We start from the raw sequence: 54,267 nt of genomic DNA on the forward strand, positions 1-54,267 counted from the left end.
CTCACCGTGGGCAGCGGCTTCGGCGGCTTCCAAAGCGCGATGGTCCTCACTCGGCCGAAGCGGGCGAGCGCATGAGCGTGATCACGGGCCTCGGCCGGTTCAGCCCACGTAGCGGCGGGCCTTCGACTCGCGCTGGGGGGCTTCCAGCAGGCGCAGTCCGTGTTCGACGAGCGGCGGGACCACCCGGCGCTCGGCGAGGACGGACGGCAGGCCGCGGACGACGTCGAGCAGGGCCGCCGCCGTGGCCGCGTCGCGGGGCGCCGTACGCAGGACGTCGCGGCCGCGACGGAAGACCGCGGACCAGGGGCGGCGCAGCAGGAGCGTCCACAGCGTGTTGCGGATGCCGAGACGGCGGCGGTGCCGCGGGTCGCGCAGCTTCGACGGCGCGTGGTGGATCACGACGTCCTCGGCCCAGCACATCCACCAGCCGCGCGCGGCCAGGTCGAGGGCGAACAGCTCCTCTTCGCCACCGAGCCACATCCGGGGCGAGAACCCGCCCACCTCCCGGAACGCGCTGACGCGGACCGTCGTCAGCCCGGCCATGATGCCGAGCAGCGCCGGGCCCGGCAGCCAGTCCGGACCGGGCACCGGGGACTCGCGCAGCTCCGGGGTGATCGGGTCCTCGGCCAGGCCGGGCTCGACCAGGCAGCGCCCGGTCACCGAGCCGAGCGCCGGAAACGCGTCCAGCAGGTCCGCCGCCCGGGTGAGCGCGCCGGGCTGCCAGGTCGTGTCGTCGTCGCAGAAGGCGACGTACGGCGTCGTCACCTCCTCGACGGCGACGTTGCGCGCCACCGCGCCGAGGTTCTCCGGCAGCCGGAACAGGCGGACGCCGGGGAATTCCCGGGCGACCATGTCGGCCGTGCCGTCCGCGGAGCCGTTGTCCGCGACGAAGACCGGCGCGGCGTCCGGCAGGGACGTCATGTGCGCCAGGGTTTCCCGCAGCTGCTCACGGCGGTTGCAGGTGATGATCACGACCGAGATTCGCGCCATTCGGCGGTCCTTTCCAGAGTCCGGGCCTGGTGTTCGACGTGGGCGGGCAGGACGCGCCGGGAGCTCAGCGCGCGCGGCAGCCGCGGCACCGCGCCGAGGACGGCGCCGGGCGCCCGCACCAGCGTCCGCGCCACCTCGCGGCGGCAGATGCGCGGCGGGCGGCGCAGCACGGCGATGAGCAGCCGGTTGCGCAGTTCGGCCCGGCGGCGCCACGACGACGGCGGCCGCGACCGGGACGGGTGGTGGTGGGCGCGCAGGCGCCCGACGTAGCAGACCTCCCAGCCGCACGCGGCCAGGTCGTAGGCGAGCAGTTGTTCCTCCGCACCGAAGTGCAGCAGCGGGCTGAAGCCGCCCACCTGCAGGTACGCCGTGCGACGCACGATCGCGGAACAGGCGAGGAAGCCGAGCACCAGCGGCCCGGGCGCACCCTCCGGGTGACCCAGCGGGCTGCGTTCCATTTCCGGCGTCACCGGATCGTCCCGGCATTCCGGGCCGACGAGGGTGCGCGCGGCGAGCAGGCCGGTCCGCGGGTGCTCGTCGAAGATCCGCTCGGCCTCGGCCAGCGCGTCCGGTGCCCACCACGAGTCGTCGTCGCTGAAGGCGACGTACGGCGTGTCGGCCACGATCACCCCGAGGGTGCGGGCGGCGGCGCCGAGGTTCTGCGGCAGGCGGATCACCCGCACGTTCGGGTGCCGTCCGGCGACCTCCGCGGTGTCATCGCCGGAAGCGTTGTCCAGCACCACGACCGGCGGCCGCGGGTCCAAAGAGGACAACTGACCGAGGGTGCGCGCGAGCTCGGCGGCTCGGTTGCGGGTGGCGATGACGACGGTCGTGCGCGCGGTCACGGCTGTCCCACCAGCTCGGCCACCACGGCGGCCAGGGAAGGCGGGTGCGCGGGCGGGGGCACGGGCGCCGGCCGGCACCACTTCAGGCGCTCGTCGAGCACCGCGGGGTCCCCGGCGTCCTCGGCGGCCACCACCGGCCAGCCCAGCGCCTTGCCCTGCGCGGTCACCTTCCCGCCGCCGGCCACCGGGTCGACCGCGAGCACCGGCACCCCGGCCTTGAGCCCCAGCACCAGCCCGTGCAGCCGGGTCGTCACCACGACGTCCATTTTGGACACCGCGGCGGTGAACTGGTCGGGGGTCGCGCACCGCTGCCAGTCCCGGTGCGCGAGCCGGGTGTCCAGCGGCACCCGGGCGCAGTCCAGGCCGGCGAGCCAGCCGGTCAGTGCTTCGTGGACGTCGTCGTGGCGCCCCGCGCTGCCGTATTCCGGCTGGCGGGGCGCCAGGATGACCCCGAGCACCGGCGTGGGCGAGACCGCGGCCCCCAGCGAGAGGTCGAGTTCCGCGGTGCCGCCGTCGTCGCGCGGGAGGACGCGGTGGAACCCCGTCACCGCCGGGTCTCCGGCATCCGGCACGGACACGCCGACCGCGATCCGGCAGCAGCCGGCGTACCGCTCGTGCAGGGCACGCACCTGCGGCCCGTGCAGCGGGCCGCAGGCGAACACCACGTGCGTGTAGTCCTCGGGCAGTGCGTCGGAGAGGTGGAGGGCGCCGGGGCGGAAGCCGGGGCTCCACGCCACCCGGTGGTCGATCCCCGCCTCCGTCAGCGCGGCGCCGGTCGCACGCAGGCTGAGGACGTCACCCGCCGTCGCTTCGCCGTGCAGAAAACTGGCCCAACCGGTGAGCAGAACTCGCATGGCCGGTCGCTTACCCGCTCCGCCCGTCCTTACACGGGTTTGCGCCCGCGGGGGCCGGGTAGCCGCCACGGCATGACGAATCCGGGAGTGACCAGGCGGTTCGAGCGTGCGGTGGTGACCGGGGGTGCCGGCTTCGTCGGCGCGCACCTGTGCGAACTGCTGCTCGAAGAGGACATCGAAGTGATCGCCGTCGACAACCTCGCGACGTCGTCGGCCGGCTCCCTCGCGGACCTGCGCCGCCACGAGCGGTTCCGGTTCGTGCGCCACGACGTCACCGAGCCGCTGCCGCCGAGCTGCCGGGCCGACGTCGTGTTCCACCTGGCTTCGGCCGCGTCGCCGCGCGACTACCTGGCCCTGCCGCTGGAAACGCTGCGCGCCGGTTCGCACGGCACCGAGAACGCGCTCGAGCTGGCCCGCCGTGAGGGCGCCCGGTTCGTGCTCGCCTCGACCAGCGAGGTCTACGGCGATCCGCTGGAACACCCCCAGCGGGAAGGGTATTGGGGCAACGTCAACCCCATCGGGCCGCGGAGCGTCTACGACGAAGCCAAGCGCTACGCCGAAGCACTGACGTCGGCCTACCGCCGCGAATGCGGCGTGGACACGGCGATCGCGCGGATCTTCAACACCTACGGCCCCGGGATGCGCGCCCACGACGGCCGGATGATCCCGGCGTTCCTCGACCAGGCCCTCAACGGGAAGCCGCTCACCGTCACCGGCACCGGCGAGCAGACGCGGTCCATCTGCTACGTCGAGGACACCGTCCGCGGCCTGCTCGCCCTGGCGCGGTCAGGCCACCCGGGACCGGTGAACATCGGCAACCCGGACGAATTGACGGTCCGTCAGGTGGCCGAACGCGTCAAGGAGATCACCGGGTCCGGCTCCCCCTTGGAGTACATCGACGCGGTGGTCGACGACCCGCGGCGCCGCTGCCCCGACATCTCCCTCGCCCGGGACGTCCTGGGGTGGGAACCGAAGGTCGATGCCGACGAAGGTCTCCGTCGCACTGCGGCGTGGTTCCGCCGGGCGCCGTCGCTCTGAGTAGCGACGCCCAGGGCTTTTGCCGTGGATCGTTTATCAACGACTTCACCGGGTAGCGCTATAGGCGAGAGCGGGCCGGACGAGTCCGCGCCGAAAACGCCAGAGGCAGGTCGATGCGCATACTCGGAATCAACGCCGTCTTCCACGACCCCGCCGCAGCGCTGGTCGTGGACGGGGAGATCGTGGCCGCGGCGGAGGAAGAACGCTTCAGCCGCCGCAAGCACGGCAAGCAGGCCGTGCCGTTCTCCACTTGGGAGCAGCCCGCCCAAGCCGCCGCTTGGTGCCTCGCGCAGGCGGGACTGTCCGCGAAGGACCTCGACGCCGTCGGGTACTCCTACGACCCCGCGCTGGTCGAACCGGGCCTGCCCGGGCACGACCCGAGCGGGGAGGAGCTGCGGACGGAATTCGCCCGGCGGGCCCCGCTGTTCCTGAAGTCCGCTTTGCCGGGACTCGACCCGGGGATCGTCAAGTTCGTCCGGCACCACGTGGCCCACGCCGCGTCGGCCGCGCTCGCCGCGCCGTTCGGCGACTGCGCCGTGCTCGTCGCCGACGGACGCGGCGAAAGCACTTCCTACCTGGCCGGTGAGTACCGCGACGGGCGGTTCAAGGAACTGGCGGCCCAGCGGCTCCCCCACTCGCTCGGCCTGCTCTACGAAGACCTCACCGAGCACCTCGGCTTCGCCCGCTCCAGTGACGAGTACAAGGTCATGGCGCTCGCCTCCTACGGCAAGCCGGAGTTCCTCGACGAACTCTGCGAACACGTCCACGTCACCGGCGACGGCGGGTTCCACGCCTCCGGCGTCGACCTGGCCGCGCTCGCCCCGCGGCGCGAAGCCGGGCAGGAACTGACCGCGCAGCACGCCGATCTCGCCGCCAGTGTCCAAAAGGTCCTCGAGGACATCCTGCTCGAGCTGGCGGACTGGCTGCACGAGGCCACCGGCCAGCGCGATCTGGCGATGGCGGGCGGCATCGCGCTCAACTGCGTCGCCAACACCCGGCTGCACGCCGAGGGTCCGTTCGACCGCATCTGGGTGCAGCCCGCCGCCGGGGACGCGGGCACCGCGCTCGGCGCCGCGCTGCAGCTGGCCGCCGAGGCCGGGGAGCGCCGCACGTCCATGGGGGACGCCGGCCTCGGTCGCGGGTGGACCGACGAAGAGCTCGAAGACATCCTGGTCAAGGCCAAGCTGCCCTACGAACGTCCCGACGACCTCGCCGAGACCGTCGCCGAAGCGCTGGCGAACGACGAGGTGATCGCCTGGTTCCAGGGCCGCGCCGAATTCGGCCCGCGGGCCCTCGGGCACCGGTCGCTGCTGGCCCACCCGGGCCGCAAGGAGAACCTGGAACGGCTCAACGACGTCAAGGGCCGCGAGCAGTTCCGCCCGGTGGCCCCGATGGTGCGGGCCGAGCGGGCGGCCGGGATCTTCACCCGCGGGCCGCTGCCCAGCCCCTACATGCTGTTCGTGCACGACGTCGCCGAAGACTGGCGCGACCGCATCCCGGCCGTCACCCACGTCGACGGCACCGCCCGCGTGCAGACCGTCGAAGCGCGGGAAAATCCGGTGCTGGCCCGGATGCTGGCCGCCTTCGAGCGCCGGACCGGCCTGCCGGTCGTGATCAACACCAGCCTCAACACCGCCGGCCGGCCGATGGTCGACTCGCCCCGCGACGCACTCGAGTGCTTCGGTTCGGCGCCGGTCGACCTGCTGGCGCTGGGCCCGTTCGTGCTTCGCCGTCCCCGATCCACCCGAACCGGCGCGGCGTCGCCGGAGGAGAAGGAGGTGCCGTGATGGAAGACCATCTCGCCGCGTTGGCCGAAGCCGCCACGCGAGCCCGCGAATCCGCCCCCAAGATAACCGCCTGGGGACGGCACCTCGCCGGCGTGTTCGAGGCCGGCGGCCGGCTGCTCGCCTGCGGCAACGGCGGCAGCGCCGCCGAGGCCCAGCACCTGACGGGCGAGCTCGTCGGCCGGTTCCGCCACGAACGGCGGCCGTTGTCGGCGATCGCGCTGCACGCGGACACGTCCGCGACCACGGCCATCGTGAACGACTACGGCGACCACGAGGTCTTCGCCCGTCAGGTCCACGCGCACGGGCGCCCCGGTGACGTCCTGGTCTGCCTGTCGACCAGCGGCGGCAGCCAGAACGTCGTCGCCGCCGCGAAGGCCGCGCACGAGCTGGGCGTGACGACGTGGGCGCTGACCGGGCCGGCCCCCAACCCCCTCGCCGCCCTGTGCGACGACGCGGTGACGGTCGAGGCGCCGACCGTCGCGACCGTGCAGGAGATGCACCTGGCCCTGGTGCACGGTTTGTGCGCGGCGCTCGACAACGCGCTCGGGGTGACCGCGTGAAGCCGCTGGTCGTCCTCGGCGACACGCTGCTGGACGTCGACGCCGAAGGCACCGCCGAGCGGCTGTGCCCGGAGGCACCGGTGCCGGTGGTCGACCTGACGGCCCGGCGCCGTCGCCCCGGCGGGGCCGGCCTGGCCGCGCTGCTGGCCGCGCGATCCGCGGCCGAGGTCGTCCTGGTCACCCCGCTCGGCGACGACGAAGGCGGCCACGCGCTCACCGGGCTGCTGGAACCGGACGTCACCGTGCTGCCGCTGCCGCTGCGCGGCACGACGGTGTGCAAGACCCGGGTCCGCGCGGGCGGGCAGTCGTTGCTGCGCCTGGATTCCGGCGACGGCACCGCGACCGCCGACCCGCTGCCGGCTCCCGTGCGCGAGGCGCTGGAGGACGCCGGCGCGATCCTCGTCGCCGACTACGGCCGCGGCCTGACGCGCAACCCGGACGTCCGGCACCTCCTGCGCGAACTGGCCGAGCGGATCCCGGTGGTCTGGGACCCGCACCCCCGCGGCGCCCAGCCGGTGCCCGGCACGAGGCTGGTCACCCCGAACCTCGCCGAGGCGCGCAAGGTGCTCGCGGGGCACGAGGAACCGGCCGAGCTGGCCAAGCTGCTGCGCGGCCACTGGCGCGCCGACGCGGTCGCGGTCACCGTCGGCGCCCGCGGTGCCGTGCTGGCCGACGGCCTCGGCGAAACGACCGTCCCGATCCCCGCGGCGGCGCGGACGCCCGGCCACACCGCCCCCGACACGTGCGGCGCGGGCGACCGGTTCGCCGCCGCGGCCACCGCGGCCCTGCTCGGCGGTGCGGACACGACCGAAGCCGTCGTGACGGCGGTCGAGGCGGCCGCCCGGTTCGTCGCGGCCGGCGGGGCGACCGCGCTGTCCACGAACGACGGCCCGGTCCCCGACCCGCAGCCGGCGACCGACGCCTTCGGCCTCGCCGAGCGGATCCGCGCGGGCGGCGGCCGCCTGATCGCCACCGGCGGCTGCTTCGACCTGCTGCACCCCGGCCACGTGAGTCTCCTGCGGCAGGCGCGTGCCCTCGGCGACGCGCTGGTGGTCTGCCTCAATTCCGACGCGTCGGTGCGGGCCCTCAAGGGTCCCGGCCGCCCGCTGGTGCGCGACCGCGACCGGGCCCGGCTGCTGACGGCTCTGTCCTTTGTGGATGCAGTGGCCGTCTTCGACGAACCGTCCCCCACCGCCGTCCTGAAAAAGCTGCGCCCGCACGTGTGGGTCAAGGGCGGCGACTACGCGGCCGCGGACCTACCCGAACGTGAAGTGGTCGAACGGCACGGCGGCGAAGTCGTGCTCGTCCCGACCGTGCCCGGCTACTCGACCTCCCGCCTGGTCGCCGCCGCGGCCAGTGCCTGACCCCTTTCGTCCGCGAAGGAGAGCGATGCGACCCCTCGGCAACGTCCTGATCACCGGTGGCGCCTCCGGCCTCGGCGCCGCCACCGTCGACGCCGTCCGCAAGGCGGGCGGCACCCCCTACGTCCTCGACCGCGTCCGCCCCGAGGACCCGGCCGAATACGTCGAAGCCGACCTGACCGACACCGCCGCCACCGAGGCCGCGGTGCGTGAACTCGCCGAACGCGCGGGCGGCCTGGACGGCGTCTTCACCGCCGCCGGCACCGACGCCTGCGGGCCGCTCGGCGAAGTGTCCACGGAGGACTGGGAGCGGGTCGTCAAGGTGAACCTGTTCGGCACGGCCGCGGTGATCCGCGCCGCGCTCCCGTATCTGGAACGTTCGCATGGCACGGTCGTCACGGTGGCGTCCACCCTGGGCATCAAGGCGGTGAGCGACGCGACCGCCTACTGCGCCTCGAAGTTCGGCGTCGTCGGCTTCACCCGGGCGCTCGCCGCAGAACTGGCCGGGCGCGTCGGCGTCACCCTGCTCATCCCCGGCGGGATGTGGACGCACTTCTTCGACGACCGGACCGACCAGTACAAGCCGCCGCCGGACGCGAAGCTCAACCAGCCCGAGCACGTCGCGAACACCGTGGTGTTCGCGCTCCAGCAACCGCCGGGCGCCGAAGTCCGCGAAATGGTCGTGTGCGCGTCCGAGGAGGGGTCGTGGCCGTGAGCTCCGCGGTCCTCGTGCTGCGCGCGCTCGGCGTCGGGGACCTGCTGACGGCGGTCCCCGCGTTGCGCGCCCTGCGCGCGGCGTACCCCGGCGAGCGGCTGGTGCTGGCCGGGCCGGAGAGCCTGCGGGACCTGGTGGAGCTGATCGACGCGGTCGACGAGCTGCTGCCGACACCCGGGCTCGGGGAACTCGCCTGGCCGGGGCCGCCGCCGCGGCTGGCCGTGAACCTGCACGGCAGCGGCCCGGAGAGCACCCACGACCTCCTCGCCACCGACCCCGCCGAGCTGCTGACCCACTCCCACCCCGACTTCCCCGACGTGCCCGGCCTCGCCTGGCGCGACGACCTGCACGAAGTCGACCGCTGGTGCCGGCTCGTCGAGTACGCCCACCTGGAGGCGGACCGCTCGGCGTTGCGGCTGCCCGTGCCGCCCGGTCCGAGCCCGGCCCCGGACGCCGTCGTGGTGCACCCCGGCGCGGCGTTCCCGGCCCGGCGCTGGCCGCCGGAGCGGTTCGCCACCGTGGTCCGGGCCCTCGCCGCGGCCGGGCACCGCGTCGCGCTCACCGGCAGCGCCGGCGAACGCGACCTGGCGCTTTCGATCGCCGAAGCGGCCGGGCTCGGCGACGACGCCGTGCTGGCCGGGCGCACCGGCCTGGCGGAACTGGCCGCGCTGGTGGCCGGCGCGGCGCTCGTCGTCTGCGGCGACACCGGCGTCGGGCACCTCGCCACGGCGTTCGGCACGCCGTCGGTGCTGCTGTTCGGCCCGACGCCGCCCCGCCTGTGGGGCCCGCCGCCGTCGGCCCGGCACCACGTCGTGCTGTGGGCCGGGAACGTCGGCGACCCACACGGCGACGAGCCCGACGGCGGATTGCTGCTGCTGGGCGAAGAACGCGTGCTCGCCGCGACGCGGGCGGCCCTCGAAATGCGGGTGGCCCATGGCTGAGCACATCGGGATCGTCGGCGCGGGCTACGTCGGCCTCACCAGTGCCGCCTGTTTCGCCCGGCTCGGGCACCGGGTCACCTGCGTGGACGCCGACGAGTCCAAAGTGGACGAGCTGAGCCGGGGCGTGGTGTCCATCGCCGAACCCGGCCTGGCCGAACTGGTCGGACAGGGCCTGGCCGACGGGACGCTGACCTTCACCACCGCCCAGGCCGAGCTGTACGGCGCCGGGATCGTCCTGCTCTGCCTGCCCACGCCGCCCGCCGAAGACGGGCGGCCGGACCTCGGCGTCCTCGAGCAGGTCGTGCCGCAGCTCGGCCGGCTGCTGCGCCCGGGCTGCGTGGTGGTCACCAAGTCGACCGTGCCGGTCGGCACCGCGGCGCGGCTGCCCCACCTGCTGGGCCGAGACGACCTGCCGGTCGTGGCCAACCCGGAGTTCCTCCGCGAAGGGCACGCCGTCGACGACTTCCTGCACCCGGACCGGGTGGTGGTCGGCACCGACCCGGCGGGATCGACGGCGGCGCACCGGGTCGCGCGGCTGTACGAGCCGACCGGCGCCCCGGTCGTGGCGACCGATTCGGCCAGCGCCGAACTCGCGAAGTACGCGAGCAACGCCTTCCTCGCGGTGAAACTGTCCTACGTGAACGTCCTCGCCGAACTGTGCGAGCGGTTCGGCGCGGACGTCCGCGAGGTCTCCCGGACGATGGGCCTCGACGCGCGGATCGGGCCCGAGTTCCTCGCCCCCGGCCCCGGCTGGGGCGGTTCGTGCCTGCCGAAGGACACCTCGGCCCTGCTGCACGCGGCCGAGTCGGCGGGCGTCGACTTCGCCATCCTGCGCGACGCGGTGCGCGTCAACGCGCGGCAGCGCGCCCGGGTGGTGCGGGCCGTGCGGCAGGCGGTGACCGGTTCGGCGGCCGGATCGCTGGCAGGCGCCCGCCTCGGGCTGCTGGGCCTGGCGTTCAAGGCGGGCACCGGCGACCTGCGCGATTCGCCGGCGCTCGCGGTGGCCGCGGACCTCGCCCGCGCCGGAGCGGAGCTCACCGCGCACGACCCGGCCGTCGGGTGCGTGCCCGGGATGAACGCGGTCCAGGTCGTCGACGACCCGTACCTGGTGGCCAAGGACGCCGCGGCGCTGGTCGTGCTGACCGAATGGCCGGAGTTCCGGGACCTCGACTGGACTCGCCTGGCGGCCTCGGCCGACCGGGCGGTCGTCGTCGACACCCGCAACCTGCTCGATCCCGACGCCCTCGCCGAGGCCGGGTTCGCCCACATCGGCGTCGGCACCCATCCCAGGAGGCTGTCATGACCCTGCGCGTCCTCGCGCTGACCTGCACGCTCAAGCCGTCACCCGCGAAGTCGAGCAGCGACCTCATCGCGCGGCAGCTGCTCGACCTCTTCGCCGAACACGGCGCCACCGGCGAGCTGGTCCGGGTGGTCGACCACGACGTCCGCCCGGGCGTCGAGGCCGACATGGGCGACGGCGACGCGTGGCCGGGCATCCGGCGGAAGATCGCCGACGCCGACGTCCTGCTGATCGCCACCCCGACGTGGGTCGGCCACATGTCGAGCGTCGCGCAGCGGGTCCTGGAACGCCTCGACGCGGAACTTTCCGAAACGGACGACGAAGGCCGTCCGGCGATGTTCGGCAAGGTCGCGGTGGCCGCGGTCGTCGGCAACGAGGACGGCGCCCACAAGATCATCGCGGACCTGTTCCAGGCGCTGAACGACATCGGCTTCACGGTGCCCGCGCAGGGCGCCACCTACTGGAACGGCGAAGCCATGCAGGGCGGCGACTACCAGGACCTCGACGAGACGCCGGAGGCCGTGGCCGCGACGAACGCGACCCTGGTCCGCAACGCCGTCCACCTCGCGAACGTGCTGCGCGAGCACCAGTATCCGGCCAGCTGATTAGTCTATTCGAGTGACGTCACTGGACCGGACGAGTGTGGCCCACGACACGTGGGTAACAGGTCGGCACCTTCGATCCTCGTCAGGGGGCTCCACATGCCGAACCGAGTCATGATCAGCCGTGACAGCAAGCCGATCCCCTGCGAGGAATGCGGCCTGCCCGCCTTGCACGTCGCCCGGCTGGTGTCCGGCGACGGCACCCTGCTGGGCCAGACGATGGTGTGCACCGCCTGCCGGCGGCACCGATCGGAAGCCGACGTGGTCGCGGTCCAGTAACCCCCGCGCACCTTCGGGAAGGCCCCCTCGGCGACGGTCCCCTCCCTCGAGGTGGCCTTCCCGAAGTTCAGCGTTCTTCCAGCTGCTCCACCAGCAGCCGCGCGGGCAGCGTCAGCGTGCCCAGGCCGAGCCGGGCCGGCACGCCGTCCTCCTCCGCCGTCATCAGCCGGTCCTCCAGCTTTTCCAGCAGCGCCCGGCATTCGTGCAGGTCGACGGGCTCCCCCGGCACCGCCACCGCCTGCACGGCCCCGGCCAGGTGGTGCATCAGGTCCGCCAGCGCATCCCGCGCGTCCGACCAGGGGTATTCGAAGGGGTGCTCCCGGCGGCCCGCCGTCGTGCGCACGGCGGCGATCAGCTGCGACACCGCGGGCCACAGCCCGATGAGCGTCCGCAGGGGCCGCTCGTGGCGCGCCCCGGCCGCCGGCCGGCCGCGGCGGAGGTTCAGCAGCCGCCCTTCCCGCGTCAGCCCGACCGCTTCTTCCGCCTCTTGCACCTGGCTCCGCGCGTCGTGCTCCTGGGACAGCAGGCCGTCGAGGTCGGCGGGCGGCTCGTCCCGGCGGATCAGATCGGAAAGCGACTCCAGCAGGCCGGCCAGCACCTTCGCCAGCCGGCCGGCCGCCGCGGCCAGGCGTTCGCCGTACAACGGCGGGAAGATCAGCGTGTTGACCGCGACGCCGATCGCCGCACCCAGCGCCGTCTCCAGCAGGCGGTCACCGAGCAGCACCGGCTCGCGGGCGGTGCCGTAGGAGATCACCAGCATCCCGGTGACGCCGACCCAGACCCCCGACTCGCCGAACCGCCGCCAGCTGCCCGCCAGCAGGCCCACGAAGACGACGGTGGCCAGCGCGACCGCCTGCCAGGGGATCAGCTGGCCCGCCACCGCGGCGAGGACCACGCCGCTCGCCACCGAGCCGACCTGCTGGACCCAGCCCCGCAGCGACCGGTAGACCGTCGCTTCCACCAGGAAAACGGCGGCGTAGGGGGCGAGGAACGGCTGCGGCAGCCGCAGCACCAGGGTGGCCAGCAACCACGCCGCGGTCGCGGCGAAGGTGGCTTTGGCGGTCTGGACGAGAATCCGCCGCTCCCGGCCCGGCACCCGCACGGCGCGGGCGCACCAGCCGATCGGGCTCCGGTCGTGCCGGTACGGGTCTTCCGGCGGGCTGTCGCCGGCGCCCTGCCGCACCGCGCGAGCCAACCGGCCCACCACGGTCCCGTCCGGCCGGGCCGCACTCCGTGGGGAGCGCGGCTGATCCGGCCCCCTTCCGTCGAGGCCGGGCGCGCGGGGTCTGCCGTCCCGTTCCGTCATGCGGGCGGGGCGATGTGCACGAGCTTCGTCTGGGTCAGCTCGTCGAGGAGCTCGGGTCCGTAGCCGTACCCGTTGCCGCTGCGGCCGCGCGGGTGGGCGGCGCCGCCCGGTGCTCCGCCGAACACGTTGTTGACCTTGACCGTGCCGGCGGGCAGCTCGCGCCACGCTCGCTGGGCGTGCGCCATCGACGCCGTCAGCACCGTCGCCGCCAGCCCGTAGTCGCCCTTCGCGGCTTCGGCCAGCCCCTCGTCGAAGTTCGCCACGACCCGGACGGGCGCGACCGGGCCGAAGGTCTCTTCGGTCATCACCCGCAGCTCCGGCGTGCAGCCGGTGAGGACCGTGGCCGGGTAGTGCGCGCCGGGACCGTCCGGCACCGCTCCGCCGGTCAGCAGCCGGGCACCCCGGGAGAGCGCGTCCGCCACGTGCGAGTGCACGTGGTCACGGTGGCGCCGGTCCACGAGCGGAGCCAGCGTCCGCGTTTCCGCCTCCTTCACCAGCGCCGCGAGGAACGGCTCGGCGACGGCTTCGCACACGTAGATCCGTTCGACCGCCACGCAGATCTGCCCCGAGTTGGCGAACGCACCCAGTGCCGCCTGGCCGGCCGCCCACACCGGGTCGACGTCCTCGTCGACTACCAGCGGATCGTTGCCACCGTTCTCCAGCAAGGTCTTCGCCCCGGTCGCGGCCGCGCTCGCGGCGATCGAGCGGCCGGTCGCGGTGCTGCCGACGTGGGCGATGACGTCGACGTCAGCACGCATCGCGAGGATCGCGCCGACCCCGCCGTCGCCCTGGAGGGTCTGCAGCACGCCGTCCGGGAAGATCCCGCCGAGCACCTCGCCGAGCAGGCGGCCGGTGTGCGGCGCGCGCTCGCTCGGCTTGTGCACCACGGTGTTCCCGGTGGCCAGGGCCGCACCGAGGAGCCCGCAGGCCACCGCGACCGGGTCGTTCCACGGCGTGAGCGCCACGACGACGCCGTGCGGTTCGGGCACCATGAGGTCCGTCGCGCCCACGTCGCCGAGCAGGCTGCGGCCGCGGTGGACCGGGCCGAGTTCGGCGTACTGCGCCAAGGTGCCCGCGCCGGCGAGCACGCCGCCACGGGCTTCGTCCCGGGGCTTCCCGGTCTCCGCTTCGTTCACCTTCGCCAGCTCGTCGGCCCGGGCCCGCAGCCGCTCGGCGGCGGTGTGCAGCAGCGCCCCGCGTTCGGCGGCCGGGGTCCGCGCCCACTGCGTCCGGGTCCGGCGGGCCAGCGCGAGCGCGGCGTCGATCTCGGCTTCGCCCGCGGTCGGCACCCGGCCCACCACGCTGCCGTCGGCCGGGTTCCGGATTTCGATCGTCCCCGCGGTCATCCGCACTCCTTGTCGTCGTCCGCCGTCGTCAGCTGGCCGGTTACCCGGGTACGGGGACTTCGACACGCCGTTTGATCGCCCCCGTCCCGGGTATCCCGGGCCCGTGACGCTCGACTACACCGTGGTGATTCCCACGACGGGCCGGGAGACGCTTCGGCCATTGCTGGCGACCCTGCTCGGCGGCCCGGACCCGCGACCGGCGGAAATCCTCGTCGTCGACGACCGCCCGGGCGGGGCCGATCTCGACGTTCCGGACGGCGTCCGCGTGCTGCGTTCCGGCGGACGCGGCCCGGCGGCGGCGCGGAACCTCGGCTGGCGCACCGCGAAGAGCGAGTGGATCGCGTTCGTCGACGACGACGTCGTACTCGCCCCCGACTGGCCGCGGCAGCTCGAAACCGACCTCGGCTCGCTGCCGCCGGAGGTGGCCGCCTCCCAGGGCCGGATCACCGTGCCGCTGCCCGCGGACCGGCGGCCCACCGACGACGAGCGCGGCACCGCGGGGCTCGAGCACGCCCGGTGGATCACCGCGGACATGGCCTACCGCCGCAGCGCGCTCGTCGAAGCGGGCGGCTTCGACGAACGGTTCCCGCGCGCGTTCCGCGAAGACTCCGACCTCGCGTTGCGCGTCGCCGAAGCGGGGCACCGGATCGACCAGGGTGAGCGGCTGACCACGCACCCGGCCCGCCGGGCCGGGTTCTTCTACAGCTTGAAAGCCCAGCGCGGCAACGCCGACAACGCACTGATGCGGGCGAAGCACGGCGTGCTCTGGCGGCAGCGCACCGGCGCCGGGCCCGGCAGGCTCGGCAGGCACGCACTGTCCACTGTGGCCGGTCTGGCCGCGCTCGCACTGCCGGTGGTGCGGCAGCGCGGGAAGGCGCTGCTCGCCGCCGGGGTGTGGGCCGGGCTGACGGCGGAATTCGCCACCCGGCGGATCCTCCCCGGCCCGCGGACGCCCGGCGAAGTGGCGCGCATGGTCGTCACCAGTGCCCTGATCCCGCCCGCCGCGTGCTACCACCGGCTGCGCGGGGAGATCGCCGCCCGGCGGCCCCGGCCCCCGGTCGCGGTGCTGTTCGACCGGGACGACACGCTGATCGTCGACGTCCCGTACCTGAACGACCCGGACGGCGTCCGCCCTGTCCCCGGGGCCGTCGAACTGGTGCGGGACCTGCGCGACCGCGGAATTCCGGTCGGCGTGGTGAGCAACCAGTCCGGTGTCGCGAAAGGACTGATCACCCCGGAGCAGCTCGACGCGGTGAACGCCCGCGTCAAGGAACTCTTCGGCCCGTTCGGCACCTGGCAGGTCTGCGTCCACGACGACGGCGACGGCTGCGCGTGCCGCAAACCCGCCCCCGGCATGGTGCTGCGGGCCGCCGGCGAGCTCGGCGTCGATCCCGCGTCCTGTGTGGTCATCGGCGACACCGGCGCCGACGTGGACGCGGCACTCGCCGCCGGGGCCCGTGCGGTGCTGGTGCCGACGGCCCGGACGCTCGAACCCGAGATCGCCCGTGCCCGCCGGCACGCCGCCGTCGCCCGCGACCTGTCCGAGGCGCTGCGCCTCGCCGGGGTCACCGGATGACCCGGGTGCTCGTCGCCCGCCAGGACAACCTGGGGGACGTCCTGCTCGCCGGGCCCTGCGTCCGCGCCGTCGCCGCGTCCGGTGCCCACGTGACGCTGCTGACGGGACCGCACGGCCGCGCCGCCGGCGAACTGCTGCCCGGCGTGGCCGACCTGCTCACGTGGACGGCGCCGTGGATCGACCCCGAGCCGCCGTCCGTCACGGCCGAGGACACCGGGGCCTTCGTCTCGCTGATCCGTTCGCGGTCGTTCGACCGGGCCCTGATCCTGACGTCGTTCCACCAGTCCCCGTTGCCGCTGGCCCTGCTGCTGCGCCAAGCCGGGGTGCCGTGGATCGGCGCGATCTCCGAGGACTACCCGGGCAGCCTGCTCGACCTGCGCCACCGCGTCGACGGCGATCCGCCGGAACCGGTCCGCATGCTGTCGCTCGCCGAAGCGGCCGGGTTCTCGCTGCCGTCCGACGACCACGGCGCGCTGGCCCTGCGGCGTCCGTTGCCGCCCATCAGCAGGCTGACCGGCGGCGGGGCGTACGTCGTGGTGCACCCCGCGGCGTCGGTGCCCGCCCGCCAGCCGTCGGCGGCCTGGAGCCGCGAGACGGTGCGGGCGCTGGCCGCCGACGGGCACCGGGTGCTCGTGACGGGCGCGCCGTCGGAGCGGGCGCTGACCCAGGAGGTGGCCGGGACGTCGGCGGTGAACCTGGGCGGCCGGACGTCCCTGGCGGAGCTGGCCTCGGTGCTGTCCGGGGCCCAGGTCGTGGTGGCACCCAACACGGGCCCCGCCCACCTGGCCGCGGCGGCGGGCACCCCGGTGGTGTCGCTGTTCGCCCCGGTGGTGCCGGCCGAGCGGTGGGCGCCCTACGGCGTCCCCACGATCGTGCTCGGCGACCAGCAGGCTCCCTGCCGCGCCAGCCGCGCCCGCGTCTGCCCCGTGCCGGGCCACCCCTGCCTCGACACGATCGACCCCGCCGACGTCTGCCGCGCGGTGACCGCCCTCGCCCAGCCCGGCGCAGTGGTACCGGAGGCCGTCGCGATGACTTCGCCGCGTTAGGCCCGGGCGGCAGCCGCCCGGGCCTAGGCGCGGTCAGCCGCCGATCTCCTTGCTCACGCCGCTCGGTCCCTCGTAGGTCCGGTCGGGCAAGCCACGCACGACGTCGAGCGTGTCCGAGTCGGCGCCGTTCTTTTCGGCCGCCTGCACCAGGTCGTCCCGCTTCGCCGGGTAGTCGACGCCGGACAGGTACTTCTGCAGTTCGATCGGGTTCGGCTTGCTCACGGGAGCTCTCCTTCCGTTCGGGGAACCGCGCGGTTACCCCGTCCGCCCGCGCCCACACGCTCGCCGGGTTTAGTCCTCGGCAGGGGTGGTAGCCGACCGGGAACGAAAGGAGACGCCCGTGTCGCTTCCGGCGCCCTTGCCCGCAGAAGCCGCTTCGCCGCGACGCGCCATCGTCACCGGCGCCGACTCCGGCATCGGCCGTGCGGTCGTGGCCGCGCTCGCCGGTGGCGGCCTGGACGTCGGTATCACCTACCACTCGGACGCCGACGGCGCGGAGGAAACCGCCGCCGAGGCCCGTTCGCACGGCGTCGCCGCGTACGTCCGGCGGCTCGACCTGACCGAGCTGCCGGCCGCCGCCGACGTCGTCGACGCGTTCGCCGAAGACCTCGGCGGCCTCGACGTCCTGGTCAACTGCTCCGGTACCGGCAGCAGCGAACGCGTGACCGACCTCAGCTTCGAGAAGTGGCGCCAGGTCCTGGACGTCGACCTCGACGGGGTCTTCCTGCTCTCGCAGCGCGCGGCGCGGCACATGATCGACGCCGGCCGCGGCGGCCGGATCATCACCATCACCAGCGTCCACGAGCACGTGCCCCGCGTCGGGGCGGCGCCCTACTGCGCCGCGAAGGCCGGGGCGGGCGCGTTGACCCAGGTGCTCGCCCTGGAACTGGCCGAACACGCCATCACCGTGAACTCCGTGGCACCCGGCGAAATCTCGACGCCGATGACCGGACAGACCGACGCCGACCCGCGCGAGCAGGACCGGCCCGGCATCCCGCTCGGCCGCCCCGGTCACGCGGCCGAGGTGGCGGCCGCGGTCGCGTTCCTGGCGACCCCGGCGGCCGGCTACATCACCGGCACGTCGCTCGTCGTCGACGGCGGCCTGCTGCTGATGGGTGCCCAGCACGGGACCGCCTCCCGCGGTCACGACTGGCGCTCCCCATGAGACCAGGGGCCCGCGTCCCGGCTGCAGGGACCGGCGCGGGCCCCGGCCGCAGGCCGGGCGGCGGCCGAAAAGCCGCCGTCCGGCCCGTTCCCCTCCCCCGTTTCCGTTGCGCTACCCCGGGTATCCGGGCGCAACCGACGAAGGAGACACCATGACGTCCGCCGAGACCGCCCCCCGCACCGGGCCGAACTGGCTGCGCCCGGTCGTCGCCGTACTGGGGCTGCTCTACCTCGCACTCGGCATCGCCGGGTTCCTGACCCCGGAAACCGCGGCGGTCGGGCACGAAACGAGCCGGGCCGTGTGGATCTTCAGTGCGACGCCGCTGCTCAACATCGTCCACACGGGAGCCGGGGTGCTCGGGCTGCTGGCCGCGACCCGGCGCCCCGGCGCGATCATCTACTGCTGGGTGTTGTTCGTGGGCTTCACCGCGATGACGGCCTACGGGATCCTGGCGACCGCGTTCGGCAACCCGGAGGACCCGGTCAACCTGAACTGGGCGGACAACTGGCTGCACGGGCTGACCGCGGTCGCCGGGCTGGTGCTCGGCATCGTCGCCGCCCGGTCGGCCACGCGGGCCGCCGCCCGGACGCGGTGACCCGGCCGTTTCGGCGGATCGTCACCGGGTAGCCGGGAAACACCGCGTCAAGGAGGTTCCCCATGCACCGCGAAAGCGACCGGCATCCGCCCCGCGAAGAGGACGACGCGCCGAAGACCGAGCGGCGCGACCCCGAACTCCCGGCCGACGACGAAGCCGACGTCCCGCCGTTGGGCGGCGGCGCATGACCCCGAGCGAAGCGGCGCCGGGTCGCCCCACCGTCGTCGTGCACCACCGGCTGCACGCGGACTTCGCCGTCCCGTTCCGGTGGCTGCGGCGGGTCCTGGGTCCGCGCAGCGGCCTGGAACTGGACACCGGCGGCCTGCGCGTCCGGTTCGGGCCGTGGGTGGTCGAGACCCCGCTCCACAATCTCGCCGGCGGGGAAGCCACCGGCCCGTACCGCGCCCTGCGGGTCTTCGGCGTCCGGGTTTCGCTCGCCGACGGCGGGCTGACCTTCGGCACCACGACGCGAGGGGGCGTGTGCCTCCGGTTCCGGGAACCCGTCCGGGGCCTCGACCCGTGGGGACTGGTCCGCCATCCCGGGCTGACGGTGACCGTCGCCGAGCCGGAACTGGTCACCGAAGCCGTCAACCGGATCGTGGCGGGCTCGTGACCGCGGCGCGCATCCTGGCCGTGGCGGTCGACTGCCGCCGGCCGGACCTGCTCGCGGAGTTCTGGGCAGAGGCGCTCGGCAACGGGAAGACCCGGACGTGGACCGACTCGCACGGCCTCACCTACCGGCAGGTCGAGTTCGCCGACGGGCCCGCGCTGCTGTTCCAGCCGGTCCCCGAAGAAAAGGCCGTCAAGAACCGGCTGCACCTCGATCTCGCCCCGGTGGGCAGGGACCAGCGCGCCGAGGTGGAACGGCTGGTGATGCTGGGGGCGAAGGTCCTCGACGACCCGGACGACGACCCGTGGATCGTGCTCGCCGACCCGGAAGGCAACGAGTTCTGCGTGCTGCCGCCGCGGTGACCGGCTCAGCCTCGGCCGACGGGATCGCCGGCGTAAGCGGCCAGGCGTTCGTCGAACCCGTCCTCGGCGCCGGGTCTGCGGAAGTCCGGCGGATCCGGCCGGCCGGGGTATTCCTCGCCGTAGAGGCCGGTCACGAAGGCCACGACGGCTTCGGGTGGGGGCAGGACGTCCTGGCCGAGGTAGGCGAGCACGACGAGTTCGTCGCCGGCCGCCGACTCGACGGCCGCGGCCCAGCCGTCCCGTTCGTCCCACAGCAGGGCGGTCTCGTGGTCCGGGAACCGGGCGAGCCGCCGCTCCAACGCCAGGTACGCCCCGGCGGGGACGTCCACCTCGCAGAACCAGGCGGGCGCGTCCAGTTCGGCCGCGACGGCCAGCAGGTACTGCCGCAGCCCGCGCGCCGCCGCGCCGAGCCCGTCCCGTTCGCTCATCCCGCTCCCGCCCGTCCGGTCGGTGCCCCCGTCGGGTGATACCCCATCACCCAGCCGGTCAACCCGGTCCGCCCCGGGTGGCGCAGCACGTCACCAGCTGTCCTCTGTGGATCTCCGAGGGTCACGGAGCGAGCAGGGCCAGCACCTCTTCGTCGTCCGTTTGGCGGAAATCGGCGTACCACTGGCCGACGGCGCGAAAACCCGGCGGTTCGGCGACGCAGACGACGTCGTCGGCTTCCTGCCGCACCCGCGCCGCCGCGCCCGGGGCGGCGACCGGCACGGCGAAGACGAGCGTCCGCGGGCGCGCCGAGCGGAGCGCGCGCAGGGCGGCCGTCGCGGTGACACCGGTCGCCAGCCCGTCGTCGACGAGGATGACGTCGCGGCCGGTGATGCCGGCCGGCTCGCGGCCCGCGCGGTAGCGCTCGAGCCGGCGGCGCGCCTCCGCCCGCTCGCGGGCTTCGGCCCGGGCCATCCGCGCGGCCGTCAGCTCGAGCGCGCGCAGGACGGCCGGGTCGTAGATCGCCGGCCCGTCCGGGGTGACCGCGCCGACGCCGTACTCCCGGCGGCCCGGTGCGCCGATCTTGCGCGCGACCGCGACGTCCAGCTCGGCGCCGAGCCGGCGCGCGACGACGGCGGCCACCGGCATCCCGCCACGGGCCAGCCCGAGCACGAGCGGGTCGGTCCAGGTGCGGCGCCGCAGTTCGCCCGCGAGCCGACGGCCGCCGTCCTCCCGGTCGGCGAAGAAGATCCGCGGCCGATCCGGCCACCCGGACATCACCGCGGCCGGACACGACCGGGCATCACGGGCGCCACTCGTCGCGCCAATCGGGATGGGCCTGGTACACGGACGCGATCAGCTTGACGGACGCGTCGTCGTGGGCGTCGCGGATCTCGCGACGCAGGAATTCGACCTTTTCGGCGAACGGCACCGGGTGCCGGTCCTCCATCGCCTCGACCGGCCCGCCGGCGAGCAACAGCCCGTCGCCGTCGTCGGCGTACATGATCCGCAGCCACCCGCGCCGTTCGGCCTCGTCGATCAGCGGCAGTTCACCCGCCCGGACGCGCTCTTCGTCCTCCGCGAGCCGGGCGAGCACGAATTCGTCGAGCTTCGCGGTCGTGGTGTCGTCGAGATTCGTCATGGCCCGGGGGTACCCGCCAGGCCACGGCCGCACACACGCTCACGCGTTCGCGCGGGCGAGCCGCCTGGCCACCGCGAACCCGGTACCGAGCAGCACGGCACCGCCGGTGATCCACGGCCACAGCGGCATCGAGCCGTCGCCGGCCGGGCCCGCCGTCAGCGCGGCGACCGGCACCGCCGTTCCCGGGCCCGCGACGGTGAGCCGGAACGGGATGGCACCGGAGACCGGGTGCCCGTCGGCGGAAGTGACCCGGTAGCGGATCGTGTAGCCGCCGGCCGGCCCGAAGGGCCGCAGCGGCGCGGAGACCCGGGCGTCCACAACGGACGCCGGACCGGCTTCCCAGTGCGACGTGCCGTCGGGGCCCAGCACGGCGAGCTCGGTGAACCGGTTCTCCACGGGTTCGTTGAACTCGAGCGCCACCTCGGCCGGCGCCACGGCGACCGCCGCGTCCCCGGCAGGCGAACTGGACACCAGGACGCTGTGCGCGTCCGCCGCGGGCGCACCGAGCAGGACCGCGCACCCGGCGGCCGCCAGCACCGCGGCGATGCGGACAACGAGGTTTTCGCGGGCAGGGCGAAGCAAACGGGAAGACATGATTTCCTCGCGTTCAACGGAAATGCGCGGACCGGACGTGAATACCGGGAACCGTAACGACCACCGGCGCGCGGGCAACGGTGAGCCGTGAAACAGGTTTGTTAAGCACTTCTCACCGTCGCAGCCGGCCGACGCACCGGAACCGGGCAAATCCGGCGGCTGCTCCGACCGTTCGCCGCCCGAATCACCCGAACAGCCGAGCGGACGAGGCGTTCGGGTCAGGAACTCACGGCAGCGCGCCGTCCGCGGACCCTCCGACTTTACGCGGAGTTCATGTGAGGATCACGCCGCGAAACCTGCCGGCTGGTTACCTGCTCCCCACATCCCCTTCTCCCCCATTCCGGTGACCGCGCATTTCCGGCGGGTCCCCGCACCGGATTCCCCGTTCTTGGAGGACGAAACCGTGCCAGGTTCCGCACCACGCCGTGACCACGTGATCGCCGCGAGCCTGGCCGGCGCGGTCGTGATCGTCGTCGGCTACGCGTCGGGCATCGGCCTGCGCCCGGGCGCCGCCGCCGAACCGGCCACGCTCCCCCCGGTCGCGGACGGCGGACACCAGGCCACCCCGCAAACCCCCGGCGCCCAACCGATTCCGCCGGGACTGCCCCCGGCGGGCGTCCCGGCGTCCCCCCTGCCCGCGGTCCCGGTCGGCGACCAGCCGGTCGCCGCCATTCCGTCGATACCGTCGATGCCCCCGATGCCCGGGGGCGGTGCCGTCGACCCGGCTCCGGCCCCGGAACCCGGACCCCCGCCGTCATCGCCACCGCCGCCGACGACCCCGCCGCTTCCCCCACCGGGGACCGACGTGCCCGCGTGCCAGGCCGGGGTGCCCCAGCAGGTCCTCGACACCGTCGGCGGGCTGCCGCTGCTCGGCGCCGTCACCACCGGCCTCGGGGTGACCGGCCCGGACGGCGTCGGTGCGCTGGTCCTCGGCTACTGCCGCACGGCCGACGGCGGTCTGGAACCCGCGATGGTCGCCGCCGGCGCCGTCGGCGTCCCGGCCGCCACCGTCGCGAGTGGACGGTGAGCCGTGGAACCCGTCAAGTCGTGGTACGTGATCGCGCGCAGTGTCGACTACGCCGGCCTGACCCTGTTCGCGGGCGGCCTGCTGTTCCTGGCCGTGCTCTGGCCCGCGGGTGCCGGTCACCGCGGCGCCCGGTCGGTGCTGGTGACCGGCTGGGTCCTCGGCCTGCTCGGCACGCTCGCGGGACTGGGCCTGCAGGCGGCGTGGGCCGCGCAACGCCCGGCCGGCGACTTCCTGGCCTGGGACCTGCTCAGCCAGGCGCTGGACAGCCAGTTCGGGCGGATCTGGTTCGCCAGGGCACTCCTGTGGCTGCTCGGCGGCGTCGTGCTGGCCTGGCTGCTGCAACGCGGCCGCGCCGCCGCGACCGCGTTGCCCTGGCGCGTCGGGGCCGGCGCGATCCTGCTCGGGCTGCTCCGCACGACCGGCCTCACCGGCCACGCGGTCGAGAGCACCCGGCCGTGGCTGACGCAGATCGCGGACTTCGCGCACCTGGCGGGGGCCTCCGCGTGGATCGGCGGCCTGGCCGTGCTGCTGTTCGGCGTCCTGGCCCGCCGTGATCCCGGCGAGCTCGCCACGGTGATCCCCCGGTACTCGAAGCTGGCGATGACGTCGGTCGCCGTGGTGGTCGCCGCGGGCACGGTGCTCGCGTGGCAGACCATCGGCAGCTTCGGCCGCGTGTTCAGCACGGCCTACGGACAAACCCTGCTGATCAAGCTGGCCGTCCTCGCCGTCGTCCTGCTGGCTGCCCAGGCCAGCCGCAGCTGGGTGGGCCGGCGCCTCGACTTCGCCGTCGTCCTGCGCGGGGACGCCGGCACCGTCCGCCCGTTCGTCTATTCCGTCGCCGCCGAGACCACGCTCGTGCTCGTGGTCCTCCTCGCGGCGAGCTTCCTCGTCACGGCCAGCCCCGGTCGTTGATCGCGCAGTACCCGAAAGGAGTCCCTCGATGGACAACCCCACCCCCGCCGCCCCGGACCAGCCGGAGGTGGTGCGGCGACGGCGGAACTGGCCGATCGCCGTGGCGATCGTCGCACTGGCGATGGCCTTGTTCAGCCTCGCCACGCTTCGCGGCGGGCAGACCGAGCAGGCCGCCCCGAGCCAGGCCGCGAACGTCGACCTCGCCGCACTGGCCCAACAGGGTCCGCTCGCGGTCCCGCTGTACCAGGGACTCGCGCAGGAGCAGGCCGGCGGCGCAGCGGCGCCCGCCGCGGCACCGTCGGCGAAGTCCGTCGAAGCGATGGGCTACAAGTTCTCCCCGGCCGATCTCACGATCAACGTCGGGGACACGGTGACGTGGACCAACCACGACACCGCGCCGCACAACATCGTGATCACCGACGGGCCGGAGAAGTTCACTTCGCCGAACCTGCAGACCGGCCAGACGTTCAGCCACACCTTCACCCTGGCGGGCAAGTACTCGTACTACTGCTCGATCCACCCGGACATGAAGGCCACGGTCACCGTCACCGGGACGGCACCGACGACGGCGCCGACTTCGGCCCCGACCTCGGCGCCGACCTCGGCGCCGACGTCCGCGCCGACCTCGGCGCCGAGCCACTCGATGCCGATGCCGTCCACCCCCGCCGGCGGCGGCTCCTGCGTCCCGAAGGCGGTCCTGCAGCCGATCCTCGACCACATCAAGAGCGCGCACCTGGAGACCTCACCGGGTCAGCAGGTGCAGGACATCCTCAACCTGGACCAGTACATCAAGACCCACACGGTGTGGCTGGAAACCGTGCTCGCCCCGGCGTTCGACGGCTCGGCGAGCCAGGTCGTCACCGACACGCTCGCCCCGATCATCGCGCACATCAAGAGTGCGCACCTGGAGACGTCGCTGGGCCAGCAGGTGACCGACCTGCTGAACCTCGACCAGTACATCAAGACGCACACGGTGTGGCTCGAAAACGTGCTCACGCCGTTGCTGAACCAGGCGAGCTGCTGACCCTCGCCCGTCCCGCGGGTGGCCCGGCTCCCGGCCGGGCCACCCGCTCCTTCCCGGAGGCCATCCCCATGACCGACACCGCCGTCCTGCCCGCCCCGCCCGGGACCGGCTACACCCTGCGCCGCGACCGCTGCGTCATCGAGCTTTCCCCGCGGCCGCCGCTGATCCTCGGCAGGCTCACCGCGACCGGCGGGCACTGGACGCCCGGCTCGGAGCTCACGGTCACCCTCGACCCCGGCTCGCTGCGGACGGGGATCCCGTTCCTCCACCGCGCGTTCCGCGGCGAGGAACTGACCTTCACCGCCGGCGAAGTCGCCGAGGACCCCTTCGTGGCCGAGGGCAGCGTCGCCGGGCGCACCGTGCGCCTGCGCGGCGACGTCCGGCACCGGGACGAGCACGGTGTCGTCGTCTGGGCGGCCGGGGTCGTGCTCCCGGCCCGCCGGAAATCCCGGCACGCGAGCCGGCTGGTGCGGCTGCTCGCCCGGCGGCGCCTGCGCGTCGAGATCGCGATCGAGTTCGTCCGATGAGGCGCGCCGCCCTGGCCGTCGCCGGGCTGCTGCTGTTCCTGAACGTCCCGCTCGCGGGACCGGCCGCCGCGGCGACGCAGCAGGTCATGATGCAGGGCTACGCCTTCTCCCCCGCCGCGCTGACCGTGCGGGTCGGCGACACGGTCACGTGGATGCAGCACGACGAGGCGCCGCACGACGTCGTCACCACGAGCGCGCCGGTCGCGTTCCGCAGCCCGCAGCTGTCGGCCGGGCAGAGCTGGAGCTACACGTTCCGGCAACCCGGCACCTACCAGTACTACTGCTCGGTGCACCCCGACATGCGAGCCTCCGTGACGGTGCTGCCCGCGCCGACGACGGCGGCCCCGCCGAAGCCGGCGACCACGGCCCCCAAGAGCACGCCGTCCCGGGCAACGTCCGCCGCCTCCGCGTCCGCCGCGGCGCCTGCTCCCGTGGCCACCACGTCCCCCGCGGCGACCACGTCCGCCGCTGCGGCCGCGCCGGCGGTTCCCGGAGCCGAGCAGCAGCCCGCGGTCCAGCAGGCGAGCGCGGCGACGCCGGCGACGCTCGACCCGATGCTGCTCGTCGCCGGGCTCGTCACCGGGATCGCGGTGCTGTGCCTGCTCCTGCTGAGCTCGCGAAGGGCGTGAATTCCTGTCCGGAACCTGTCCCCCTAAAGGACTGGACCAATAGTATCGGCGCCCCACAATGGAAGCATCGCCCTTCAGCGCGGAAGGTGGCCGATGAACTTCCTCGTTCCCTTGCTGACCCTGGTCATGGCGGCCACCCCGGCCACTCCGGCCGCGGTGCCGGCCGCCGCCGTGATCTGCGGCAAGTACTGTGACGGCCGGGATCCGGCGCTGGCCCCCGGCGACCGCGCGGGAGGCTCGGCGAGCGCCGGGTCGCGCCGGATCTCCCTGCACCTCGACGACGGCGACGACCTGGGCTGGGCGGCGATCGCCGGCGGCGCGGCCGGCGACCACGTCTGGCTGGACCGCTCGTTCGACGCGGGGCGGACGTGGGCGTCGGGCAGCAAGCTCGGCGACACGGCGACGCCGTCCGGGGCGACCGGCTGGCGGACCCTGATGTACAACGCCGACGACTGGGCGAACAAGGGCGTCGGCCTGCTCCGCGCGTGCGGGCAGCCGGCGGGGTCGGGGACCATCGCCTGCACCGGCTGGGCCCGGACGACGTGGAACGCCTGGGACCGCCGCACCGCGGCCGCCACCGCGCTGATGGAGCGCTACAACCTCGGCACCGGCCTCTTCGACACGACCGGCTGGTGGAACTCGGCCAACGCGCTCACCGCGATCATCGACAACGCCCGGATCAGCGGCATGGGCAGCTACCGCTACGCGATCGACACGACGTACACGAAGAACCTCTCGGCCCAGGGCGGCAGCTTCCGCAACGACTACCTGGACGACACCGCGTGGTGGGGCCTGGCGTGGGTGGACGCGTACGACCTCACGGGCGACAGCCGCTACCTGAGCACCGCCCGCGCCGACGCCGAGCACATGTACGCCTACTGGGACGGCGTCTGCGGCGGCGGGGTCTGGTGGAACACCAGCCGCACGACCAAGAACGCCATCCCCAACTCGCTGTACGTCCAGCTGAACGCGGCCCTGCACAACCGCATCCCGGGTGACACGGCGTACCTGGCGCGCGCCCGCGCCGGCTGGACGTGGTTCTCGGGCAGTGGCGTGATCAACGGTGCGAACCTGGTCAACGACGGCCTGAACGTGTCGACGTGCGCCAACAACGGCCAGCCGGTCTGGACGTACAACCAGGGCGTGCCCCTGGCCGCCCTGACCGAGCTGTACCGCGCCACCGGCGACGCGGGCTTGCTCACGAAGGCCCGCGCGATGGCCACCGCGTCGACGACGAACGCGTCGCTGAACCCGGGCGGCATCCTCCGCGACCCCGGTGAAGCGGCCGGGGGCGGCGGCCCGGACGGCCCGACGTTCAAGGGCGTCTACGTCCGGGACCTGGCCGTGCTGAACACGGCCTTGCCGGACCACCCGTACACGGGCTACCTGCAGCGCCAGGCGAACTCGGCGTACGCGAACGACCGGAACGCCGCAGACGCCTACGGCTTGCTGTGGGCCGGCCCGTTCGACCAGCCCGACGCGGCGCGGCAGCAGAGCGCCCTGGACCTGATGAACGCGGCGCCGTGACAGAACCCGGATCTCGCGTGATCAGAGCCGGATCCCGCGTGATTGAAGCCGGAACCGGCGAGTTCCGGCTTCAATCACGCGAGTTACGGGCTCAGTCACGCGAGTTACGGGCTCAGTCACGTGTCAGAGCGTCTTCTCCAGCCGGCCGGCCAGCAGCTTGATGAACCGCGACGGGTCGGCCAGTTCGCCGCCCTCCGCCAGCAGCGCCATGCCGTACAGCAGCTCGGCCGTCTCGGCCAGGCCCGCGTCTTCCGGGCGAGAAGCGTGCGCCTCGCGCAGCCCCGTCACCAGCGCGTGCTCCGGGTTGAGCTCCAGGATGCGCTTGATCGGCGGCAGCTCCTGCCCCATCGCGCGGTACATCTTCTCCAGCGTCGGGGTCAGGTCGTGCGTGTCCCCGACGATGCAGGCCGGCGACGTCGTCAGCCGCGAGGACAGACGGACCTCCTTGACGGTGTCGCCCAGCGCCGTCCCCATCCACGCCAGCAGGCTCTCGAAGTCCTTGTTCTGCTGTTCGCGGGCGACCTCGGTGGCCTTCTTGTCCTCGTCCGACTCGAGGTCGACCTGGCCCTTGGCGATCGACTGGAACTGCTTGCCGTCGAAGCCCGGCACCGCGTCGACCCACATCTCGTCGATCGGGTCGGTCAGCACCAGCACCTCGTAGCCCTTGGCGCGGAACGCCTCCATGTGCGGCGAGTTCTCGATCGCCGAGCGCGATTCGCCGGTCATGTAGTAGATGTGCTGCTGGCCGTCCTTCATCCGCTCGACGTACTCGCGCAGCGACGTCGGCTTTTCGGTGTCGTGCGTCGAGCCGAACGACGAGATCTCGAGGATGGCTTCGCGGTTCTCGAAGTCGTCGAGCAGACCCTCCTTCACCGCCCGGCCGAACTCGCGCCAGAACGTCGCGTACTTCTCGGCGTCGGCGGTCATCATCGTCTTGACCGTCGAGAGGACCTTCTTCACCAGGCGACGGCGGATCAGCTGGATCTGCCGGTCCTGCTGCAGGATCTCCCGGGACACGTTGAGCGAGAGGTCCTGCGCGTCGACGACACCCTTGACGAACCGCAGGTACTCGGGAACGAGCGACTCGCAGTCGTCCATGATGAAGACGCGCTTGACGTAGAGCTGCACGCCGCGCTTGCGCTCCCGCAGGAAAAGGTCCATCGGCGCGTGGGACGGCAGGAACAGCAGCGCCTGGTACTCGAACGTCCCCTCGGCCTGCAGCCGGATCGTCTCCAGCGGGTCCTGCCAGTCGTGGCTGACGTGCTTGTAGAACTCGTGGTACTCGTCCTCGGTGACCTCGCTCGACGACCGCGCCCACAGCGCCTTCATCGAGTTGACGGTCTCGGCCTTCGGCTCTTCGCCCTCGGCGGCTTCGCCGGCCATCCGGATGGGCCAGGTGATGAAGTCGGAGTACCGCTTCACGATCTCCCGGATCTTCGCCGGGGACGTGTAGTCGTAGAGGTGGTCCTCGGCGTCCTCGGGCTTGAGGTGCAGGGTGACCGCGGTGCCCTGGGGCGCGTCTTCGACCGGCTGGATCGTGTACGTGCCTTCGCCGGCCGACTCCCAGCGGACACCCTCGGTGGTCCCCGCGCGGCGCGTCACGAGGGTGACCTTGTCCGCGACCATGAAGCTCGCGTAGAACCCGACTCCGAACTGCCCGATCAGGTCCTGCGACGCCGCCGCGTCCTTCGCCTCCTTCAGCTTGGTCAGGAAGTCCGCGGTGCCGGACTTGGCGATCGTCCCGATCAGGGCGACGACCTCCTCGCGGGTCATGCCGATGCCGTTGTCCCGCACCGTCAGGGTCCGCGCGGCCGGGTCCGTCTCGATCGCGATGTGCAGGTCGGCGGTGTCCGCCTCGAGATCCTTGTCGCGGTACGACTCCAGCCGCAGCTTGTCGAGGGCGTCGGAGGCGTTGGACACGAGTTCCCGCAGGAACGTGTCCTTGTTCGAATAGATCGAATGGATCATCAGCTGGAGCAGCTGACGCGCTTCCGACTGGAACTCCAGCGTCTCGATCGGGGCAGTCACTTCCATTCCTTTCCGCATGTCAAAGCCGAGGCAGGACGATCCTATCCGGCGGTTCTCCGGCAGCGCATCCGCTGTGGCGAAACGCGATTGACGCAGGTCACACCGCTCGGCGACGATGATCCGGACCAGGCAAAAGGCCGCCCGCCGGGCGGTTTCCCCCATCGAAAAGAGGTGTCCTGTGAAGGTACTCGTCCTCAACGCGGGCTACGAGCCGCTGCAGACCGTTTCCGTCCCGCACGCGATCCGCATGCTGGTGCGGCACGTCGCCGAGATCCACGAAGCCGAGGACGGTCTCGCGTACGGGCTGTTCCCGCGCCCGAAGATCGTGCGGTTGCTGCGGTACGTCGTCATGAAGTGGCGATATACGGAGCCGCCGCGCTGGTCCCGGCGCGGCGTGCTGGTCCGTGACGGGTACCGCTGCGCCTACTGCGGGCAGCGCGCGACCACGATCGACCACGTGACGCCGCTGAGCCGCGGCGGCGCCCGGACCGGCTGGCTCAACACCGTCGCCGCGTGCGGGGGCACGGCGCGCAGCTGCAACGCCCGCAAGGCGGACAAGCTGCCGGGCGAGGCCGGGATGAAGCTGCGCTTCACGCCGTACGTGCCGACGTGGGACCAGCTCCACCGGCCGGGTGCGTGAGCGCTCGACCTGTCCGTCGGCACGCCGGCGGACAGGTCGTTAAGCTCGAACCGATCGCCGCCCCCATCCGTGTGTTCCGGGGAAGGCCGGGGAGGTCGCCGTGACCGACGCAGGACAGCTGATCGCCGGGCGCTACCGGCTGGCCGAGCGGATCGGCCAGGGAGCGATGGGCGTCGTCTGGCGCGCCCGCGACGAGCGGCTCGACCGAGTCGTCGCGGTCAAGCAGCTGGACTACGACGCGGCCATCGGGCAGGCCGCGAGTGACCAGGCGGCCCTGCGCGCCCTGCGCGAAGCGCGGCTGACCGCGCGGCTGCGGCACCCGCACGCGATCACGGTGCACGACGTCGTCGAGGAGGCGGGCGAGCCCTACCTGGTGATGGAGTACCTGCCGTCGCGCAGCCTGGCGGAGGTGCTCCTCGACCGGGAGACCCTGCCCGCCGGGGACGTGGCGCGCATCGGCGCCCAGGTCGCGTCGGCGCTCGCCGCCGCGCACGCCGAAGGCGTCGTGCACCGCGACGTCACCCCCGGCAACGTCCTGCTCGGGGAGTCCGGCGTCGCCAAGATCGCCGACTTCGGCATCTCCCGGGCCACCGGCGAAGGCGCGGTGACCGGCGGCGGATTCATCGCGGGGACACCGGCCTACCTGGCGCCGGAAGTCGCCGGCGGCCGGGAAGCCGGCTACCCGGCCGATGTCTTTTCCCTCGGCGCGACGCTCTACCGCGCGCTGGAGGGCACTCCCCCGTTCGGCCAGGACGACAACGCGATCGCCCTGCTCTTGCGCGTCGCGAAGGAAGAGATCGTCCCGCCGCGCCACCGCGGGCCGCTCGCCGAAGTGCTCACCCGCATGCTGCAGCGGGACCCCGAAGCGCGCCCGGCGATGGCGGAGGTCCAGGAGCTGTTCGAAGCGGTCACCGGCGGCCGTCCGCTGCCGCCGCCCCGCCCCCGGCCCCGCGCCGGGACCCGGTTGCTGCGCGTCCGCCGTCCCCGGCGCCGGCTCGTCCTCGCGGCCGCCGCCGGCGCGGTGCTGCTGGCGCTCGGCGTGGTGATCGGCACGGTGCTCGTCCCGGACCACCCGGCCACCGTCGCGGCCCCGGTTTCGTCCGCTCCCCCGGGTTCGCCGTCCCCGCCGCCCACGACGCACGCCGATCTGGGCTGCGCCGCCCGTTACGAAGTGACGAACTCCTGGCCCGGCGGCTACCAGGTGCAGGTGACGGTGCGCAACGACCGGGCCGCGGGCCTGTCCGGCTGGAGCGTCCGCTGGACGTTGCCCGCCGGTCACCGCATCAGCGGCTTGTGGAACGGCACCTTCAGCGTCGATGGTTCCACGGTGACGGTCGAAAACGCCGCCTGGAACGCGAAGCTCGACGCGGACGCGACGACGACGTTCGGCCTGATCGCCCTGACGCAGAACGGAAGTGCCGACGCTCGTCCGGCCGTCACCTGCCGGACGCTCTGAACCCGGGAGGCACCGTGGTCGCCCACCACATCAGGGCCAGGCGCCGATCGATCCGCTTCGACGGCCGGACCGTGACGCTCAGCATCGCGACGAAGAGCTTGGGAATCGTCCCCGACGACGCCAAGCACCGGTTCCCGGCCGCGAAGCTCACCGACGTCCGGCACACGGCGGCCACCTGGCGGAAGCACGGCGAGATCGTGTTCGAGGCCCCGGGGGCGCCCACCGAGATCGTCGCGAACGTGCCGCTCGGCGCCGACAAACTGCCCGGCAACGTGTTCCGCTACGAATACCCGAAACGCGCGAAGGTGGCGGAGTTCCTGGAAGCCCTCGCCGAGGCGAGGAAGAAGTAGCCCTCCGTCGTTGGTCCGATCAGCCCAATTCACGGGAGATCGGGAACCGGTCTCAACGATCCGGGCGACCGGCCCGTCGGTAGTGGTGATCAACAACCACACGGAGGCGCCAGTGCGAAGAACTTTGTCCGTCCTCGGGGTCCTGCTCGCCGGTCCGGCGGGGCTGGCCGGGCTCGCCCCACCGGCCGCGGTCGCCGCGGTCCCGTCCTCGACCGCCACGCTCATCACCGGTGACCGCGTCACCGTCCGGACCGCTCCGGGCGGCCGTGACACCTTCGAGGTCCAGCCGGCCGCCGAAAAGGGCATGGCGCGAGCCTTGGCGCACCTGCGGCTCGGCGGCCGCGACTACGAAGTCCCCGGTACCGCGCTTCCCTACCTCGGCCGCGGGCTCGACCTGAGCCTGTTCGACGTCAAGGCGCTGCTGGCCGGCGCGAAGGCGCCCGTCGACACCAAGACCTTCGGCGCCGCACTGGCGAAGCAGTTCAAAGAAGACAGTGCCCGCGGCCACTTCGGCGGGGAAGGGCTGTTCGCCGGCGGCGCGAGCTTCACGCTCGCCGGGGCGCCGAAACGCGCGGCCGTCCAGCCACGGTCGGTGATGCGGACGGTGTCGGTCGACGCCACCGACATCGGCGGGAAGCCGGCCGACACCGGCATGGCGTTCCTCTACAACACCGACGACGGGAACATCCTCGCTTCGGACGAGACCTTCAACTACTTTTCCGGCGGCACGGCCAAGTTCAGCGTGCCGGACGGGAACTACAGCGCCTACGGGGTCTTCTGGACGGCCGACGCCGACGGCAACCCGACCGAGATGCGGTTCAGCGCGCAGCCCGAGTTCGCGGTGAAGGCGGACACGACGGTCCGCGTCGACGCGAAACGCGCGAACAGCAAGCTGACCTGGGTGACCCCGCGACCGGCGTTGCTCGACGACACGGGGTTCCTGTTCCGCCGGGCCGCGAAGACGGGGCCGGCGCTGGTGGTCGACTTCGACGCCGGGCCGGGGGTGCCGATTTCGGTGTCGCCGACGGCCGTTCCGGTGCGCACCGGGGCGTTGCAGACCTATCCGTACAGCAGGCTCGTGTCCCCGCCGGGGCTGGGCACGCCGTACGAATACACCCTGCAGAAGGCGGCCATCGGCACGATTCCGCAGCAGCGATACGTGATCACAGCGAAAGACGTCGCCACCGTGGACGCCACCTACTTCAGCGAATACGCCACGGTCGGGCGGCGGCAGCGCAGCGGCATGTTCGCCTTCGAGGACGTCGGCGGCCGCTCGTCGCACCTGATCGAGCTGCCCCGGAAGCAGACCGAGTACGTCTCGGCCGCACCCGACCTGAACTGGTTCGGCGGGATCTCGAAGTACGTGCTCCCCGGCCCGGGCTCGTTCCCCGGCTGGGCCGGCGGCCAGTACGAGGCGATGCACCGCTACCAGGGCGGCTCGTCGGTCACCGAGGACTGGAACCGCTTCCCGCTGCACCCGGTGGGAGCGGTGGCGTTGCTGCCGCTGTCCGACGGCAGCAGCTACACCCGGCCGGGCGCGACCCGGGCCGGTGACCTGCTGCGGTTCGCGCTCACGCCGTTCAGCGACAACCAGCCCGGCCACACCGGCTTCGGCTACTACGGCGAGCAGCGCGACACCATCACCGGGCACTACCGGCTCACCCAGGACGGCACGATCGTGGCCGAGGGCACCCCGTGGAACGGTTCCACCACCGTCGACCTCGAGCAGGAAGTCGGCTCCGGGCCCTCGACGCTCGGGCTGACGGTCGACGCGGGCCGCACCGGGCCGATGTACCACCAGAGCACCGCGAGCCACACGGAGTGGACGTGGAAATCCCGGCACGTCGAAGGCGCGACACTCCCGCCGGCGCTGTACTGCGCGCGCGGGGACGACGGTCCCGACCGGGCGTGTGCGGTCGAACCCCTGCTCACGGTGGGGTACACCGTCGGCGGGCTCCGGCCGGACGGGTCCACCCTATCCGGTCCGCAGAGCCTGGACCTCGCGGTCGGGCACCTGCAGCAGAGCGCCGCTTCCCCGGTGGCGGCCGCGACGGTCCAGTTCTCGACCGACGGCACGACCTGGCAGGACGCGACGGTGAGCCCGCGCGGTGACGGTGTCTTCCACGCGGACTTCACCGCGACCACGGAGGCGTTCCGCGGCACGGACGTCTCGCTGCGCGTCACGGCGTCCGACGCCGCCGGGGCGACGATCACCGAGACGATCACCGCCGCCTACCACGTCTACCTGTCCTGAAAGGACTGTCCATGGGGAACAGAAGGATGATCCGCGCGCTGCTCGCCGCGGGCGCGGCGGTGGCCGCGGCAGGCGCGTTCGCCCCCGCCGTGTCCGCCGCACCGGTGGCCCGCGCGGCGTGCCCCGATGCGGGGCCGGGACTGCTGCGCTGTCTGACCACCTACTCGCCGGGCGCACCGCGCACCCTGGCCGACGGTCCGGTCGGCTGGGGTGCCGACGACCTGGCGTCGGCCTACCGGCTGCCTGCCGAGGCGGGCCCGGACACCGTCGTCGGCATCTCGATCGCCTACGACGCCCCGAACCTGGAGGCCGACCTCGCCGGCTACCGGGCGCAGTACGGCCTGCCGCCGTGCACCACGGAGAACGGCTGCTTCCGGAAGGTGAACCAGCAGGGTGCGACGGCGCCCTTGCCATCGGCCAGCTTCGGCTGGGCCCTGGAATCCACATTGGACGTTTCGATGGTGTCGGCGGCGTGCCCGTCGTGCCGGATCCTCGTCGTGGAGGGCAACTCGCCCGGGTTCGCCGACCTCGCCGAAACGGAGGACACCGCGGTCCGGCTGGGCGCGAAGGTGGTCTCGAACAGCTACGGCGCCCGGGAAGGCGGGGCACCGCTGGCGTTCGGGAGCCACTACCAGCACCCGGGGGTGACGACGGTGGCGTCGTCCGGCGACGCCGGCTTCACGGCGGCGAGCTATCCGGCGGTGCTGGCCTCGACGATCGCGGTCGGCGGGACGTCGCTGGCGCGTGACCCGGACTCCCCGCGGGGCTGGGCGGAGTCGGTGTGGCAGGGCAGCGGCAGCGGTTGCTCGGCGTACATCGCGAAACCGAAGTGGCAGCAGGACACCCACTGCGGCAAGCGCACGGTCGCGGACATCTCGGCGGCGGCCGAAGACCTCGCTGTCCACTACGCGGACGCGGGCGGCTGGCTCCCGGTGTCGGGCACGAGCGCCTCGGCGCCGTTCGTCGCGGGCCTGATCGCCCGCTCCGGGCAGGCGGGAGCCACCCAACCGGCCGGCCTGTACGCCAAGGCGAGCTCGTTCACCGACGTGACGACGGGCAACAACGACCGAGCCGGAGCAGGCAAGAAGTGCGGCGGCGACTACCTGTGCGTGGCGGCCCCGGGTTATGACGCCCCGACGGGTCTCGGGGTGCCGAACGGCCTGACGGGCTTCTGACCGCACGGCTCACGACAGCCGTTCCGCCGGTCTCCGGCGGAACGGCTGCGCCGGGCACTGCGCAGCGAGTGGGCGCTTCCGACCGAAGGGCGCCCCCGAGGCTGCGCAACCAGCCCGGCCGAGCCCTGCACCAGCACCGGCCACTTCAGCGCCCGCCGTCTCCCGGTCGGCACAGCCCTCGCTCGTAGGCCAGCAACCCCGCCTCCGTCCGGTGCGCGCAGCCGAGTTTCCGGACCACTCTCGCCACGCAGTCGCGCACCACCGGCTCCGGCAACCCGAGCCGCTCGCCGATCTCCGCGTTCGTCTGCGCCGCGCCCACGGCCGTGAGCACCTCGGTCTCCCGGGCCGTCAACCGGTCGATCCGCGCCAGCCGCTCGTCGCGGGGGCCCGACAGCCGGGTCGCCGCCGATACCCAGCGGCGGGAGGCGTCCGGGGACAGCACCACGTGGCCGTCGGCCGCCAGCCGGACCACCTTGGTCACGTCACGCCGCCGGGCCGACCGCAGCACGAACCCCGCCGCGCCGTCGCGCAGCGCCCGGAGGATGGCCGCGTCCGAGTCGAACGTCGCCAGCGCCACCACCGCCGGGCGGCGGGTCAGCGCGTCCGGCCAGTTCAGGCGCAGGTCCAGCAGCAGCACATCCGGCAGGCGGCGGCGCAGCGTGACCCGGGCCGCCGTCGCGTCGGGGGCCGCGCCGACCAGCTCGATGCCGTCGGCCTCGTCGAGGATCGTGCTCAGGCGGGCTCGCACCGCCGGGTCGCGCTCGGCCACCATGACCCGGACCGGCGGGGCGAGCACCCTCAGTCCTTCGGCCGGAGGCGGATCAACGGCAGGTCCTTCTTCGACGCGCCGACCAGGTCCCGGCCGCCGGGACCGCGCAGCCGCAGCTCACGGAACCGCACCGACGACAGCTGCGCGGCTTCGATCGGGTAGACGTCGCCGTAGCGCTTGATCTTCTCCACCAGCTCCTTGCCGAGCAGCTCGACCAGCCCCGCGTGCCGGGTCGCGCCGCCGCCCAGCGGCACGTCGAGCTGGGCGCGCACCTCGGGGAACCGCTGGTCCAGCTCGACGGCCAGCTGGTGGATCGTGACGTAGGCCCGGCCGAACTCCTCGGCGTCGGGACCCGTCGGGATCTCCTGCAGCACCTTGATGAGCTTGTCGTCCATTCCGAGCTTGTCCCACAGCGTCACGTCTTTTTCCTCCACTCGCGGCCGCCGATGGTCTACCAGAGGACCGGCACGCGGTCCACTCCCCCGGTGACACGGTTGGTCCGGACCTCGAGTTCATCCACGCCGACGGCCAGGCGCAACCCCGGGAACCGCCGGAACAACGACCCGAACACCACGCGCAGCTCGGTGCGCGCCAGGCTGGCGCCGATGCAGAACCAGCCGCCGTACGCGAAGGCGACGTGCGAGTTCGGCTTGCGGTCCGGGTCGAACGCCTCCGCGGCGGGGAACACGGACGCGTCCCGGTTCGCGGCCGCGAGCGCGAGCACGACCGCGTCACCACGGGCGATCGTCACGCCGCCGAGCTCGACGTCGTCGTGGGCGTACCGCAGGACGCCGAGACCGCTGGGAGCGGCCAGCCGCAGGACCTCCTCGACCACGCCGTGCACCTTGCCTTCGGGGTCGGCGGCCAGCGCGTCCCGGCGGGCGAGGTCGGTGAGCAGGTACAGCACGCCGAGGTCGATCCGGTTGGACGTCGTCTCGTGGCCGGCGAACAGCAGGCCGGCGGCGAGCCGGGCGAGGTCGTCGTCGCCGAACTCCGGATCGTCGGCCTGCGCGCGGACCAGGTCCGAGACGACGTCCTGGCCGGGCTCGCGCCGCTTGGCCGCCGCGAGCCGGCTCATGGAGGCGGCGAACTCGTCGAGCGCCGCCTCCGCGCCGCCTCCGATGTCCGTCCGGCCCATCCGGTCCGACAACACCCGGAACGTGTCACGGTCTGCGTACGGGACACCGAGCAGCTCGCAGATCACCAGCACCGGCAGCGGGAACGACAGGTGTTCGTGCAGGTCGACCGGCCCGCCCGCGGCCCGGGCCCGCTCCATCGCGTCGAAGCAGCCGTCGGCGAGCTCCTGGATGTGGCCGGCGAGCCGGCGGATCCGGTTGGCGGAGAACGCGGGCACGAGCAGCCGCCGCATCCGCGCGTGCCCGGCGTGCTCGGTCTCGTGGTCGCCCTGCGGACGGCTGAGGATCGCCGCGTCCGACAGCGTCGACGCCTCCTCCGGCGCCGGGTGCGAGCGGCCGAACCGCGGATCGGTGAACACCGCCCGGACCTGCTCGAACCCGGTGACCAGCCAGGCCGGGTCCCCGGTCGGCGTGGTCACCGGCACGACCGGGCCCCGGCGGCGCAGCACCGCGAAGAGCGGAGCGATCTCCAGGACGTTCGGCCGCTCGAACGGCAGGCGCGGGGTATCCGTGGTGGCGGTCATCGGGTCTCCTCCCGGGTGCGCGGCCGATCGGCGCGGACGCGGACGGGCCGGTCACCGGCCGCTCCCGGTCCCCCCGCGATCCACGGTACTCAGGAACCCCGCCGCCGGGCGGGAACCGCGGGTTCCCCGCCCGATCGGGCCAGCGCCGCCGCCCGCAGGGCCGGAACTGTCGGTGTGCCCCGGTATCGTGGATCGCGGGGGCCGGAGGCCACACCCCCGCACCGCACGCCTGGTGGCGCCCCCGGACGTCGCCGGCGATCGGCAGGCCGGGCCACTTGTCCAAAGTGGACCGAAGGTCTCGGCGATCGACCTTGGCGGAGGACTGATTGTTCTGTACGGGGAGGCGGACGGAAACCGCACTCAACGGCAAACCACCCGCCAGCCGCGTCCCCAACCCCCATGGTCAGCACAACTAGTCCTTCGGCAGGCCCCGGAGCCGCCGCAGGCCGACGACGATCACCGCGAGCAGGCCGGCGATCGAGACCAGCACCCAGATCCAGGTCGGGATACCGACGGAATCGAGGGTGGGGGCCGCCGCCGGACCGGGAGCGGTGAGCGTGAAGTGCACGGTGCCGGTGACGTTGTCCCCGTCCTTCGCGACCACCTGCCAGGTCAGCGTGTAGGCCTGGGCGGGACCGGACGACGTCACCGGGACGGTCACGACGCCGCCGGCCACCGCCGGGGCACCGATCTTCCAGGCGGTGCCGTCGCGGCCGGTGACCTTGACCGGGTCCGGCGGCAGCGTGACGGGTTCGCCGAAGGTGAGCTCGACCTGCGTCGGCGCCGTCGCGAGCGAAGCGCCCTCCGCGGGTGAGCTGGCCTCGAGCTCGGTGTGGGCGGAGGCGGGCCCGGCGAGCACGACGAGCCCGGTGAAGGCAGCGAGCACTGCTCCGAACGCACGACGGTGGATCATCCGGACATCCTGCCCCATCCCGTCGAGGTTCGACGCCGCCCGCCCCGGGTAACCCCCGCCGTAGCCGGCTCAACCTCCGGGACCGTTCACCCGTACTGATCTCCGGCACGACACTTCGGCGAGGGGACGACGGATGCGCAGGACCGGGGTGGCGACCCTGCTGGGGCTGATGCTGGTCACGGCGGCTTGCTCGGTGCCGCGCACCACGACGCCGAGCCCGATCGCGGAGCCGGCACCGCTGAGCCGGACCACCGCCTCGGCGACACCTACGTCCACCACGACCCCGCCGCCGCCCGCGCCGCCGTGCGCCGTCGCGACCGGGGCCTGTGTGAGCCTGACGCAGCGGCTGGCCTGGCTGCTGCGCGACGGCCGGGTGGTGCGCGGGCCGGTCCCGGCCGGGTTCGGGCCGCCCGACCAGGCGACGCCCGCGGGGTCGTTCCACGTCGTGTGGAAGGACCGCGAGCACCGCAGCAGCGTGTACGGCACCGACATGCCGAACTCGGTGTTCTTCGCCGCCGGCGGCATCGCCTTCCACGCGGGACCGCTCGACGCGCCGTCGCACGGCTGCGTCCACCTGACCGACGGCGATTCGGCGGCGTTCTTCGACGGGCTGAACGTCGGCGATGCGGTGCAGGTCTTGTAGGCTGCCGCGCTGGTGGACACTTTCACTGTCGTTTCCAGGCTGCGTGCCGCGGGTTGCGTGTTCGCCGAGGACGAGGCCGAGCTCCTCGTCGCGGCCGCCACGACGCCCGCGGACCTCGACGTGCTGGTCGAGCGCCGGGTCGCCGGGCTGCCGCTGGAGCACCTGCTCGGCTGGGCGGAGTTCCACGGCCTGCGGATCACCGTGCGGCCCGGGGTGTTCGTGCCGCGGCACCGCACCGGATTCCTGGTCGACGTGGCCGTTGCGCTCGCCCCGCCGGATCCGGTGGTGCTCGACCTGTGCTGCGGCTCCGGGGCGCTGGGTGCCGCGTTCGCCGCGGCGCTCGTCCCGCGTGAACTGCACGCCGCCGACGTCGAACCGGCCGCCGTCGAGTGCGCCCGGCTGAACCTCCCGGACGCCCACGTCCACCAGGGCGATCTCTACGGCGCGCTGCCGGCGTCCCTGCGTGGCCGGGTCGACGTCCTGCTGGCCAACGTGCCCTACGTCCCTTCGGACGCCGTCGCGACGATGCCGCCGGAGGCCCGGCTGCACGAACCGCTGGTGGCGCTCGACGGCGGCGCGGACGGTCTCGACCTCGCCCGCCGTGTCGCCGCGAGCGCGCCGCGCTGGCTCGCCCCGGGCGGGACCCTGCTGATCGAATCGAGCGAACGGCAGGGGCCGGTGCTCGCCGAAATCCTTGCGGCGGCAGGGTTGCGGCCCCGCGTGCACGAGGACGACGAGCGGGGCGCGACCGTGGTGACCGGTACCGCGCGGACGTGATCTCACGTTTCGGCGACCCCGGACGTCTACCAGATGTGATCGTGAAACCGTTCGAGCAGATCGTGGCCGAGCACGGGCCGATGGTCCTGCGGGTCTGCCGGGCCGTGCTCGGCCCCGCCGACGCCGAAGACGCCTGGTCGGAGACCTTCCTGGCGGCGTTGAAGGCGTACCCGGAGCTACCATCGGACGCGAACGTCCAGGCGTGGCTCGTCACGATCGCGCACCGCAAAGCCATCGATGTCACGCGCGCCCAGGCTCGCCGCCCGGTCCCGGTCGGCGAAGTCCCGGACCGGCCCGGCCGCACGGAAGCCTGGAACGGCGACCTCTGGGACGCGCTGGCGAGATTGCCGGACAAGCAACGCCTCGCCGTCGCCTACCACTACGTGGCCGGACTGCCGTACCGCGAAATCGCCGAGATCACCGGGGGCACCGCCGACGCCGCGCGCCGGGCGGCCGCCGACGGCGTCAAGGCACTGCGCGCCTGCTACCCCTTGGAAGGAGCTCACTCATGACGGACTCCTCGTTCTTCTCGTCGGCGCTGGAGCTGCGCCTGCCCGACCCGCACCCCCTGCACGAGCGGCTCGTCGAGGACGCTGCCCGCCGGGGACTGCTGGACGTCGCCTACTGCACCGCCGACACCCCGGTCGGGTCGCTGCTGCTGGCGGCGACCGAGCAGGGCCTGGTGAAGGTGGCTTTCGACCGTCAGGATCACGACGCGGTCCTGGCCGAGCTGGCCGCGGCGATCAGCCCGCGGATCCTGCGCGCCCGGTCCCGCCTCGAGCCGGTGCTCCGTCAGCTCGACGAGTACTTCGGCGGCGAGCGGCACACCTTCGACGTTCCGCTGGACTTCCGGCTGGCCCGGGGGTTCCGCCGGGCGGTGCTGGACCACCTGCCCGCGATCGCCTACGGCCACACCGAAAGCTACGCGCAGGTCGCGGCGGCCGCAGGCAGCCCGAAGGCGGTCCGCGCGGTCGGCACCGCGTGCGCGCTCAACCCGCTGCCGGTGGTGGTGCCGTGCCACCGGGTCGTCCGCTCCGACGGGTCGTACGGCCAGTACGCCGGCGGCGAAGAAGCCAAGCGCGTCCTGTTGACGATGGAAGCGGCATGACCACGTTCGAAGAGCGCGTCGCCGGGGCCGGCTGGGACGCGGTGGCCGCCGAGGTCGACGACTACGGCTGCGCGCTCCTGCCGCAGCTGCTCACCCCGGCGGAGTGCGCGCGGCTGGTCGCGCTGTGGGACGAGCCGTCGCACTTCCGGGCGACGGTGAACCTGCGACGGCACCGCTTCGGGGACAACGGCGACTACCACTACTTCGCTTCGCCGTTCCCGGAACCGGTGCAGCGGCTGCGGCAGGCGCTCTACCCGAGGCTGCTGCCGATCGCGCGGGACTGGTCCGCCCGGCTGGGCCGCGAGGCGGACTGGCCGTCCACGTTGGACGAGTGGCTGGCGGTCTGCCACGCCGCGGGCCAGCGGCGGCCCACGCCGATCCTGCTGCGCTACGAGCCCGGCGGCTGGAACGCGCTGCACCGGGACCTCTACGGCGACAAGGTGTTCCCGCTGCAGGTCGTCATCAACCTCAACGCCCCGGGGACCGACCACACCGGCGGCGAGTTCCTCCTGGTGGAGCAGCGGCCACGCGCCCAGTCCCGCGGCACCGCGACGCTCATCCCGCAGGGCCACGGCCTGGTGTTCACCACCCGCGACCGGCCGGTCCGCTCGGCCCGCGGGTGGTCGGCGGCCCCGGTGCGCCACGGCGTTTCGGTGGTCCGCTCGGGCCGCCGCCACACCCTCGGCCTCGTGTTCCACGACGCGGCATGACTTCCGCCGAGGTGGAGGCGTTGACCCGGCTCCTCGGGCAGGCCCGGCACATCGTGCTCGGCACGGCGGCGGACCCGGCGTCACGAGCGGGTGGCGAGCGGATCGCCGCGGCGTGGGGCGGCTTGGTGCTGGCGACGGTGACGTGGCCGGAGACGGCCGCGTCGTGGCTGCGCCAGGCCCGGCGTTTCGCGGCGCCGGAGCCGGACGTCTGGGTCGTCAGCGCCACCTCGGCCGGCTGGGCCGGGATGACGCGGCGGCTGCTGCTGTCGACGTCGTGGAGTCCACACAGGACGATAGTGACGTCGGCGTTGGCCGGCTTCCCCCTCCCGGGCTTGCGCGGCGCCCGTGCGGACGGCACTACCTGGTCGAGCTGAGGAACCACGCCTTGGTGGTTTCCCTCGACCGGGCCGCCGGCGTTCGACGTGCCGATGCGGGCGGTCGGCGGGCGGCCGCACGAGGTCGGGGTGGCGGCCAGCCCCAGCCCCAGCCCGCTGAGCAGCTGGTCGCGTGCCGCCGCGCCATCGGCAGGGACGGCAAAGGCGTCGTCAGCAAGGACGGCCTCATACGGCAAGCCGGCGAGTCACAGGTGGCTCACCAGCATGGTCGCACCGAGCCCGGTCATCGTCACGGCGATCACGATGTCCAGCACGCGCCACGCCATCGGCTTCGCGAACACCCCGGCCAGCCGGCGCGCCCCGAAGCCCAGTGCGCTGAACCAGACGGCGCTGCCGATCCCGGCCCCGAGGCCGAACAGCCAGCGCCCGTCGCCGTGGGCTACCGCGACCGAGCCGAGCAGCAGGACGGTGTCGAGGTACACGTGCGGGTTGAGCCATGTGAAGGCGACGCAGGCGAGCACCGCCTTGCGCAGCGGCGTGCGTTCGTCGCCGACGGTCATGACCGATGGGCGGAACGCCCGCCGCGCCGCCAGTGCGCCGTAGCCGAGCAGGAACAGCCCGCCGCCGACGGCGATCACGCCGATCGCGGTCGGCCACTGCTCCAGCACGGCGCCGATCCCGCTGACGCCGAGCCCGATCAGCACGAGGTCCGACACGGCACAGATGACGACGAGCGGGGCCACCGCACCGCCGCGCAGGCCCTGCTGCAGCAGGAACGCGTTCTGGGAGCCGATCGCGATGATCAGGGACAGGCCGGTACCGAACCCGGCCAGCAGGAGTGGCAGCACCAGCTCACGGTAGGACCGCCGCGCACCATTACTCCAGCTAAAGTTTCTTAAGTAGCATTAGCCAGTCTGATGACGCTCCCCCGATCAGTCCGTCCTGTCGGCGGGAAACTGACGCACCCCGTGTTCCACCAAGTCGAAGGCCTGGTCGACGATGGCCGCCTGCTCGCGCCGGACCAGCTCCGCGTCTTCGCCGGCCACGATCCGGCCCATCGCGTGGGCGAAGACCGTCGTGATCGCCGTGGTCAACAGGCCCGCCACCACGCGGGACCGGAACGCGTCGCCCGTCTCCTCAGTCAGCACCGCGGCGAAGGCGTCCGCGATCTCGCGCTCCTGCTCGTACCAGCGCGCCATCAGCGCCGGGCTCGAGGTCAGCACCCACCAGAAGCCCGGGCCCCCGGCGATCGCGCCGGACAGCGGGTGCCCCGAGGACAGCAGCTCGTGCTGGTGGCGGCGCAAGGCCGCACACGGCGACACGTCGGCAGGCCGGGAGCGCACCACCGACGTCAGCTCGGCCAGCCGTTCCGCGTGGCGGTCCAGGAAGAGGTCTTCCTTGCGGGGGAAGTAGTTGAACACGGTCATCTTCGAGACGCCCGCCGCCTCGGCGATCTCCGCCACCGTCACCTCCTCGAAGCCGCGTTGGACGAAGAGGCCTGTGGCCACGTTCGAGATCAGCAGGCGCGTGGCCTGCTTTTTCCGCTCGCGCAGTCCGGGGTCCGCCATGAGCAGGGAGTATAGACCGAGCCAAAAGTTTGACTCGGTAAAAGTTTCGCGGCATCATCGGAGCCATGAACAGGGATGTGGTGATCTCCGGGGGCGGACCGGTCGGCTTGATGCTGGCTTGTGAACTGCGACTGGCGGGCGTGGACGTGCTCGTCGTCGAACGGCTGCCGAGCCGGACCAGACGCTCAAGGCCGGGGCGGTCAACCTGACCACGGCCGAAGCCTTCTACCGCCGGGGCCTGCTGCCCGCGGTGGACGAAATCGTGCAGCAGAACTTCGAGCAGATCCAGAAGTTCCTGGCGTCGCGTGGCGGGGGCGGCCCGAAGGACATCCCGGTGGGGCACTTCGCCGGGATCATGGTCGCCTCGGCCGGCGTGGACTTCGGCGACCCCGCCTTCCGCGACGTCGGGCCCGCCGCCCGGGTGGTCGTGATCCAGCAGCAGGCCGTCGAGGCCATCCTCGCCGGCCGAGCCGCCGAACTGGGGGTCGAGTTCCGGCGCGGCGTCGAGCTCACCGGGTTCGACCCCGACGACAGCGGGGTGACGGTGCACCTCTCCGACGGCGAACCCGTCCGCGCCGGCTGGCTCGTCGGGGCCGACGGCGGCCGCAGCTTCGTCCGCAAGCAGGCCGGGTTCGAGTTCCCCGGGACCGATCCCGCCATCACCGGGCGGCAGGCGCTCGCCGAACTGACCGGCGCCGACGTGCTGCCCGCCGGCTGGCAGCACGGCACCGGCGGGCTTTACGTCCACGGGCCGATGCCGGGCCGGATGCTCACCGTGGAGTTCGACGGGCCGCCCGCGGACCGCGACGCTCCGATCACCGCCCAGGAACTCGAAGACAGCTTCCGCCGGGTGTCCGGAGCGGACATCCGGGTGACGAACGTCCACAGCGCGACGCGTTTCACCGACAACGCGCGCCAGGCGACCACCTACCGGATGGGCCGTGTGCTGCTGGCCGGGGACGCGGCGCACGTCCACTCCCCCTTCGGCGGGCAGGGCCTCAACCTCGGCATCGGCGACGCCGTCAACCTCGGCTGGAAGCTGGCCGCGACCATCCACGGCTGGGCCCCCGAAGGCCTGCTCGACACCTACACGACCGAGCGGCACCCGATCGGCGAGTGGGTCCTGGAATGGACCCGGGCGCAGGTCGCGTTGATGCGCAGCGATGTCCGGACGAAGGCGCTGCGCCAGGTCGTCACCGACCTGCTCCTCACCGGCGACGGCGCGACGTACCTGGCCAAGAAGCTCTCCGGCGTGCTGCACCGCTACCCGATCGAAGGCGAGCACGACCTCACCGGCCGCGCCGCGCCCGACTTCGCGTTCGCCGACGGCACCCGGCTCGGCGAACACCTCCAGAACGGCAAAGCATTCCTGCTCGACCTCGCCGACGACACCGGCCTGCGCGAGGCGGCGGGCGGCTGGGCCGAGCGGGTCGGCGTGCTGACCGCGAAGTGCGAAAGCGAGCCGGCGGCGACGGGCGTGCTGATCCGGCCGGCCGGGCACATCGCCTGGGCCCGCGACGACGGTTCGACGGCCGGCCTCGAAGCGGCGCTGCGGCGGTGGTTCGGCGAACCGGCCTGACGGGGTGGGCGCGCCGGGTTCCCGGCGCGCCCGGGCAGGATGGGGTGGTGATCGAACTGCACCCGCCGATCGAGCCCTACGACCACGGGCTGCTCGACGTCGGCGACGGACACCACGTGTACTGGGAGACCTGCGGGAACCCGGACGGCAAGCCGGCGGTGGTGCTGCACGGCGGCCCCGGCCAGGGCTGCCCGCCGGGCATGCGGCGGATGTTCGACCCGGCCCGGTACCGCGTCGTGCTGCTGGACCAGCGCGGCTGCGGCCGGAGCCGTCCGCACGCCGCCGACCCCGCGACGTCGTTGCGGCACAACACCACGAGCCACCTCGTCGCCGACCTCGAACGGCTGCGGGAGCACCTCGGCATCGAGCGCTGGCTCGTGACGGGCGGCTCGTGGGGCACGACGCTCGCGCTGGTGTACGCCGAACGCTTCCCGCACCGGGTGTCCGAGATCGTGGTCAGCGCGATCAGCACGACCCGCCGCTCCGAGCTCGACTGGCTGTACCGCGGCGCCGCCCGCTTCTTCCCCGAGGCGTGGCAGCGCTTCCGCGACGGCGCCGGGGACGACGACGTCATCGGCGCCTACGCGCGGCTGATGGACGATCCGGACCGGCGGGACCGCGCCGCCCTCGCCTGGAACGCCTGGGAAAAGACGGTCCTGTCCCTCGAACCGGGCAGCGCCCCTGCCGCAGTCCACAGTGGACCGCCGGACGACGCGTTGCTGGCGTTCGTCCGGCTCACCACGCACTACTACGCGCACGCCGGCTGGCTCGAGGAAGGCGCGGTGATCCGCGACGCCGGACGCCTGGCGGGCATCCCCGGCGTGCTGATCCACGGCCGGCTCGACCTCAGCTGCCCCGTGACGACCGCGTGGGAGCTGGCCGCAGCGTGGCCGGGCGCCGAACTCCTCGTCGACGACCGGTCCGGGCACGGCGGGAGCGACGTCAAACGCGCCTGGAAGCTCGCCGCCCTGGACCGGTTCGCGCGTTAGCCGGGACCAGGCCTGGAGCCGCTCGCCCAGCAGCACGGCCAAGCGGGTGTAGACCTCGCTGCGGTGCTTGACCACGTAGGCGACCGCCAGCCGGTTCTGGCCGTGGATGCGCTTGCCCGTGATGATCCACAGGTCGAGCAGCCCGGGGTGGACGTACTTGCCCTCGTAGCGGCACTGGAATTCCGTGTGCGGCACGAAAGCCGGGTCGGGCGGCTGCTCGGTCGCGATCAGGTCTTCGCTGGTCCCCAGCAGCTCCTGCAGTTCCGCCGGGTCGAGGAACGGGCAGGCGGCCGTGACCTTCGCAGGCGATGCCGGCGGCGTGAACGGCGGCGGCTTCGCGGTCGTGGCCGCCGGTGCCGAACTGGCCGGTTTCGTGGCCGCCGGTGCCGGGGTTGCCTACCCCTGCGCCGCCAGCTGCACCGCGACGTCGATGATCATGTCCTCCTGCCCGCCGACCAGGGCGAGTTCGCCGCACCGGCGCAGAATCGCCTGCGCCGGGACGCCGTAGCGCTCCGCTGCGCGCTCGGCGTGCAGCAGGAAGCTCGAATACACCCCGGCCCAGCCCTGGACGATCGCGTTGCGGTCCATCTTCGGCCACCGGTGCAGGTACGGGCGGACGACCTCCTCGGCCGCGTCGAGCAGCGCGCCGACGTCCAGGCCGGTGTCGACCTCCAAGCGGTCGAACACCGCCGCCAGTACCTCCGTCGGCGAGTTGCCGGCGCCCGCGCCGAGCGCGCACAGCGACCCGTCGATGTACCGGACCCCCGCTTCGTAGGCCAGGACGGAGTTCGCGACGCCGAGCGAGAGGTTCTGGTGCCCGTGGTAGCCCACCCACGCCGTGTCGCCGACCTCGGCGACCAGCGCTTCAAAGCGGGCGCGGGCCTCGTGCATCAGCAGCGCGCCCGCCGAGTCTGTCACGTACGCTGCCTGGCAGCCGGCGTCCACCATGATCCGGGCCTGCTTCGCCAGGTCCTCCGGCGGCGTCCGGTGCGCCATCATGAGGAACCCGGCCGTTTCCATCCCGAGCTCCCGCGCCAGCCCGAAGTGCTGCGGCGAGACGTCGGCTTCGGTGCAGTGCGTCGCCACCCGCACCATCTCCGCGCCCGCGTCGAAGGCACGCTGGAGGTCCTCCGCCGTGCCGATGCCGGGCACGAGCAGCACCGCGATCTTCGCCCGCTTCGCCTCTTCCCGCGCCGCCGCGATCAGCTTCAGCTCGTCGACGGCGGAAAAGCCGTAGGTGAACGACGAGCCGCCGAGGCCGTCGCCGTGGGTCACCTCGATCACCTCGACACCCGCTCGGTCGAGCGCGCGCACGGTGTCGCGCACCTGCTGTTCGGTGAAGCGGTGCGCCATCGCGTGGCTGCCGTCGCGCAGCGTCGTGTCGACGATCCGGACGTCGTGCTTCAGTTCTGGGCGGGTCATGCCGGCACCTCCTGCTTCGCGCGCGCCATCAGTTCGCCGACGCGGGCGGCCGCGGCGGTCATGATGTCCAGGTTCCCGGCGTACTCGGGCAGGTAGTCGCCGTTGCCGCGGACTTCGAGGAAGATCCCGACCCGCGCGTTCCCGTCCCACTCCTCGCGCGCGTCGTCGAACTGCGGCTCCGCCCGCAGCGAGTACCCCGGCACGTATTGGCGGACCTGGTCGGCCATCTCGTGGATCGACGCGGTGATCGCCTCGCGGTCGGCGTCGAGGGGAATCGCGCAGAACACCGTGTCCCGCATGATCATCGGCGGCTCGACCGGGTTGAGGATGATGATCGCCTTGCCGCGTCCGGCGCCGCCGATCTCGGCCACCGCCTGCGACGTCGTACGCGTGAACTCGTCGATGTTCGCCCGCGTCCCCGGGCCTGCTCCGCGGGAAGCGACCGATGCGACGATCTCCGCGTACGGCACCGTCGTCACCCGGGAAACGGCGTGCACCATGGGGATGGTGGCCTGGCCGCCGCAGGTGATCATCGAGACGTTCGGGGCGTCGAGGTGCGCGCCGAGGTTCACCGGCGGGCACACCATCGGGCCCAGGTGCGCCGGGGTCAGGTCGATCGCCTGGATGCCCGCTTCCTCGTAGCGGGGCGCGTTCGCGACGTGCGCCTTCGCCGAGGTCGCCTCGAACACCAGGTCCGGCAGGGGGTCCTGGCGCAGCAGCCAGTCGACGCCTTCCGCGGACGCCTCGATCCCCTGGGCACGGGCGCGGTCGAGGCCGTCGGACTCGACCACGCCGACCACGTAACCGACTTCGATCACTTCACTGCGTCGCAGCTTCGCCAGCAAATCGGTGCCGATGTTGCCGGGGCCGACGATCGCCGCCATCACGGGAGCCATGTCCCGACCGTCGCACCGTGGCCACGGCTGACGACAGTCAGGCGTTCCGTTCACCGGAACGCCCGGTCCGGCGCCGGACGGCCGGCCCCCTGAATCACCACCGCGGCGAGCAGGGGCGGCCGCTCCCCCGCAGGTCATAACGGCCGGATCGTGGCCTTCCTGACGGGGCGGCCTCGGGCCGGACGACGTCCCGCAGCAGCGGCGTGAGGTAGGTGCAGGTGCCGATGTGGGCGAGGACCACGAGGAACGTCACCAACAGTCCACTTCGGACACCGCGCCGCCGCGGCAGTCCACTGAAGACCGCCGACGGCGGCAGGGGTGGCATGAGGATCAGGAGCGCAGCGGCGGTCGCGAGGCTCAGGACGCCCAGCAGGAGGAACGCCGTCCGCCAGCCCGCGAGCTGCCCGGCGAGGGTGCCGAGCGGCACCCCCAGCACCGAACCGAGGGGTACGGCGGCGAAGATCACCGAGGTCGCCCGCCCGGCGGCCGCCGTCCCGACCAGCCGGGGCGCCAGGCCGACGCCGATCGACCAGAAGCCGCCGATGACGACGCCGACGAGGAACCGGCCGCAGCCGATCGGCAGGATTTCGAGGGTGACGATGGCGAAGATGCCGACGGTGACGGCGAAGACGGCGAGCCACCGCGGCGCTGGTGCGTTCATGGCGCCCAGTGAACCGGCGACGAGCCGCGCGGGCTGGCAGGTTTGCGCCGGCTCGGTCACCGCGCGGGTCATGGCGGATTTCCGCCGGTTTGATCGACTCCGGATCGGGGCAGTCCGGAAAAGCACCCGCTCGAGGAGGTTTTCGATGACCGAACGGCGTTGGCACTTCATCCCGACCACGGCTTGGCTGTGCTGGCTGAACCTGGGGGTGGGAGCGCTCGTACTCGTCTCGAGCATCCTCACCTTGACCGGCACGGAGCACCGGATGCCCGTCCTGCCGGTGGTCGCGGCGGTGGCCGCGGTGGGCCTGCTCGTCGTCTCCGCGGTCGGCCTGGCGCGCCCGAAACTGCGCGGACGCTGACCGGCCGGGTCCCGCGGCGGTGCCGGGGCCCGGCCGGAATTCCCTACAGCTCCTGGTGATCCGCGTGGTCCACCCGGGCCTCCGGCACCGGGCGGCCGTCGCTCACCCGGAAGTCGTCCACGCCGTCGAGCACGAACGTCGGCGTGCCCGCCACCTGGTCCGCGCGGCAGTGGTGGACGTCGGCGTCGGCCACGTCCCGCAGGACGTACGCCGGGCGGGTGTCCGGCCTGCCGAACCGCACGTCCACGTTGTCCCAGCTGATCCGGCGGGCGTGGCGCACGAAGAAGCCGTACGCCGGGAGGGTGCCGAACATCGACGGCTCGGGGTAGGCGGTTTCCAGCTCCGGCGGGTTCTGCACGGCGTCGCCCGGGGTCAGGCCGCCCGCCAGGTGGTGGCGGATGTTGCTCAGCTTGACGTCTTCGATCGGGTGGCCGGGGATCCCGGCGAGGCACGACGGGTAGCGCGGGTCGGCGTCGTACGTCGTGACGTCGCTGATGCTCACCCGGCGCAGGAACCCGACCGGGAGCCCCGCCGGCCCGCGCAGCCGCGCGCCCAGCCGGAGGAACAGCGGCATCTGGACGTTGCGCATCGTCAGGTTGCTGATCGTCACGTCCTCGAGCCACCCGCCGTCGACCGTTTCCAGGGCCAGGCCGCGGCAGTGTTCGAAGACCACGTTGGAGATCGCGATGTTGCGGAAGCCGCCGTCGGACTCCGTCCCGAACTTGACGCGGCCGGTGCGGCCGTACGACGACGCCGTCTTGAACGTGCCGTCGACGAGCGTCCCGAGGTCGTAGCCGCTGACGAAGCAGTTGTCGATGGTGACGTTTTCCGTGTCGCGCACCTGGTTCAGCGCGTACGTGCTCTTGAGCACGATGGCGTCGTCGTTCGGCGAGTTCACCGTCGTGCCGGCGATCCGGACGTTCTTGCAGCAGTCGATGTTGATGCCGTCGCGGTTGGTGTCGATCACCAGGCCGTCGATGCGGAAGTTGTCGACGCCGGTGGGGAGGATGCCGAAGTGGCCGCCGTTGACGATCGTGATGTCGCGGATCGCGACGTTGCGGCACAGCTTGAGCGCGATCGCCTTGTTCCCGTTGAGCGGCGCGGATTCCGCGCTGCCGCCGGCCACCAGGCCCTGGCCGTCGATCTTGCCCGGGCCTTCGATGGTGACGTTCTCGAGGTTCTCGCCCCAGATCAGGCTGTTGTGCCAGTGGCTGTGCCCGAAGTCCTGGTACGGGTTGCCCGCGCCCGGTTCGGCGGGGTCGTAGCCCTGGCCGCCGGCCGGGACGGCGCCCAGGATCGTCGCGTTCGCCGCGAGGTACAGGGCGATGTTGCTCTTGAGGTGGATCGAATAGCTCGCGTACTTCCCGGCCGGGAAGTACACGGTTCCGCCGCGGGTGGCGGCCGCGTCGATCGCGCGGTTGATCGCGGCGGTGTCGATGGTGCGCCCGTCACCCTTCGCGCCGAACGCGGTGACGTCGAAGAAGCGGCCGGGCTGACTTCCCAGTTCCCCGGCCTCGACCGGCCGAGATCCGACCAATGGCAGCGCGGCACCCGCGGCTCCCCAGGCCACGACACGGCGGCGGCTCAACGCTTTTCCCACAACAACTCCCTCATCTCGCCATGGCAGAAGCACTGCTTCCGACGGCGGATCGGGAACGCGACTCAAGCTAAAGGCAAAAGATCGGATGAGTCAAGCTCGTCCCCCGCTCAGTGAGCCAGGGCGGCGGCCAAGCCTCACGAGGCCAGGGTTCCCGCGAAGTCGATCGCTGGGACGGCCCTCCTCGGCCGGCCGCCGCCGGAACGTCACGAACGACCCAGTCGACTCGCGCGAGACCGCAAGCCGGCGAATCCGCGCGACTTCCCGCTCGCCGCAACAGCCAACTCAACGCCCGCAACAGCCAACTCACCGGGAACGCGGGCGAGTTGGCCGCTGCGGGCGGCGAGTTGGCCGCTGCGGGCGGCGAGTTGGCCGCTGCGGGCGGCGAGTTGGCCGCTGCGGGCGGCGAGTTGGCCGGACGCGACGGCGTGAAGTTGCCAACCACACCGTGCGACGCGTCCGGCCACGCGCCGCACGGTGCCCTGATCGGGTGCGGCATGCCGGGCCAAGCGGGAATCGGATCGAGCGCCCAGCGCGGCCGGCACCGCAGCGGGCACGGCTCTCACACGATCATGGGACTTCGACGATCACATGATCAACGAGAGCCGTGCCCGCCCTGCAACCAGGCCAGAAGACTTTGCGGGGACGAGCCCGATCTTCAGTCCAAGACCTCGCGGACGGTGCCCGCGGCCACCGTCAGCCGGCCTTCGCGCATGGCGAACCCGAGGCCCGGGCCCATCGCCACCGGCTGGCCCAGCTCCACCGTCAGCGAAGCCGCCTCGCCCGGCCGCACGACCGTGACGCCCTCGGCGAGGGCGACCACCCCGACGACGTCACTGGTGCGGAAGTGGAACTGCGGCCGGTAGTTCGCCGCGAACGGCGTCCGCCTGCCCCCTTCCGCAGCCGACAGCACGTGGACGTCCGCACGGAACCGCGTGTGCGGGCGGACGCTGCCGGGCAGGCAGACGACCTGCCCGCGCCGGACCTCACCGCGCTTGACCCCGCGCAGCAGCACCGCGGCGTTGTCGCCCGCCTCGGCGCGGTCCATCGGCTTGCCGAACGTCTCGAGCCCGGTGGCCACACTGGTCACCGCCGGGCCGAGCCCGATCACCTCGACCGCGTCGCCGACGGCGAGCGTCCCCTGCTCCACCGCGCCGGTCACGACGGTGCCGCGACCGGTGATGGTCAGGACGTTCTCGATCGGCATCAGGAACGGCAGGTCGAGCCGCCGCGGCGGGATCGGCACGTGCTCGTCGACGGCGGCGAGCAGGTCGAGGACGCGCTGCGTCCAGCGCGGGTCGCCCTCGAGCGCGCGCAGCCCGGACACCCGGACCACGGGCACGGCGTCGCCGTCGAACCCGTAGCGGGTCAGCAACTCGCGCACTTCGAGCTCGACCAGGTCGAGCAGTTCCTCGTCGTCGACGACGTCGGCCTTGTTGAGCGCGACCACGAGGTGCTCGACCCCGATCCGGCGCGCCAGGACGACGTGCTCGCGGGTCTGCGGCATCGCGCCGTCCTGCGCCGAGACCACGAGCACGGCGCCGTCCAGCTGGGCCGCGCCGGTGATCATGTTCTTGACGTAGTCGGCGTGGCCCGGCATGTCGACGTGCGCGTAGTGCCGGGTCGGCGTCTCGTACTCGACGTGCGCGATGTTGATGGTGATGCCGCGCTCGATCTCCTCGGGCGCGCGGTCGATGCGGTCGAAGGCGACGTAGCGGTTCGCGCCGCCCTGCTCCTGCTCGGCGAGCACCTTGGTGATGGCCGCGGTGAGGGTGGTCTTTCCGTGGTCGACGTGCCCCATCGTGCCGATGTTCAGGTGCGGCTTGGTCCGCACGTACTGTTGCTTGCTCATGGGTCTTTCCCTGCGCTGAAAGAGGAATGCGCGAAACCGGGCGGTGCTCGTCGACCCTCCCCCGGCGGTTTCGCGCCCAGGACGGGGGAATCGGGGAAGGGTCAGCTTCGAGCGCCGGTCAGCAGCACGGAAAGCGGCCGTGCCGAACGGGCGCTCGGCAGGGACAGGCCTGCGAGCGTCGCGCGATCGGACACGGGGAACATGCCCCGGAGGGTGTCACGCCTGCCGGGCGGGTGTCATCCTGTTTTCGCGCGGCCGCATGATCAGCGCCGCGACGTGGTACACGCACGGATCTTCGCCGCGGTTGGCGTAGGAATGCGGTGCGTCGGCCGGGAAGTAGAGCGAGTCGCCCGCGTGCAGGGTGTATTCCCCCTCGCCGACGCCGAGGCACAACGTGCCCGACTCGACGGCGACGAATTCGTGCGAACCCGGGGCGTACGCCGGAAACCCGCCCGCGTCGCAGTGCGGGGGCAGGGTGGTGCGGATCCATTCGAAGTTGACGCCGGGGACGACCGGCGTCAGCACCGTGCGGTGCCAGCCGCCGGGTTCGGTGACGTGGTCCTGCTCCGCCGCGCGGCGGACGATCACCCGGTCGGTCTCCAGGCCGGCGAGCAGCCGGGAGAGGGAAAGCCCGAGGCCGTCGGCGATCCGGGACAGCACCACCACCGTCGGCGTCTTCTCGCCGCGCTCGATGGCCGACAGCATGCTGACGCTGACACCCGCCTCCTTGGCCAGGGCGCTCAGCGCGAGACCACGGCCGGCGCGCAGGTGGTGCACGTGGTGGCCGAGGGATACCGGGTCGATCATTCCTCTATAATACCGGAAATGTCCACTATAGAGGAAGCCACGGAGGCCGACGCGGAAGGCGTTGCCGCCGTCTTCGCGCCGTACGTCACCGACTCGGTCGTCACGTTCGAGACCACGCCGCCGACGGCGGACCAGTGGCGCACGAAGATCCGCGAGAGCGCGTGGCCCTTCCTCGTCCTCGCCGAGGAGGGCGAAATCCTCGGCTACGCGCTGGCCGCGCCCTGGCGGCCGAAGCCGGCGTACCGGTACTCGGTGGAGACGACGATCTACCTCGCCCCCGCCGCCACCGGCCGCGGCCACGGGCGCCGGCTGCTCGGCGAACTGCTGAAGCGGTGCGGCGACGCCGGCGCGCGGCAGGCGATCGCGGTCGTGGTCGACTCCGGCAGCCCGGCGTCACGGAACCTGCACCTCGCGGCCGGCTTCACCGACGCGGGAGTGCTGCGGCGCGTCGGTTTCAAGCACGATCGCTGGCTCGACACGCTCCTGATGCAGCGCGAACTGGCCTAACGGGACTTGGCTCGCAGGTGGAGCCGTTCGCCCTGCTTCCCGAACAGGCTGAGGATCTCCGCCGGCCGGCCGCCGACCGCGCCGAACCAGTGCGGGAGGCGGGTGTCGAACTCCGCCGCCTCGCC

The 54,267-nt window shown here is 73.0% G+C and carries 60 protein-coding genes and 1 pseudogene (1 of these 61 only partly in view); 37 read left to right on the top strand and 24 right to left on the bottom strand.

Features of this window, described 5'->3' with window-relative positions; translation table 11 throughout:
* Nucleotides 1-99: 99 nt before the first annotated feature.
* Genes AB0F15_RS23780 through AB0F15_RS23790 form a run of 3 tightly spaced genes read right to left on the bottom strand, consistent with a single transcriptional unit; the run spans nt 100 to nt 2,689 of the window.
* Nucleotides 100-990 carry a glycosyltransferase gene (locus tag AB0F15_RS23780; protein WP_360274079.1) on the bottom strand — a complete coding sequence of 297 codons (891 nt, stop codon included), beginning with the start codon at nt 988-990 and terminating at the stop codon, nt 100-102.
* On the bottom strand, nt 969-1,835 hold the full coding sequence (locus tag AB0F15_RS23785) for a glycosyltransferase (protein WP_360274081.1): 867 nt from the start codon (nt 1,833-1,835) through the stop codon (nt 969-971). Before AB0F15_RS23785 ends, AB0F15_RS23780 begins: the two co-directional genes overlap by 22 nt.
* Nucleotides 1,832-2,689, bottom strand: a complete 858-nt coding sequence (locus AB0F15_RS23790) for a polysaccharide pyruvyl transferase family protein (protein WP_360274084.1) — start codon at nt 2,687-2,689, stop codon at nt 1,832-1,834. Before AB0F15_RS23790 ends, AB0F15_RS23785 begins: the two co-directional genes overlap by 4 nt.
* A 72-nt stretch (nt 2,690-2,761) precedes the next feature.
* Here AB0F15_RS23790 and AB0F15_RS23795 point away from each other — a divergent pair, with 72 nt between their 5' ends.
* The 9 genes from AB0F15_RS23795 to AB0F15_RS23835 all read left to right on the top strand — a co-directional run bounded on the left by AB0F15_RS23795 (nt 2,762) and on the right by AB0F15_RS23835 (nt 11,272).
* Nucleotides 2,762-3,727 carry a UDP-glucuronic acid decarboxylase family protein gene (locus tag AB0F15_RS23795; RefSeq protein WP_360274086.1) on the top strand — a complete coding sequence of 322 codons (966 nt, stop codon included), beginning with the start codon at nt 2,762-2,764 and terminating at the stop codon, nt 3,725-3,727.
* Nucleotides 3,728-3,840: 113 nt separating this feature from the next.
* Nucleotides 3,841-5,514 (top strand): carbamoyltransferase C-terminal domain-containing protein, encoded by a 1,674-nt coding sequence (locus AB0F15_RS23800; RefSeq protein ID WP_360274089.1) that lies wholly within the window; start codon nt 3,841-3,843, stop codon nt 5,512-5,514.
* Nucleotides 5,514-6,074, top strand: a complete 561-nt coding sequence (locus tag AB0F15_RS23805) for an SIS domain-containing protein (RefSeq protein ID WP_360274365.1) — start codon at nt 5,514-5,516, stop codon at nt 6,072-6,074. The genes AB0F15_RS23800 and AB0F15_RS23805 overlap by 1 nt, the downstream gene beginning before the upstream one ends.
* On the top strand, nt 6,071-7,438 hold the full coding sequence (locus AB0F15_RS23810) for a PfkB family carbohydrate kinase (RefSeq protein WP_360274092.1): 1,368 nt from the start codon (nt 6,071-6,073) through the stop codon (nt 7,436-7,438). Before AB0F15_RS23805 ends, AB0F15_RS23810 begins: the two co-directional genes overlap by 4 nt.
* Nucleotides 7,439-7,463: 25 nt before the next feature.
* Nucleotides 7,464-8,150, top strand: coding sequence for an SDR family oxidoreductase (locus AB0F15_RS23815; protein WP_360274095.1), 687 nt, complete (start codon nt 7,464-7,466; stop codon nt 8,148-8,150).
* Nucleotides 8,141-9,091: a glycosyltransferase family 9 protein gene (locus tag AB0F15_RS23820; RefSeq protein WP_360274098.1), complete on the top strand. Its 951-nt coding sequence runs from the start codon at nt 8,141-8,143 to the stop codon at nt 9,089-9,091. Before AB0F15_RS23815 ends, AB0F15_RS23820 begins: the two co-directional genes overlap by 10 nt.
* Nucleotides 9,084-10,394 carry a UDP-glucose/GDP-mannose dehydrogenase family protein gene (locus AB0F15_RS23825; RefSeq protein WP_360274100.1) on the top strand — a complete coding sequence of 437 codons (1,311 nt, stop codon included), beginning with the start codon at nt 9,084-9,086 and terminating at the stop codon, nt 10,392-10,394. Before AB0F15_RS23820 ends, AB0F15_RS23825 begins: the two co-directional genes overlap by 8 nt.
* Nucleotides 10,391-10,996: an NAD(P)H-dependent oxidoreductase gene (locus tag AB0F15_RS23830; protein ID WP_360274103.1), complete on the top strand. Its 606-nt coding sequence runs from the start codon at nt 10,391-10,393 to the stop codon at nt 10,994-10,996. Before AB0F15_RS23825 ends, AB0F15_RS23830 begins: the two co-directional genes overlap by 4 nt.
* 96 nt (nt 10,997-11,092) lie before the next feature.
* Nucleotides 11,093-11,272 carry a hypothetical protein gene (locus tag AB0F15_RS23835; RefSeq protein WP_360274106.1) on the top strand — a complete coding sequence of 60 codons (180 nt, stop codon included), beginning with the start codon at nt 11,093-11,095 and terminating at the stop codon, nt 11,270-11,272.
* A 67-nt stretch (nt 11,273-11,339) separates the two neighbouring features.
* On the opposite strand, the gene AB0F15_RS23840 is transcribed toward AB0F15_RS23835, so the two are convergent.
* Nucleotides 11,340-12,467 carry an aromatic acid exporter family protein gene (locus tag AB0F15_RS23840; protein WP_360274108.1) on the bottom strand — a complete coding sequence of 376 codons (1,128 nt, stop codon included), beginning with the start codon at nt 12,465-12,467 and terminating at the stop codon, nt 11,340-11,342.
* 107 nt (nt 12,468-12,574) lie between these two features.
* Nucleotides 12,575-13,924, bottom strand: coding sequence for an aldehyde dehydrogenase family protein (locus tag AB0F15_RS23845; protein ID WP_360274111.1), 1,350 nt, complete (start codon nt 13,922-13,924; stop codon nt 12,575-12,577).
* A gap of 103 nt (nt 13,925-14,027) precedes the next feature.
* On the opposite strand from AB0F15_RS23845, the gene AB0F15_RS23850 reads away from it, so the two are divergent.
* Together AB0F15_RS23850 and AB0F15_RS23855 are read left to right on the top strand one after the other, a co-directional pair.
* Nucleotides 14,028-15,500: an HAD-IIIA family hydrolase gene (locus tag AB0F15_RS23850; RefSeq protein ID WP_360274114.1), complete on the top strand. Its 1,473-nt coding sequence runs from the start codon at nt 14,028-14,030 to the stop codon at nt 15,498-15,500.
* Nucleotides 15,497-16,546 carry a glycosyltransferase family 9 protein gene (locus tag AB0F15_RS23855; protein ID WP_360274117.1) on the top strand — a complete coding sequence of 350 codons (1,050 nt, stop codon included), beginning with the start codon at nt 15,497-15,499 and terminating at the stop codon, nt 16,544-16,546. Before AB0F15_RS23850 ends, AB0F15_RS23855 begins: the two co-directional genes overlap by 4 nt.
* 33 nt (nt 16,547-16,579) lie before the next feature.
* Here AB0F15_RS23855 and AB0F15_RS23860 read toward each other — a convergent pair whose 3' ends face one another.
* Entirely contained in the window at nt 16,580-16,768 is a 189-nt protein-coding gene (locus tag AB0F15_RS23860; RefSeq protein ID WP_360274120.1) for a DUF2795 domain-containing protein, read from the bottom strand.
* Between the two features lie 118 nt (nt 16,769-16,886).
* Between AB0F15_RS23860 and AB0F15_RS23865 the strand changes: the two genes are divergently transcribed.
* The 5 genes from AB0F15_RS23865 (at nt 16,887) to AB0F15_RS23885 (ending at nt 19,278) form a co-directional block, all read left to right on the top strand.
* Entirely contained in the window at nt 16,887-17,711 is an 825-nt protein-coding gene (locus tag AB0F15_RS23865; protein ID WP_360274122.1) for an SDR family oxidoreductase, read from the top strand.
* Between the two features lie 151 nt (nt 17,712-17,862).
* The gene (locus AB0F15_RS23870; RefSeq protein WP_360274125.1) at nt 17,863-18,306 is read left to right on the top strand and encodes a DUF4383 domain-containing protein; all 444 of its coding nucleotides are present in this window, start codon (nt 17,863-17,865) and stop codon (nt 18,304-18,306) included.
* 62 nt (nt 18,307-18,368) lie between these two features.
* Nucleotides 18,369-18,494, top strand: a complete 126-nt coding sequence (locus tag AB0F15_RS23875; protein WP_360274128.1) for a hypothetical protein — start codon at nt 18,369-18,371, stop codon at nt 18,492-18,494.
* On the top strand, nt 18,491-18,919 hold the full coding sequence (locus AB0F15_RS23880) for a hypothetical protein (protein ID WP_360274131.1): 429 nt from the start codon (nt 18,491-18,493) through the stop codon (nt 18,917-18,919). Before AB0F15_RS23875 ends, AB0F15_RS23880 begins: the two co-directional genes overlap by 4 nt.
* Nucleotides 18,916-19,278 carry a VOC family protein gene (locus tag AB0F15_RS23885; protein ID WP_360274133.1) on the top strand — a complete coding sequence of 121 codons (363 nt, stop codon included), beginning with the start codon at nt 18,916-18,918 and terminating at the stop codon, nt 19,276-19,278. Before AB0F15_RS23880 ends, AB0F15_RS23885 begins: the two co-directional genes overlap by 4 nt.
* Before the next feature lie 5 nt (nt 19,279-19,283).
* Here AB0F15_RS23885 and AB0F15_RS23890 read toward each other — a convergent pair whose 3' ends face one another.
* From AB0F15_RS23890 to AB0F15_RS23905, 4 genes are all read right to left on the bottom strand, one after another.
* The gene (locus tag AB0F15_RS23890) at nt 19,284-19,706 is read right to left on the bottom strand and encodes a DUF6292 family protein (RefSeq protein WP_360274136.1); all 423 of its coding nucleotides are present in this window, start codon (nt 19,704-19,706) and stop codon (nt 19,284-19,286) included.
* Nucleotides 19,707-19,827: 121 nt separating this feature from the next.
* Nucleotides 19,828-20,481, bottom strand: coding sequence for a phosphoribosyltransferase family protein (locus AB0F15_RS23895; protein WP_360274139.1), 654 nt, complete (start codon nt 20,479-20,481; stop codon nt 19,828-19,830).
* A gap of 25 nt (nt 20,482-20,506) precedes the next feature.
* A complete protein-coding gene (locus tag AB0F15_RS23900; protein WP_360274142.1) occupies nt 20,507-20,845 on the bottom strand; it encodes a hypothetical protein in 339 nt (112 codons plus the stop codon).
* Nucleotides 20,846-20,884: 39 nt separating this feature from the next.
* Nucleotides 20,885-21,439 (bottom strand): copper resistance CopC family protein, encoded by a 555-nt coding sequence (locus AB0F15_RS23905; RefSeq protein ID WP_360274144.1) that lies wholly within the window; start codon nt 21,437-21,439, stop codon nt 20,885-20,887.
* Nucleotides 21,440-21,842: 403 nt separating this feature from the next.
* On the opposite strand from AB0F15_RS23905, the gene AB0F15_RS23910 reads away from it, so the two are divergent.
* The 6 genes from AB0F15_RS23910 to AB0F15_RS23935 all read left to right on the top strand — a co-directional run bounded on the left by AB0F15_RS23910 (nt 21,843) and on the right by AB0F15_RS23935 (nt 27,085).
* A complete protein-coding gene (locus AB0F15_RS23910) occupies nt 21,843-22,466 on the top strand; it encodes a hypothetical protein (RefSeq protein ID WP_360274147.1) in 624 nt (207 codons plus the stop codon).
* Nucleotides 22,467-22,469: 3 nt separating this feature from the next.
* Nucleotides 22,470-23,378, top strand: coding sequence for a CopD family protein (locus tag AB0F15_RS23915; RefSeq protein ID WP_360274150.1), 909 nt, complete (start codon nt 22,470-22,472; stop codon nt 23,376-23,378).
* Between the two features lie 28 nt (nt 23,379-23,406).
* Nucleotides 23,407-24,402 (top strand): cupredoxin family copper-binding protein, encoded by a 996-nt coding sequence (locus tag AB0F15_RS23920; protein ID WP_360274152.1) that lies wholly within the window; start codon nt 23,407-23,409, stop codon nt 24,400-24,402.
* A gap of 68 nt (nt 24,403-24,470) precedes the next feature.
* Nucleotides 24,471-24,929: a hypothetical protein gene (locus tag AB0F15_RS23925; RefSeq protein ID WP_360274154.1), complete on the top strand. Its 459-nt coding sequence runs from the start codon at nt 24,471-24,473 to the stop codon at nt 24,927-24,929.
* Nucleotides 24,926-25,558: a cupredoxin family copper-binding protein gene (locus AB0F15_RS23930; protein ID WP_360274157.1), complete on the top strand. Its 633-nt coding sequence runs from the start codon at nt 24,926-24,928 to the stop codon at nt 25,556-25,558. Before AB0F15_RS23925 ends, AB0F15_RS23930 begins: the two co-directional genes overlap by 4 nt.
* Before the next feature lie 93 nt (nt 25,559-25,651).
* Nucleotides 25,652-27,085 carry a glycoside hydrolase family 76 protein gene (locus tag AB0F15_RS23935; protein WP_360274160.1) on the top strand — a complete coding sequence of 478 codons (1,434 nt, stop codon included), beginning with the start codon at nt 25,652-25,654 and terminating at the stop codon, nt 27,083-27,085.
* A gap of 123 nt (nt 27,086-27,208) precedes the next feature.
* On the opposite strand, the gene htpG is transcribed toward AB0F15_RS23935, so the two are convergent.
* Nucleotides 27,209-29,113 (bottom strand): molecular chaperone HtpG, encoded by a 1,905-nt coding sequence (gene htpG / locus AB0F15_RS23940; RefSeq protein WP_360274163.1) that lies wholly within the window; start codon nt 29,111-29,113, stop codon nt 27,209-27,211.
* 178 nt (nt 29,114-29,291) lie between these two features.
* Between htpG and AB0F15_RS23945 the strand changes: the two genes are divergently transcribed.
* From AB0F15_RS23945 to AB0F15_RS23965, 5 genes are all read left to right on the top strand, one after another.
* Nucleotides 29,292-29,753 (top strand): HNH endonuclease, encoded by a 462-nt coding sequence (locus AB0F15_RS23945; RefSeq protein WP_360274165.1) that lies wholly within the window; start codon nt 29,292-29,294, stop codon nt 29,751-29,753.
* 100 nt (nt 29,754-29,853) lie between these two features.
* Nucleotides 29,854-31,209 (top strand): protein kinase, encoded by a 1,356-nt coding sequence (locus AB0F15_RS23950; protein WP_360274168.1) that lies wholly within the window; start codon nt 29,854-29,856, stop codon nt 31,207-31,209.
* A 14-nt stretch (nt 31,210-31,223) separates the two neighbouring features.
* On the top strand, nt 31,224-31,559 hold the full coding sequence (locus AB0F15_RS23955) for a hypothetical protein (protein ID WP_360274170.1): 336 nt from the start codon (nt 31,224-31,226) through the stop codon (nt 31,557-31,559).
* A gap of 112 nt (nt 31,560-31,671) precedes the next feature.
* Nucleotides 31,672-33,813: a hypothetical protein gene (locus tag AB0F15_RS23960; RefSeq protein WP_360274173.1), complete on the top strand. Its 2,142-nt coding sequence runs from the start codon at nt 31,672-31,674 to the stop codon at nt 33,811-33,813.
* A gap of 11 nt (nt 33,814-33,824) precedes the next feature.
* The gene (locus tag AB0F15_RS23965) at nt 33,825-34,988 is read left to right on the top strand and encodes a S8 family serine peptidase (RefSeq protein ID WP_360274176.1); all 1,164 of its coding nucleotides are present in this window, start codon (nt 33,825-33,827) and stop codon (nt 34,986-34,988) included.
* Nucleotides 34,989-35,133: 145 nt separating this feature from the next.
* Here the strand turns inward: AB0F15_RS23965 and AB0F15_RS23970 are convergent, their stop codons facing one another.
* The 4 genes from AB0F15_RS23970 to AB0F15_RS23985 form a co-directional block, all read right to left on the bottom strand.
* Nucleotides 35,134-35,784 (bottom strand): response regulator transcription factor, encoded by a 651-nt coding sequence (locus AB0F15_RS23970; protein ID WP_360274179.1) that lies wholly within the window; start codon nt 35,782-35,784, stop codon nt 35,134-35,136.
* Nucleotides 35,785-35,786: 2 nt separating this feature from the next.
* The gene (locus AB0F15_RS23975; protein ID WP_360274182.1) at nt 35,787-36,176 is read right to left on the bottom strand and encodes a hypothetical protein; all 390 of its coding nucleotides are present in this window, start codon (nt 36,174-36,176) and stop codon (nt 35,787-35,789) included.
* Between the two features lie 32 nt (nt 36,177-36,208).
* Nucleotides 36,209-37,417: a cytochrome P450 gene (locus AB0F15_RS23980; protein ID WP_360274185.1), complete on the bottom strand. Its 1,209-nt coding sequence runs from the start codon at nt 37,415-37,417 to the stop codon at nt 36,209-36,211.
* A gap of 412 nt (nt 37,418-37,829) precedes the next feature.
* A complete protein-coding gene (locus AB0F15_RS23985; protein ID WP_360274188.1) occupies nt 37,830-38,330 on the bottom strand; it encodes a copper resistance CopC family protein in 501 nt (166 codons plus the stop codon).
* A gap of 133 nt (nt 38,331-38,463) precedes the next feature.
* Here AB0F15_RS23985 and AB0F15_RS23990 point away from each other — a divergent pair, with 133 nt between their 5' ends.
* Genes AB0F15_RS23990 through AB0F15_RS24015 form a run of 6 tightly spaced genes read left to right on the top strand, consistent with a single transcriptional unit; the run spans nt 38,464 to nt 41,942 of the window.
* A complete protein-coding gene (locus AB0F15_RS23990; protein ID WP_360274191.1) occupies nt 38,464-38,973 on the top strand; it encodes a L,D-transpeptidase in 510 nt (169 codons plus the stop codon).
* A gap of 12 nt (nt 38,974-38,985) precedes the next feature.
* Nucleotides 38,986-39,750: a putative protein N(5)-glutamine methyltransferase gene (locus AB0F15_RS23995; RefSeq protein WP_360274193.1), complete on the top strand. Its 765-nt coding sequence runs from the start codon at nt 38,986-38,988 to the stop codon at nt 39,748-39,750.
* Between the two features lie 35 nt (nt 39,751-39,785).
* Nucleotides 39,786-40,262 (top strand): sigma-70 family RNA polymerase sigma factor, encoded by a 477-nt coding sequence (locus AB0F15_RS24000; protein ID WP_360274196.1) that lies wholly within the window; start codon nt 39,786-39,788, stop codon nt 40,260-40,262.
* Nucleotides 40,259-40,858, top strand: a complete 600-nt coding sequence (locus AB0F15_RS24005; protein ID WP_360274199.1) for a methylated-DNA--[protein]-cysteine S-methyltransferase — start codon at nt 40,259-40,261, stop codon at nt 40,856-40,858. Before AB0F15_RS24000 ends, AB0F15_RS24005 begins: the two co-directional genes overlap by 4 nt.
* Nucleotides 40,855-41,568, top strand: coding sequence for a 2OG-Fe(II) oxygenase (locus AB0F15_RS24010; RefSeq protein WP_360274202.1), 714 nt, complete (start codon nt 40,855-40,857; stop codon nt 41,566-41,568). The genes AB0F15_RS24005 and AB0F15_RS24010 overlap by 4 nt, the downstream gene beginning before the upstream one ends.
* Nucleotides 41,565-41,942: a hypothetical protein gene (locus AB0F15_RS24015; protein ID WP_360274204.1), complete on the top strand. Its 378-nt coding sequence runs from the start codon at nt 41,565-41,567 to the stop codon at nt 41,940-41,942. Before AB0F15_RS24010 ends, AB0F15_RS24015 begins: the two co-directional genes overlap by 4 nt.
* Nucleotides 41,943-42,148: 206 nt before the next feature.
* On the opposite strand, the gene AB0F15_RS24020 is transcribed toward AB0F15_RS24015, so the two are convergent.
* Together AB0F15_RS24020 and AB0F15_RS24025 are read right to left on the bottom strand one after the other, a co-directional pair.
* Nucleotides 42,149-42,751 (bottom strand): LysE family transporter, encoded by a 603-nt coding sequence (locus AB0F15_RS24020; protein ID WP_360274206.1) that lies wholly within the window; start codon nt 42,749-42,751, stop codon nt 42,149-42,151.
* A gap of 84 nt (nt 42,752-42,835) precedes the next feature.
* Nucleotides 42,836-43,471, bottom strand: coding sequence for a TetR family transcriptional regulator (locus tag AB0F15_RS24025; RefSeq protein ID WP_360274209.1), 636 nt, complete (start codon nt 43,469-43,471; stop codon nt 42,836-42,838).
* Between the two features lie 65 nt (nt 43,472-43,536).
* Between AB0F15_RS24025 and AB0F15_RS24030 the strand changes: the two are divergent.
* Together AB0F15_RS24030 and pip are read left to right on the top strand one after the other, a co-directional pair.
* Nucleotides 43,537-45,050, top strand: a pseudogene (locus AB0F15_RS24030) (FAD-dependent monooxygenase).
* Nucleotides 45,051-45,097: 47 nt separating this feature from the next.
* Entirely contained in the window at nt 45,098-46,039 is a 942-nt protein-coding gene (pip, locus tag AB0F15_RS24035; protein ID WP_360274212.1) for a prolyl aminopeptidase, read from the top strand.
* A gap of 396 nt (nt 46,040-46,435) precedes the next feature.
* Here the strand turns inward: pip and dmpG are convergent, their stop codons facing one another.
* The 3 genes from dmpG to AB0F15_RS24050 form a co-directional block, all read right to left on the bottom strand.
* Nucleotides 46,436-47,461, bottom strand: coding sequence for a 4-hydroxy-2-oxovalerate aldolase (gene dmpG / locus AB0F15_RS24040; RefSeq protein WP_360274215.1), 1,026 nt, complete (start codon nt 47,459-47,461; stop codon nt 46,436-46,438).
* On the bottom strand, nt 47,458-48,357 hold the full coding sequence (locus AB0F15_RS24045) for an acetaldehyde dehydrogenase (acetylating) (RefSeq protein ID WP_360274218.1): 900 nt from the start codon (nt 48,355-48,357) through the stop codon (nt 47,458-47,460). The genes dmpG and AB0F15_RS24045 overlap by 4 nt, the downstream gene beginning before the upstream one ends.
* Before the next feature lie 94 nt (nt 48,358-48,451).
* On the bottom strand, nt 48,452-49,018 hold the full coding sequence (locus AB0F15_RS24050) for an MFS transporter (RefSeq protein WP_360274221.1): 567 nt from the start codon (nt 49,016-49,018) through the stop codon (nt 48,452-48,454).
* 145 nt (nt 49,019-49,163) lie between these two features.
* Here AB0F15_RS24050 and AB0F15_RS24055 point away from each other — a divergent pair, with 145 nt between their 5' ends.
* Nucleotides 49,164-49,379, top strand: a complete 216-nt coding sequence (locus tag AB0F15_RS24055) for a hypothetical protein (protein WP_360274223.1) — start codon at nt 49,164-49,166, stop codon at nt 49,377-49,379.
* Between the two features lie 43 nt (nt 49,380-49,422).
* On the opposite strand, the gene AB0F15_RS24060 is transcribed toward AB0F15_RS24055, so the two are convergent.
* From AB0F15_RS24060 to AB0F15_RS24070, 3 genes are all read right to left on the bottom strand, one after another.
* Nucleotides 49,423-50,916, bottom strand: a complete 1,494-nt coding sequence (locus AB0F15_RS24060) for a glycoside hydrolase family 28 protein (protein ID WP_360274367.1) — start codon at nt 50,914-50,916, stop codon at nt 49,423-49,425.
* Nucleotides 50,917-51,634: 718 nt separating this feature from the next.
* A complete protein-coding gene (tuf, locus tag AB0F15_RS24065) occupies nt 51,635-52,828 on the bottom strand; it encodes an elongation factor Tu (protein ID WP_360274226.1) in 1,194 nt (397 codons plus the stop codon).
* Nucleotides 52,829-53,044: 216 nt separating this feature from the next.
* Nucleotides 53,045-53,635, bottom strand: coding sequence for an XRE family transcriptional regulator (locus tag AB0F15_RS24070; protein ID WP_360274229.1), 591 nt, complete (start codon nt 53,633-53,635; stop codon nt 53,045-53,047).
* Between the two features lie 18 nt (nt 53,636-53,653).
* Here AB0F15_RS24070 and AB0F15_RS24075 point away from each other — a divergent pair, with 18 nt between their 5' ends.
* On the top strand, nt 53,654-54,142 hold the full coding sequence (locus tag AB0F15_RS24075) for an N-acetyltransferase family protein (protein WP_360274231.1): 489 nt from the start codon (nt 53,654-53,656) through the stop codon (nt 54,140-54,142).
* On the opposite strand, the gene AB0F15_RS24080 is transcribed toward AB0F15_RS24075, so the two are convergent.
* Nucleotides 54,139-54,267: the final stretch of an XRE family transcriptional regulator gene (locus AB0F15_RS24080; protein ID WP_360274234.1), read on the bottom strand. The gene runs 459 nt beyond the window's last position; 129 of the gene's 588 nt are visible here — the last part of the coding sequence; its start codon lies off the right edge, out of view; it ends in the stop codon at nt 54,139-54,141. The two genes, AB0F15_RS24075 and AB0F15_RS24080, sit on opposite strands and share 4 nt — an antisense overlap.

Source organism: Amycolatopsis sp. NPDC026612 (assembly GCF_040638285.1).
Lineage (GTDB): Bacteria > Actinomycetota > Actinomycetes > Mycobacteriales > Pseudonocardiaceae > Amycolatopsis.

Coding starts and splice junctions, on each gene's coding strand:
- AB0F15_RS23920 (WP_360274152.1), top strand. CDS start 23,407: ATGGACAACCCCACCCCCGCCGCCCCGGACCAGCCGGAGGTGGTGCGG.
- AB0F15_RS23805 (WP_360274365.1), top strand. CDS start 5,514: ATGGAAGACCATCTCGCCGCGTTGGCCGAAGCCGCCACGCGAGCCCGC.
- AB0F15_RS23870 (WP_360274125.1), top strand. CDS start 17,863: ATGACGTCCGCCGAGACCGCCCCCCGCACCGGGCCGAACTGGCTGCGC.
- tuf (WP_360274226.1), bottom strand. CDS start 52,828: ATGAGCAAGCAACAGTACGTGCGGACCAAGCCGCACCTGAACATCGGC.
- dmpG (WP_360274215.1), bottom strand. CDS start 47,461: ATGACCCGCCCAGAACTGAAGCACGACGTCCGGATCGTCGACACGACG.
- AB0F15_RS23875 (WP_360274128.1), top strand. CDS start 18,369: ATGCACCGCGAAAGCGACCGGCATCCGCCCCGCGAAGAGGACGACGCG.
- AB0F15_RS23815 (WP_360274095.1), top strand. CDS start 7,464: ATGCGACCCCTCGGCAACGTCCTGATCACCGGTGGCGCCTCCGGCCTC.
- AB0F15_RS24005 (WP_360274199.1), top strand. CDS start 40,259: ATGACGGACTCCTCGTTCTTCTCGTCGGCGCTGGAGCTGCGCCTGCCC.
- AB0F15_RS24015 (WP_360274204.1), top strand. CDS start 41,565: ATGACTTCCGCCGAGGTGGAGGCGTTGACCCGGCTCCTCGGGCAGGCC.
- AB0F15_RS23795 (WP_360274086.1), top strand. CDS start 2,762: ATGACGAATCCGGGAGTGACCAGGCGGTTCGAGCGTGCGGTGGTGACC.
- AB0F15_RS23835 (WP_360274106.1), top strand. CDS start 11,093: ATGCCGAACCGAGTCATGATCAGCCGTGACAGCAAGCCGATCCCCTGC.
- AB0F15_RS23800 (WP_360274089.1), top strand. CDS start 3,841: ATGCGCATACTCGGAATCAACGCCGTCTTCCACGACCCCGCCGCAGCG.
- AB0F15_RS23855 (WP_360274117.1), top strand. CDS start 15,497: ATGACCCGGGTGCTCGTCGCCCGCCAGGACAACCTGGGGGACGTCCTG.
- AB0F15_RS24075 (WP_360274231.1), top strand. CDS start 53,654: ATGTCCACTATAGAGGAAGCCACGGAGGCCGACGCGGAAGGCGTTGCC.
- AB0F15_RS24045 (WP_360274218.1), bottom strand. CDS start 48,357: ATGGCTCCCGTGATGGCGGCGATCGTCGGCCCCGGCAACATCGGCACC.
- AB0F15_RS23830 (WP_360274103.1), top strand. CDS start 10,391: ATGACCCTGCGCGTCCTCGCGCTGACCTGCACGCTCAAGCCGTCACCC.
- AB0F15_RS23895 (WP_360274139.1), bottom strand. CDS start 20,481: ATGTCCGGGTGGCCGGATCGGCCGCGGATCTTCTTCGCCGACCGGGAG.
- AB0F15_RS23930 (WP_360274157.1), top strand. CDS start 24,926: ATGAGGCGCGCCGCCCTGGCCGTCGCCGGGCTGCTGCTGTTCCTGAAC.
- AB0F15_RS23935 (WP_360274160.1), top strand. CDS start 25,652: ATGAACTTCCTCGTTCCCTTGCTGACCCTGGTCATGGCGGCCACCCCG.
- AB0F15_RS23880 (WP_360274131.1), top strand. CDS start 18,491: ATGACCCCGAGCGAAGCGGCGCCGGGTCGCCCCACCGTCGTCGTGCAC.
- AB0F15_RS23845 (WP_360274111.1), bottom strand. CDS start 13,924: ATGACCGCGGGGACGATCGAAATCCGGAACCCGGCCGACGGCAGCGTG.
- AB0F15_RS23825 (WP_360274100.1), top strand. CDS start 9,084: ATGGCTGAGCACATCGGGATCGTCGGCGCGGGCTACGTCGGCCTCACC.
- AB0F15_RS23990 (WP_360274191.1), top strand. CDS start 38,464: ATGCGCAGGACCGGGGTGGCGACCCTGCTGGGGCTGATGCTGGTCACG.
- AB0F15_RS23980 (WP_360274185.1), bottom strand. CDS start 37,417: ATGACCGCCACCACGGATACCCCGCGCCTGCCGTTCGAGCGGCCGAAC.
- AB0F15_RS23790 (WP_360274084.1), bottom strand. CDS start 2,689: ATGCGAGTTCTGCTCACCGGTTGGGCCAGTTTTCTGCACGGCGAAGCG.
- AB0F15_RS24050 (WP_360274221.1), bottom strand. CDS start 49,018: ATGAACGCACCAGCGCCGCGGTGGCTCGCCGTCTTCGCCGTCACCGTC.
- AB0F15_RS24070 (WP_360274229.1), bottom strand. CDS start 53,635: ATGATCGACCCGGTATCCCTCGGCCACCACGTGCACCACCTGCGCGCC.
- AB0F15_RS24010 (WP_360274202.1), top strand. CDS start 40,855: ATGACCACGTTCGAAGAGCGCGTCGCCGGGGCCGGCTGGGACGCGGTG.
- AB0F15_RS23925 (WP_360274154.1), top strand. CDS start 24,471: ATGACCGACACCGCCGTCCTGCCCGCCCCGCCCGGGACCGGCTACACC.
- AB0F15_RS23905 (WP_360274144.1), bottom strand. CDS start 21,439: ATGTCTTCCCGTTTGCTTCGCCCTGCCCGCGAAAACCTCGTTGTCCGC.
- AB0F15_RS24055 (WP_360274223.1), top strand. CDS start 49,164: ATGACCGAACGGCGTTGGCACTTCATCCCGACCACGGCTTGGCTGTGC.
- AB0F15_RS23900 (WP_360274142.1), bottom strand. CDS start 20,845: ATGACGAATCTCGACGACACCACGACCGCGAAGCTCGACGAATTCGTG.
- AB0F15_RS23890 (WP_360274136.1), bottom strand. CDS start 19,706: ATGAGCGAACGGGACGGGCTCGGCGCGGCGGCGCGCGGGCTGCGGCAG.
- AB0F15_RS24025 (WP_360274209.1), bottom strand. CDS start 43,471: ATGGCGGACCCCGGACTGCGCGAGCGGAAAAAGCAGGCCACGCGCCTG.
- AB0F15_RS23965 (WP_360274176.1), top strand. CDS start 33,825: ATGGGGAACAGAAGGATGATCCGCGCGCTGCTCGCCGCGGGCGCGGCG.
- AB0F15_RS23780 (WP_360274079.1), bottom strand. CDS start 990: ATGGCGCGAATCTCGGTCGTGATCATCACCTGCAACCGCCGTGAGCAG.
- AB0F15_RS23985 (WP_360274188.1), bottom strand. CDS start 38,330: ATGATCCACCGTCGTGCGTTCGGAGCAGTGCTCGCTGCCTTCACCGGG.